The organism is Actibacterium sp. 188UL27-1 (genome assembly GCF_016901225.1).
In the GTDB taxonomy this organism is placed as follows: Bacteria; Pseudomonadota; Alphaproteobacteria; order Rhodobacterales; family Rhodobacteraceae; genus 188UL27-1.
In genome coordinates this window covers 1-55958 of the sequence record NZ_JAFEUL010000007.1, presented here as the reverse complement: position 1 = coordinate 55958, position 55958 = coordinate 1, and the positions used below count along the sequence as shown (strand labels likewise).

Below are 55958 nucleotides of genomic sequence, written 5' to 3'. Positions count from 1 at the left end.
TGGCCCTGGGCAAGATGGTGGGAGAGGTGTTTTCCGCTATCTCGGTCCTGATGATCTTTTTCGGATCGGCCATTGTCGGGGCGCTGGTCTTTGGTCTCATCTTTCGGTCGGAATCGTTGCTGGTGGGCGGCTTTCCGGCCGCCTATGGCTTGATCGGTGGCTATACTTTTATCCTATGGACGGGCTATCGGGCGATGGGGGGCAATCAGTACCAGGCATTCCAGTTGATCGGTCTGCTCATGGCGATCCAATTGGTCTTTGGGCTGCTTTTTGGCACCAACAATGATTGGGTCGCCGATATCGCTGGGTTCGTGACAGGATTTGCCCTGTCGGTTCTGGTCAGCCCGGGTGGCTTTAACCGGCTGTTGCAGCAGATCCGGTCGCGTTGATCGCGTCAGCCGGGTGCAGGGCTACGACGCACGGCGCGGCGCAATTCCGACAGTTTGAATGCGCCGATCACATGTCCGGCCACACCATATCCGACCATACCGGCAAGGATCAGACCCGCCAAAGCCCAGTAGCGCAGCCATGGCGCGTAAAGGGATCCCCCCAGTAGCCAGGCCACCCCAACGAGGATGCCTGCCATGATGGCAGAGGCCAGGATGATGCGCAGGATCCGAGCCTTGAGCCTTGCATCAGGTTGTGCTGCGTCTCCCATGTCACGCGAGCCGCGCCAGAGCAGCCAGACCATGGCCCAACCCGCTATGGTCGTGGCCCAGGCGGCGGCAGTGAACCCGATCAGACTGTAAAACCCGAAAGCCACCGCGGCATTGATCACCATGGCGACCAGCGCGAACCGAAAAGGCGATTTGGTATCGTGGCGTGCGAAGTAAAGCGGTTGCAGCACCTTTTGCAGCACAAAGGCAGGCAGCCCTGCGCCATAGATCGCAGTGACAATCGCAGTGGCCGCCGCGGCCTCTGCATCAAAGGCGCCGCGCTGGTACAGGACGGAGACGATGGGGTCTGCGATCACGACCAGCGCCACGGCGGCCGGCACGGTCAGCAACAAGGCGAATTCGGTCGCGCGGTTCAGCGCCTCGCGCCCGCCTGCCACGTCATTCTCGGCCAGGCGGCGGGACAGGTCAGGCAAGAGGACCACTCCGATGGCGATGGCCACAACGCCAAGGGGCAGCTGGTACAGACGGTCGGCAAGGTTCAGGTAGGTGATCGCCCCGTCAAACCGGCTTGCAACCTGTTTGCCCACGATCAGATTGATCTGCACCACACCGCCCGCCAGCATGGCCGGGGCGGCGATGATCGCCAGGCGTTTCAGGTCCGGTGTCAGCCGTGGCCAACGGGGCTTTAGGAGGAATCCGGCCTGTGCCGCGGCCCGCCACAGCAGCGCCAATTGTGCGATACCGGCGATGGGCACGGCCCAGGATAAGGCCCAGCCGAAATCCCATCCCAGCGGATCGGCCAATAGCATGGCCGAGACCAACGTGATGTTGAGCAAAACCGGTGCCGCCGCTGCTGCCGCGAACCGCCCCGTGGCGTTCAAAACCCCCGAGAGCAAGGCCGCGAGTGAGATCAGCAAGATGTAGGGAAAGATGACGCGGCCAAAGTCCGTTGCCATTTCAAATCGTTCATCGCCCCAAAAGCCCGAGGCGAGCGCCAGGACCAGCCATGGCATGGCAACCTGGGCCAGCAGGGTGAACAGGATCAGAACCGTGGCCAGCCCGGAAAAGGCGTCCCGGGCGAAGGTGCGCGCATCGTCTGCGTCCTGCAGCTTTTTGGAGAAGAGGGGCACAAAGGCCATGTTCAACGCGCCTTCGGCGAAGAACCGGCGGAACATGTTGGGCAGGGTCAGAGCCACAAAAAACGCCTCACCCACCGGGCCATCACCCAGCCGCGCAGCGATCAGGATATCGCGGGCAAAGCCCAGCACTCGGCTGAGGAAGGTCCACAGGCCGACGGTGAGAAACCCGCGGATCAGTTGGATAGGACGCATCAGCCCTTGGCGCGCTCTGCACCGGCCAGAATGGCCTCGCGCAATTTGCGTTCCAGCGTGGTCTGTTTGGATTTGGCGTGGATTTTCAACCCGAACATGTCCTTGACGTAAAAAGTATCGACGGCCTGGGCGCCGTAGGTCGCAATCACCGCGCTGGCGACATAGAGGTTCGCCTCTGCCAGGGTGCGCGACAGATCGTGCAGCAGGCCGGGGCGGTCGCGGGTATCGACCTCGATGATCGAATAGATGTCAGAACCCTCATTGTCGAACATGACCGAGGTCGGGAAACGGAAGCCGCTTTCGCGCTTTTTGACCTTGTCGCGGGATTTCAAAGCGTCGCGGGCCAGAACCTCTCCCATCAGGATCTTGTGAAGCATGGTGCGCAGGCGGGGCAGGCGACCGACCTCATAGGGGGAGCCATCGCCGTCTTGAATCCAAAAGACCGAGGTCGCAAAGCCGTCCTTGCTGGTATAGCTGCGCGCATCGACGACATTGGCACCAACCAGCGCCAACGCACCAGTGACGCGGGTGAAGATACCGGGATGGTCGGCCAGGGCAAAACAGGCGCGGGTGGCGTCGCGGTCCGTATCAGGGGTCAGGTCCAGCTTGACCTCGTCATCCCCCAGCCCGTGCAGCAATTCGGCAATCACGACATGCGTGCTCGTCTGCAGACCCTGCCAATAGGGCGGATAGTGGCGGGCCGTTTCCTTGCGCAGATCAGCGGCGGACCAATCCGTCAAGGCCGCGCGCAGGGATTTCTTGGCGGCGTTTCCACGATTTTCGCGGTTGAGCTCTTCAAGTCCGTGTTCCAGCGCCTCTGCCGTGTGATGATAGAGCGTGCGCAGCAGCACCGCTTTCCAATTGTTCCAGGTATTGGGGCCGACACCGCGAATGTCGCAGACGGTCAGGACGGTCAGCAGATCCAGCCGCTTGCGCGTTTTGACGGCCTTGGCAAAATCGCGGACGGTGCGGGGGTCTGACAGGTCGCGCTTTTGCGCCATGTCAGACATCAACAAGTGATAGCGGACCAGCCACTCCACGGTCTCGGTCTCATCCTTCTTGAGGTTCAGGCGCGGGCAGATGCTGCGCGCCATGCGTGCGCCTAGAATAGAATGATCTTCGCTGCGCCCCTTGCCGATATCATGAAGCAGCAGTGCCATATAGATGATCCGGCGATTGACGCCTTCCTTCAAGACCCGGCTGGCGATGGGCAATTCCTCGACCAGCTCCCCCCGCTCGATCTGGGCGAGGACACTGATGCACTGGATCGTGTGTTCATCCACCGTATAGTGGTGATAAACGTTGAATTGCATCATCGCGACAATGGGTTCAAATTCGGGGATGAAGGCGGAAAGCACTCCCAATTCGTTCATCCGGCGCAGCGCACGTTCTGGGTTTCCGTGGCGCAGCAGCAGATCCAGAAACACCTTGGCGCTATCCTTGTTGCGCCGCATATCGTCGTCGATCAGGTGCAGGTTTGCGGCAATCAGGCGCATCGCATTTGGGTGAAGCAACAGACCCGTGCGCAAGGCTTCTTCAAAGATGCTGAGCAGGCGTTTGGGTTCGGCCAGAAATGCCTTTTCATCCGCCACGACCAGCCGGTTCTGGCGCACATCGTAGGGCGGGTTTACCTTGCGCCGTCGCCGAAACAGCCCGGCCAGCATCGGTTCGCTTTTCAGGTGGCTGGCTTCCATGGCGGTCAGCAGGATCCGGGTCAGTTCACCTACGCGGGTCGCGTGGCGGAAATAGTCCTGCATGAAGTGTTCGACTGCGCGACGCCCGCCATGATCGGAGTATTCCATGCGGTCTGCCACGTCGAGCTGCATGTCAAAGGTGAGCTGATCCATCTCGCGCCCGGTGATCAGGTGCAGGTGGGAGCGCACCGCCCACAGGAACGTCTCCGCCTCTTCAAAGGCTGCATGTTCATCGGCCGTGAACACCCCGACAGCGACCAGATCCCCCGTCCGATCCACCCGGTGCACATATTTCGCGATCCAGAACAGCGATTGCAGATCCCGGAGCCCGCCTTTGCCTTCCTTGACATTGGGTTCCAGCACATAGCGCTGGCCGCCTTGCTTTTTGTGGCGCTCTTCGCGTTCGGCCAGCTTGGCCTCGATAAATTCCTGGCTGGTCCCGATGAACAGATCGCTCCAAAGGCGCGCCATGAGCTCCTGGCCCAGATCAACATCGCCATCCAGAACGCGCAATTCCAACAGGGCCGTTCGGATCGTGAAATCGGTACGGCCCAAGCGCAGGCAATCCCGGATGGTGCGGCTGGAATGGCCGACCTTCAACCGCAGATCCCACAGAATGTAGAGCATGGACTCGATCACGCTCTCTGCCCAGGGCGTGATCTTGTAGGGTGTCAGAAACAGCAGATCGACGTCTGATTGCGGTGCCATTTCCGCCCGGCCATATCCCCCCGCGGCCAAGACGGCGAGGCGTTCGGACGCGGTCGGGTTGGGGGCGGGATGGGAATAGATGGTGACCAAACGCCAGATCGTCCGGATCAATCCATCCGTCAGATGAGCATAGGCTTTGACCAATTTACGGGCGCCTCGTGGGTTTTGGGCAAAGGCCGCTGCAATGACGTCGCGACCGTTTTTCTGAGCTTTCTGAAGATGCGGCACGGCAATGGCGCGGATGTCCTGCGGCGCGCGGTTGGGCCCGTCGTCACGTGGACTGGTGGTCTGATCCAGCGCGATCTGCAAGCCAGACCACAGAGCATCCAGGTCGATGATCTGCTCGGCCGGACAAATGAGATCGTCCTGCGGTTCGGTTTGTGCCGGTACGGATGCTCCAGGCCTAGAAGCCTGCGCCGCCGAAGCTTCGGGGAGCGGGATCAATCACAACCACCTTGTTGTTACGGATCTGGGCAATGGCCAGGCCCCGCTGGTTGGTGCCATCATTGCGCAGGCGAAAGATACCATCGACGCCCACAAAACCGGATCCCCGGGTCAGGGCGGCTTTGCTCAGGGCATTTGCGTCGCCTTGTTTCACCAAGGCGCCGATCGCCGCGATCCCGTCATAGGCGCGGCCTGCAATCTCAATGGGTTCGCTGCCATAGGCAGCCGTATATCGGGCGCGAAATCTGTTGTTCAGCGCGGGGTCGGACAAAGCGAACCAGGTGCCCTGCAGGCCCGGCTGTGCTAACGCCTGGGGGGGTATATCCAAACGCGCCATGCCAACATATTGTGTGACAGTTGGTGATAAGCCGTTTTCTGGCAGCAACTGCGCCAGAAACCCCATGGCGCCTTCATTGCCGGATGTGAAAAAGACGGCATCCGCGCCGGAGCTTTTGACTTGCGATACGATGTTTGGCACGGCGGCGACGACAGCCTGCTGTGACAAATCGAACGCGGTTGCGCCGACCAGCGTGGCCCCCGATCCCGAAACGGATCGTGTGATGGCATCCCGTGCCACCTCCTCTGCCACGCTGCGTCCGTTCACGACAAAGATCTGGCCCTTGCCGTTCTGCTCAGCGTAACGGACCAACCGTTCGGCCGTGTTGTCGAACGTCTGCCCAAGAATGAAAACGTTGCCGCCCGCGATGGCAGGGTTGTTTGAAAAGGCCAGCACATTGACGCCCTTGCTGGCCACAGCCACGCCTGCCGCATTGGCGGACTCCGCAAAAACGGGGCCAAGAATGATCTTGGCGCCTTTGTCGACAGCTTCAATTGCTGCCGTTTGTGCGCCGCTGGCTGTGCCGGTCGTGTTGTAGATCCGCAAGTCGATCGCGACGCCGTCCAGATCTGAAATCGCCAGTCGGGCCGCGTTTTCCAGGGATTGCGCCAACGCATTTTGTTGCCCATCAGCGGATCCGCCAGGTACCAAAAGTGCAACCGGAACGGCGTCGCGCGTATTGATTGATGGCCCGGTCCCGGTATTGGGCAAATTTAGGTTATCGCACGCGGCCAGCCACAGGACGGAACACATCGTCAGGACCCGAAGCAGCAGGGAGCGGCTGATCATCGGTCTAGGGGTCCTCATGGCAGGCAACATCAGCTACTCCTCATAGGTCAGTGCCAATGCAGGAGCATTTGGCGGATGCACCATAGATCGTAAGGGCGGGGGAAGAGCAAGTAAATGTCACATGGATCCGGGTCGGGTGTGTTTCGCAAGGTCTTGCTGCCTCCTGCTCTCTATCTTGTCGCCACACCTATCGGATCCGCACGCGATATCACGTTGCGTGCGTTGGATATTTTGGCATCTGCCGACATGATCGCGTCCGAAGATACCCGCGTGACGCGACATTTGATGGAACTGCACGGGATCGCCTTGGGCGGACGACCGATCCTTCCCTATCACGACCATAACGGTGCTGCACAGCGCCCTCGGCTCATGGCGGTCCTGGCAGACGGGCAGTCGGTGGCCTACGCCTCTGATGCGGGCACGCCGATGGTGGCTGACCCTGGGTTTTCACTTGTTCGGGCCGCTGCAGAGGCGGGCCATACCGTGACGGCAGCGCCCGGACCGTCTGCCGCTTTGGCCGCACTTACGGTTGCGGGTTTGCCAAGTGACCGATTCATGTTCGCTGGCTTTTCGCCCGTGGCCAAAGGGGCCCGGCGCACATTTCTAAAAAACCTGACCAAAGCTGATGCAACTGTCATCGTTTTTGAAAGCCCAAGGCGGCTTCATCAGACCTTAAGGGATATGGTCGATGTTTTCGGAGAAGATCGCTTGGTCGCCGTTTGCCGGGAACTGACAAAGAAATTCGAACAGGTGGTGCGTGGTACGCTTGGCGACCTTTCGGCACGCTATGCAGATGAAACAGTGAAGGGTGAGGTTGTGTTGGTTATAGACCGGATGCCGGACGTCGTGGCGGACCAGGCGACAGTGGAGGATGCGTTGTGCCGGGCCATGCAAACCCAATCGGTCAAGACAGCCGCGGCCGAAGTGGCAGATGTTTTCAACCTGTCCCGGCGCGACATGTATCAATTGGCCCTTCGCCTGCGGGATGACGCGGAATGACCGCCCAAGCAAAGGCCGTCACGAGGCAGGTTGCCTACCGCGCCGGTTTGTCAGCCGAAGCCGCCGTCGCACGCCATTACGAACACGCGGGCCATGCCATCCAAGCGATCCGTTGGCGGGGCCAGGCCGGTGAGATCGACTTGATCGCGCGGGACGGGGACGGCCTGATCTTTATCGAGGTTAAGAAATCAAAAAACTTCGCGAATGCCGCGCGCAGCTTGTCGGATCGCCAGATTGCCCGCATCTACGCGGCTGCCGGCGAATATCTGGGGCAGATGCCCCTGGGGCAGTTGACCGAAACACGGTTCGATTTGGCGATGGTCGATGTCAGCGGCCATATCGAAGTGCTGGAAAACGCCATCGGGTTTTGACCCGTTGCGCTTGCCCGGAACCTCAGTCATGTAGAGGCGTTGCCACGGAGACGCCCCATGAAAATTGCCTTTCAGATGGATCCGATCAGCGATGTGGATATCGCCGCTGACAGCACCTTTCGGTTGGCCGAGGAGGCGCAGGTCCGGGGGCACATACTATTTTTCTACACACCGGATACTTTGAGTTATCAGAGCGGTCAGATCATGGCCCGCGCTGCATCCCTTACCGTGCACCGCGAGCAGGGCAATCACGCGGATCTGGGGCCGTTTGAGCAGGTCGATCTGTCACAAATGGATGTAATCTGGCTGCGCCAAGATCCCCCCTTTGACATGGGATACATCACCACGACTCATCTGCTGGAGATGCTCACTCCCGGCGTGCTGGTGGTGAATGACCCGTTCTGGGTCCGCAACTCGCCTGAAAAGCTGTTGGTTTTGAAGTTTCCCGACCTGACACCCCCGACGACAATCGCTCGCGACCTTCAGACACTCCGCGCGTTCAAAGAGACCCATGGAGATGTCATCGTCAAACCGCTTTACGGCAATGGTGGGGCGGGCGTCTTTCGATTGGGTCCCGAGGATCGCAATCTCGCCTCGTTGCATGAGCTGTTCAGCGGTATCAATCGTGAGCCGCTGATTGCCCAAAAATTCCTTCCCGATGTTTCGAACGGCGACAAACGCGTCATTCTGGTCGAGGGCGAACCCGTTGGCGCGATCAACCGCGTGCCTGCTGCGGGCGAGACCCGGTCAAACATGCATGTAGGCGGACGTCCGGAAAAGATCGGCCTGACCGCACGGGATCGAGAGATTTGCGAAGCCATAGGTCCACTGCTGCGGGAGCGCGGGCAAATTTTTGTTGGTATCGATATTATCGGCGATTATCTGACCGAGATTAACGTGACCTCCCCCACAGGTATTCAGGAACTCGAACGGTTCGATGGCGGCAATATCGCGGGGCAGATCTGGCAGGCCATCGAAGCCCGTTTGGCGACTGACTAAGGCTCATTTCCCAAGGCCAGGCGATAGCTGACCGCTTCGGCGACGTGGGATTTGCCCAGGCTTTCGGAGCCGTCGAGATCGGCAATCGTGCGGGCCACGCGTAAAACTCGATGATATCCACGGGCAGAAATGCCGAACCGCGCCGCAACATTGGACAGCAATTCTTTGGCAGCATCGTCCAGGACGCTGGTCTCTTCCAGCAACCTGCCTTCGATATCGGCATTCACACGCACGCCGTCGATGCCGTCATAGCGCGTCGCCTGGATGTCGCGGGCGGTCGCAACGCGGGCTGCGATCACGGCGGAGGCATCGCCTGAACATGGCAGATCAAGGTCTGTGTAACTCACCGGCGGCACTTCAACCCGTAGGTCGAATCGGTCCATCAAGGGGCCTGAGATCCGGCCCATATAGTCTTCGCCGCAGTTTGGCGCGCGGCCACAGGCCCGACCGGGATCGCTGAGATATCCGCATTTGCACGGGTTGGCTGCCGCAACCAGCATGAACCGGCATGGATAGCGGACATGCGCATTGGCGCGGGCCACCACGACTTCGCCTGTTTCAATCGGTTGGCGCAGCGTTTCCAAAACCTGTCGGGAGAATTCGGGGAACTCATCCATGAACAAGACGCCGTTATGAGCAAGCGAGATCTCTCCGGGTTTTGCGCCCCGCCCACCACCGACGATGGCCGCCATGGAGGCAGTGTGATGGGGTTCCTGAAACGGGCGCTCAGGCGAGATGCCGCCATCATCCAGTAATCCGGCCAGGGAACGTATCATGGAGGTTTCCAGAGCCTCAGCCGGTGACAGGGCCGGCAGAATGCCGGGCAGACGGGCGGCGAGCATGGATTTGCCCGATCCTGGCGTGCCGACAAGCAGGACATGGTGCCGCCCCGCCGCTGCGATCTCGAGCGCGCGTTTAGCCCGCTCCTGCCCTTTGACATCGCTGAAATCGCGGGAACTCGTGCGGCGCACGACTTCTCCCGGTGTGGCCGGTGACAAGGGAGATTGGCCGTTGAAGTGGCGCACGACCGATGTCAGCGAGTCTGCTGCAATGACTTCCGCCGCGCCAACCCAGGCTGCTTCTGATCCGCAACTTGCGGGGCAAAGCAGCATACGGTCGTCATTGGCAGCCGCCATCGCCGCGGGCAGGGCGCCGATCACCGGCACCAACGTGCCGTCCAGGGACAATTCGCCCAAGGCCAAGGTCCGCTCCACTTCATCCCGGGGCAGGATTTCGAGCGCCGCCAGGACAGAGAGCGCGATAGGCAAATCGAAATGGGAACCTTCCTTTGGTAGATCGGCGGGCGACAGATTGATCGTGATCCGTTTTGAAGGCAGCGCAATTGCCATGGCCGTCAGTGCCGCGCGAACCCGCTCGCGTGCCTCGCTGACGGCTTTGTCCGGCAGGCCGACGATGGAGAATGCGGGCAGTCCGGCGGAGACGGCGCATTGCACCTCCACCCCGCGCGTCTCGACCCCTTCAAAAGCCACCGAATGCGCCCGTGCGACCATCATCACCCTCGTCTGTCGACAATCGGTTAATGGCTAGATCCCAGACCTTTAATTTTAGTAAATTTTTCTAGGGATGGGCAATTGGTCTTCCAGCGATATGGTCCTGCACGACGCGGGCGAAGAGTGCGGGATCCTGCCCGGGCCAGCCATGGCCAAGCCCCTGCGCCTCGAACATCGAATGCCGGGGCAGTGTTTCTTTGAATATGGCGTTGGATGACCGGATCACAGGATGTTCCTTGCTGCCAAAGGCGATCAATACGCGTGTCTGGATTGCCGCCGCTGCCGCTGGTAGAGAATAATCGATCACCTGATGCCCGGTGCGGCGCATCGCCTGCGCCGAAGTCTTGATCGCCTCGCGGACAAATCCCTCCAGATCCCCGTCATCCTCCACGAACATCTTGCCCGTCCTGCGAGCACGACTTGGCCATTTGACGGTCAAGGCGGCAATCATGAAAATCGCTTTCAACAACGGTTTGTGGGTCATGCCACCCGCATGGATGCCGCTGAGCAGGGCGCTGGTGTATCGCTGTGGTTGCCGGATCATCAATGTCATCGCCACGTAAGAGCCCAAAGACAGACCGACCAGATGCGCCTCATCCGCGGGTGCGCAGGCCTCTATGACCTGTTCGACATGCGCGGCGGTGTCCTCCAGATCGCGCCACATTATATGGCGGCTGTCCCCGTGGCCCGGCAAGTCGATTAGAATGCAATTCATGCGGGATTGGTGGGCGATCATCCGGTGCCACATCCAGCTGCTGATCCCCGCCCCGTGCAAATACACGACTAGGGGGCCGGTTTGCGGGCCCGTTCGGTGAAATGCCAACATGCCATGTCCAATGCGTCAAAGGTTAATGGCATTGAAATGGGGATGCAGGTTGGCAACCGCAAGCGATCAGCCGGCAGGGCCGGGCCACGGAACCTGCCGATTATCCATGGCATATCGTTTCAGATCAGGGCCTTGCGTCAGGCCCATCTGACGCCAGACAAGAAAGGATCGGTCGGCCAGATGCGCGGCGACGTAATCCGCAGCCTCGAAAGAGATCGCCAAGCCGTAGCCTGCGATGCGCGCGGCGACGGGTGCATAAAAGGCATCGGCAATCGAGTAGTCACCGCACAGCCAAGGGCCGCCGCTTTGGTTCAGCGCATGTGTCCAGATGACGTCAAGCCGGGCGAGGTCGCGTTCCACGGCGTCATCGGCGGTAAAATCCCCGTAGGCGCAGCGCAGGTTCATAGGACAGGCATTGCGTAACGCCATGAACCCTGCATGCATTTCCGCAGTCAGATCCCGGGCCCGGGCGCGAAATGCCGGATCGGTTGGCCACATGGCATGGTCCGGATGGCGCGCTGCGACCTCCTCTGCAATGGCCAGGCTATCGCCAAGGATGGCGCCGTCGGGCAGGCGCAAGGCCGGCACTGTCTTGGCCGGGGCCATGTCGGGCATCTGTTCGGCAACGCTGCGGTCATCACTGAAGCTTACAAATGCTGTGCTGCAGGGGATGTCCCAGCGATGAAACAAAAGCCATCCACGTAGGGACCAACTGGAATAGGCGGGGTCGCCGAGGACGAGGTGATATTCAGACATGCAATGACCTTAAGCGCGTGGATGTTTGGTGGGAAATGATGCTTTGTGAGGCTCGATATCACGGACAGTGATCGACCCGAACAAGGTGCCAAGTGCCATCATATGTCAGTTCGGTCACCGATAGATTGCTGATCCGCTGGGCCAGCGTGTCATAGGCTGATTTTCCGTTGGCCCGCTGTACTTGTGTGAGGATTGCACCCATATGGGCCACGGCGACGATCGTGTCGACATCGGCAATCAGCGCGTCGGCGGCGGCACCAATGCGTGCGCAAAGGTCATTCCAGCTCTCACCGCCAGGCGCGCGTTGGTGTCCGGGTGCCTCCCAATAGCTGCGCATGAGGGCGCTGTTTGCTGCGTCCAACGTGTCAAAGCGTTGCCCCTCCCACGCTCCAAAATGCAGTTCTCGCAAATCGGCGCGGTGGTCCAGTCGGGGCCGGTCCCCCTGAATAGCATCCGCTGTGGCCACGGCGCGGATAAGATCGGACGAGATGACCGGTGCATTTGGCAGGAATGCGGATAACCGGGCCAAGGCGGCATGGTCGGACAGATCGGCAGGCACATCGGTCCAACCATTGATCTCTGCCCGATGGGTTGGTCCGTGGCGCACCCAGAATATTCGCTTCACAACAGATCCTCGGGCAGCGTCCCTTTCAGGACCAGTGGCAGGCCTGCAACGACCTGCACCACCAACTGTGCCTGTGCTGCCAGCCGCCGATTCAATTGGCCTTGTGCGATGCGAAATTGGCGGCCCAGCTTCGTATCGGGCACGATGCCCTGTCCAACCTCGTTGCTCACCACGACAATCGGGCAGGCGCATTTTGCCAGCGCATCAATCAATGCATCAACCTCGGTCTCAAGATCCGCGTTGGCCAGCAGTCGGTTGCTCAACCACAAGGTTGCACAATCGAGTAAAACAACCTGTTCAGACTGCAAATCCGATACGGCCAATGGTACATCATGGGGGACTTCAAGTGTGGTCCAGCCTGTGCCGCGGGCATTTTTATGCGCATCGATTTTAGCGCGCATTTCGTCATCGAAAGCTTGGGCTGTCGCGATGTAACATTTTGAAATATTGTAGTTATCTACCAGCTTTTCGGCGAAGCTGGATTTGCCGGAGCTTGCGCCGCCTAGCACGAGTGTCATCTCCGACAACGTCTTGGCCATATTTTTTGTGAACCAATCCCGATCACCCTGCGTAACAACAATATCAAACAGATTAACGGCCCGCACGCAATTGCGACACGGCCGCAACATCGGGAGACGCCCATGGCTTTGGATGGTACCTACGATCAGTCTTTGTCGCGACGGGCGATGCAGGCAGAGTTGCTTGACGCCGAGACAGAGTTGAAGCTGGCCTATGCTTGGCGGGATCATCGGGATGAGAAGGCGCTCCACCGGCTCGTAACAGCATATATGCGGTTGGCCATTTCGATGGCGTCCAAATTTAAGCGGTACGGCGCTCCGATGAACGACCTGATCCAGGAAGCCGGATTGGGATTGATGAAGGCAGCTGACAAATTTGACCCCGACCGCGGGGTCCGGTTCTCTACTTATGCCGTCTGGTGGATAAAGGCGTCGATCCAAGACTATGTGATGCGGAATTGGTCCATGGTGCGAACCGGATCAACCTCGTCTCAAAAATCGCTTTTCTTTAACATGCGACGTGTTCAAGCGCGGTTGGAGCGAGAGGCCGCGTCGGTGGGCGAGGAATTGGATGGTCACCAGCTGCGCCAGATGATTGCCACCGAGGTCGGCGTGCCTCTGCATGATGTTGAGATGATGGAAGGGCGCCTCTCTGGCTCCGACTATTCCCTGAATGCCACGCAATCGACCGAAGATGAAGGTCGCGAATGGATAGAGACGCTTGAGGATGACAGCGAACAAGCGGCTGAATTGGTCGAGCACGATCATGACATCGATACTTTGCGCGGTTGGTTGGTGAGCGCTATGACCCAGCTCAACGAGCGTGAGCGGTTCATCGTCAAGGAGCGTAAGTTGCGTGACGAACCACGCACCCTTGAGAGTCTTGGGAACGAACTTGGTCTCTCGAAAGAACGGGTGCGCCAACTTGAAGCGGCGGCTTTTGGCAAGATGCGCAAATCGCTAGAAGGGCAATCCCGCGAGGTTTTCGAATTTTTCGGGTGATCCGCGTCGCAATCTTCACCTTCTGGCTGGTCGGTGTGACTTCGGCTACCGCTGAAGTCACGATCTGCCAATCAGACGTTCCAGGCGAGGCACTTTTTAGCGCGGATGTGGTGTTGATAGGTGAGCAGCACGACAATCCTGCACATCACAACGTCCAAGCTTGCATTATCAGCGTCCGCCAGCCGGCAGCGCTGGTGTTTGAGATGATCAGCCCACCGAAGGCTAAGTCCCTGACGACCGAAGATCGCAGCAGCGAAGCCACTTTACGGTCAAAACTTGAATGGGATCAGTCGGGTTGGCCTGATTTTGCCATGTATTACCCTATTTTTGTGGCCGCTCCTCAGGCTAAGATATACGGGGCAGCTCTTCGTCGCGATGTGATGCGAGCCGCCGTTACAGATGGAGCCGCAGCGCAATTTGAAGGGGACGTGGTCCTTTTTGATCTCGACATGCCATTACTTCCCGATGAACAAATCGAACGCGAGCAAATGCAGTTCGACGCTCATTGCCAAGCCATGCCAAAGGAAATGATGGGTGGCATGGTTGAGGCGCAGCGCCTGCGCGATGCCGAACTCGCTCGGGTCACCCTGCAAGCATTAAAGGACACCGGCGGCCCGGTTATTGTGATCCTGGGCAATGGCCATGCGCGCACGGATTGGGGCGTGCCAGTTTATCTGCGGGCGGCTGACCCAACCATAAACATGATGTCCATCGGCCAGATCGAAGGAAGGCTGCTCGACAACCCGCCCTATGACGTGGCGCTAGCAGGCCCGGTGATGGCGCGGGACGATCCGTGCGCAGCTTTTACAGATCAAAAGGAATAGTCTGGCGGGTTGGGTTGAGCTGTCGTACCACATGGTATGGTTCCGAGCTCTGATCACCCGGTGCGGTCCGCGCAAATCGCGGACGCGCCCGAACTTGCGCGCATCTGGCACGACGCGTGGCATGATGCCCATGCGGGATTGGTGCCAGCTGCTCTTGTCTCTCAACGCTCACCGGATGAATTTCACCAGCGCATGGCCGAGCAACTGCCACAGCTTCGCGTCACTGGTCCCGTGGGCGCACTGGTCGGTCTTGTGAAGCTCATTGAAAACAAGGTGGACGATCTGTTCATAGACCGTCCTGCCCGGGGCACCGGTGCGGCCCAGGCCCTGCTAGCGGATGTAGAGGCATCGGTCAAAGCTGCCGGTCGCGATATGATCTGGCTTGTCTGCGCCATCGGAAATGATCGCGCTGCCAGGTTTTACGAAAAGTCCGGGTGGCACCGGGTCGGGGACGTCGTGATTGATCTGCAAACCACAGCCGGGCCCTTTTCCACCACGCTCTGGCGCTATGAAAAGCGGCTGTTTTGACCCGTTGCCCCTTTAGCACTGCCACATTACGGTGCCGGTGCAATCGGGGGGCTGACGATGGATACCGCGCTGACGGGCAAGCAAATTCTTCTGATCATCGGGGGTGGCATTGCGGCCTTCAAATCCCTTGATCTGATCCGTCGGTTGCGGGATCGCGGCGCCGGGGTAATGCCCGTCCTGACGCGCGCGGCGGAGGAGTTTGTGACACCCCTTTCGGCGTCTGCCCTGGCCGCGCAAAAGGTGTATCGGGATCTGTTTGACCTGACGGATGAGGCGGAGATGGGTCATATCGAGCTGAGCCGCGCCGCCGATCTGGTAGTAGTGGCACCCGCGACGGCGGATCTGATGGCCAAGATGGCGGGCGGTCATGCCGATGATCTCGCCTCGACCCTTTTGATGGCCACCGACAAGCGCGTGTTGATCGCGCCTGCCATGAATGTGCGCATGTGGGAACATCCTGCGTGCCAGCGCAACGCTGCTACCCTGCGGGGCGATGGCGTGATGTTTGCCGGGCCGGTCGAGGGCGCCATGGCCTGCGGAGAGTTTGGTCCAGGTCGCATGGCCGAGGTGCCTGAGATCATCGATGCCATCACCTCAGCCCTGTCCAACGGTCCCTTGGCAGGGCAGCACATCGTGGTTACCTCCGGCCCGACCCATGAACCGATTGACCCGGTGCGCTATATCGCCAACCGATCCTCCGGGGCGCAGGGCACGGCGATTGCATCCGCCTTGGCCGGTTTGGGGGGCAAGGTCAGTTTCATCACTGGCCCTGCGGAAATGCCCCCGCCCGGGGGTGTCCACGTCATCCCGGTGCAAACGGCACGCGACATGCAGGAGGCTGTCATCCAGGCGCTTCCTGCCGATGCGGCAGTCTTTACAGCCGCCGTTGCGGATTGGCGGGTGGCGGCCCAGGCTGATACAAAGATGAAGAAGAACGGTAACGCGCTGCCCGACCTGAAACTGACCGAAAACCCGGACATTCTGGCCGGGGTGGCCCAGATGACACAGGGGCGGCCGCGGCTGGTTGTCGGGTTCGCGGCGGAAACCCATGACGTGTTGGATCATGCAGCGGCGAAACGTCAGCGCAAGGGGTGCGACTGGATCGTGGCCAATGATGTGTCCGCCGGAACCGGCATCATGGGCGGTGCGGAAAATGAGGTTACCCTGATTACTGACGCAGGCCCCGAACACTGGCCCAGGATGGAGAAAACCGCCGTTGCCCGCCAGCTTGCCCAACGCATCGCGGATGCCCTGGCGACATGAGCGTTACGATCCCCATGGCCTGGAGCGACGCCGCTGATCCGGATCTGGGACTGCCCAAATATGCCACCGCGGGCGCGGCAGGGGCGGATCTGCGTGTGAATTTCCCGCCAGCGCAGCGGGCTCTTGGCATTTGGATCCAACCGCAGGCTATTCAATCGCTCCCGACCGGCCTGAGATTTGAGATTCCGGCAGGATATGAGGTGCAGCTGCGTCCCCGATCCGGCCTGGCCTTGAAACAAGGGCTGACGCTGCCCAATAGCCCCGCCACGATCGATGCCGATTACCGCGGCCAGGTCATGGTCATCCTGCAAAATCTGGGCGCCAAACCGGTTCATATCCGCCATGGCGACCGTATCGCGCAGATGATCGTTGCTCCGGTAATCCAGGTGACGTTCCAGGTGGTGGAAATCCTCTCGCAGACGAAGCGTGGCACGGGCGGCCACGGCTCCACCGGGCGGGCCTGATGCTGTTGGTTGGCGTCATGGGCGGCGCGATCTGGGGCATCGGGCATTTGATGGATATGCCGACCAAGGCGCGTTGGAGCATGATCTGGCTGTTGCTTGTGGCGGTGTTGATGGCGCAGGTCGTGCTACCTGCCGATAATCCCCTGCGCACTGCAACGGGTGGATCTGCGGCACCTTGGCTGATCTTGATTGCCTTTGGCGCCGTTATTGCCGGGTATCGCCAATTGCTTGGTTATCTGCGCGTGCGGGCGGACGGGGACGTGGCTGTGGAGACGCCGCGCCCGGAAGCTTTTTCCGAGACGGAGTTGGATCGTTATGCCCGCCACATCATCCTGCGGGAGATCGGCGGAACCGGACAGAAACGCCTGCGTGATGCGCGGATCCTTGTCATCGGGGCGGGCGGTTTGGGCGCGCCAGCATTGATGTATCTCGCCGGTGCTGGCGTGGGCACGATCGGTTTGATTGACGACGATACGGTGGAGAATGCGAACCTTCAGCGTCAGATCATCCATTCCGATGCGCGGATCGGCATGCCAAAGGTCTTTTCCGCGGAAACTGCGATGAAGGCGCTCAATCCCTTTGTCACTGTTCGCCCGTACAACCGCCGCCTGACCGATGAGATCGCGGATGATCTTTTTGCCGACTACGATCTGGTCTTGGACGGAACCGATAATTTCGCGACTCGCTACCGCGCCAACGCGGCCGCGGTCCGCGCCGGGCGACCGCTGATTTCCGGCGCATTGACCCAGTGGGAAGGGCAGATCAGTGTCTTTGATCCCGCCCACGGCGCGCCGTGTTATCAATGTATTTTTCCGGAATCGCCCGCAGATGGCCTGGCCCCGAGTTGCGCGGAGGCTGGCGTCTTGGGCCCTCTGCCCGGTGTCATTGGGGCGATGATGGCGGTCGAGGCAGTCAAGTTGATCACAGGTGCAGGTACCCTGATGCGGGGAGAGATGTTAATCTACGACGCGCTTTATGGCGAGACCCGCAAAATCGGGATCCAGAGTAACCCGACTTGCCCGGTCTGTGGCGCGGGTCAAAAGGCGGCAGTGGTTTAATCGACTGGCAGCCGCCAACGGGCAGCGCTACCTTGCTGTGAAAGGAGCCTCGTCATGACCAATCCGCTGCTTGCCCCCTGGACCGCCCCATTTGAATTGCCCCCTTTCGCCGACATTGAAGACACCCATTTCGAACCGGCCTTCGAGACGGCCTTGGCCCAGGCAGAGGCCGATGTCTCGGCCATCGTGAACAATTCGGAAACGCCGACTTTCGCCAACACCATTGAAGCGTTGGAAACCTATGGCCGTGACCTGAACCGCGTGCTTTCGGTGTTCTACACGATGTCGGGCACGGACAGTAATCCGGAGCGGGAACGGATGCAGCGCGATTTCTCGCCCCGTCTGTCGGCCTTTAGCTCGGATCTGGTGCTGAACCCGACCCTTTTTGCGCGGATCAAAACGGTTTGGGATCAACGCAACGATCTGGATCTGACCGACCAAGGCAAGCGTTTGCTAGAGTTGACACACCGCAATTTCGTGCGCGCGGGCGCCGAACTCGATGAAGCCGGGCGCGTGCGTTTGAAAGAGCTGAACGGACGGTTGGCAGAGCTTGGCACAGCATTTGGTCAGAACCTGCTGGCTGATGAACGCGATTGGGTCATGCCGCTGTCTGAGGAGGATCTGACCGGCCTACCTGATTTTGTCATTGATGCGGCCCGCTCTGCCGGAGAGGAGAAAGGCGCCGATGGTCCCGTCGTGACCCTGTCACGTTCGCTTATTGCGCCCTTCCTGCAATTCTCACCGCGCCGGGATCTGCGTGAGAAAGCCTACCGCGCCTGGACGTCCCGCGGTGCCAATGGCGGGAAGACCGATAACCGCGCGATGACGGCCGAGATGCTGAAGTTGCGTGCCGAACGGGCTGATTTGCTGGGGTATGACAACTTCGCAGCGTACAAGCTGGAAACCGAGATGGCGAAGACGCCCGAAGCCGTGCGCGACCTGCTGATGGCCGTGTGGGAGCCCGCCAAGGCCCGCGCGGAACAGGACGGCACGGTGCTGGAGACCATGTTGGTGGCCGATGGTTTGCCTGCCCCGTTGGAGGCTTGGGATTGGCGCTATTACGCGGAAAAGCGGCGCCTGGCCGAGCATGATCTGGATGAGGCCGAGATGAAGCCGTATTTCCAGCTCGACCAGATGATCGAGGCCGCGTTTCATTGCGCCAAGCGGCTGTTTAATTTGGATGTCAAACCGCTCGATGCCGTTGGCAACCATCCCGATGTGCGTTTATGGGAGGTCAGTCGCGATGGCGAACATATGGCCGTTTTCATGGGCGACTATTTCGCGCGATCCGGTAAGCGGTCGGGGGCGTGGTGCAGTGCGCTCCGGTCGCAGCAGCGCTTGCTTGGCGATATCCGGCCCCATGTCGTCAATGTGTGCAACTTCGCCAAACCGCCTGCCGGGCAGCCTGCGCTGTTGAGCTACGACGATGCGCGAACCCTATTCCATGAATTTGGCCATGCTTTGCACCAGATGCTGAGCGATGTGACCTATGAAGAGATCTCGGGCACCTCTGTCCCGCGTGATTTCGTGGAATTGCCGAGCCAGCTTTATGAACACTGGCTGGAAGTGCCTGAGGTGCTGCAAAAATTTGCGACCCATGCCGAAACCGGTGAGCCGATGCCGCCTGAGATGTTGCAGCGTGTCCTGGATGCCGCGAATTTCGATATGGGGTTCCAGACGGTGGAATACGTGGCTTCGGCCTTGGTGGATCTGGAATTTCATGACGGGCCACCCCCTGCCGATCCGATGCAGAAACAGGCCGAGATCCTGGGGCATTTGGGGATGCCGCACGCCATCGGGATGCGCCATGCCACGCCGCATTTCGCCCATGTGTTTTCGGGCGGATATTATGCCGCGGCCTATTACAGTTATATGTGGTCTGAGGTCATGGATGCCGATGCGTTTGCCGCGTTCGAGGAAGCTGGCAGTGCCTTTGACCCGGAGACTGCCGAGAAGTTGGAGCGCCATATCCTGTCGACCGGCGGATCGGTTGAGCCCGATATCCTGTACAAACAGTTCCGCGGTCGTTTGCCCGGGGTCGAGGCCTTGTTGAAGGGCAGGGGGCTGGACAAAGCTGCGTAAACCCCTTCCCTCGGTCTCGTCCCCCTCCCTCAATCCCTCCCCCTCATGAGGGGGAGGGAGGCGCCGGAAGTCAGGGCAGCGCTTTGGCGGGATCGCGCGGTTATGTGTAGCTGATCACCTCGATCTCGATCCCGTCATGGCTGTCGAAATAGAACCGGCGGCCAGGCTCATAGTTGCCATGGGCGTGGGGGGTGTAGCCTGCGGTTTTCAGGCGGTGTTCCATCGCGTCCAAGTCTTGGACCACGACGCCGATATGGTTCAGCCCGCCGCGGGTTGTATGGGTGATGCCGCCATCCCCGACCTGAGCGGCGGGGGTGTAGATGGCCAGATATGTATGATCCTCGCCAACATAGACGGTGTGGCCGTTATCCTTGGCCTCCCCTTCCCACCGGATTTTCCAGTCGAAGATCGAGCAAAGCTCCGCTGCGGTGGTCTTGGCATCCGGGACGGTGATATTGGCATGTTCCAATCTTGCTTGTGTCATGGGTCCGCTCCTTCGATTGCGTTTGAACGATTGCCGGTCTAATTTCTAAACCTCACTTTAGGTCAAGCTATTTCTGGGAGGATATATGCCGCTGCAACAAGAGTTGAGCATCGGTCAGGTGGCGCGCCGTACGGGGCTGGCCGTATCAGCCATCCGGTATTATGACGCAAAGGGGCTGATCTGTTCCAACCGCAATGCCGGTGGACAGCGGCGGTTTGAACGGTCGATGATCCGGCGGTTGGCGTTCATTCAGATCGCCCAGCAGTTTGGGTTTACCCTTGAACAGATCCAGATGGAGTTGGCCGCCTTGCCCCGGGGCCGTACGCCGAATGAGGCGGATTGGGTGCGGATCGGCACGGGCATGCGGGCCGAGCTTGACCGCCAGATCGCAACCCTGACCCGCCTAAGGGACAATCTGGACGGGTGCATCGGCTGCGGTTGCCTGTCGTTGAAACGCTGTGCGCTCTACAATGCCAAGGACACCGCCGGCGAAAAGGGTGCCGGGCCGCGCTATCTGATGGGAGATCGGCCCGAGGGGGTTTGAAGTTACTTGCGCAACTCGTCTGGTGCGACGCCCCATAGTGCTGTTTTGCTGACCCAGCCGCGTTGACGACCCGCGGTGATCCGGCACCAGTCAGGCAGGCACTTGCCCAGCCGCGCCACCACGCCCAGCTCTGCCTGGGCCGTCGTCGGGGCATCAATGTCGGGTTTGGCACGCATCGGCACCATATCCTGTTCGATCAAAACGGTGCGCACGCCGGAAATTAGGGAATAGTGCATCCAGCCGCCCGCCCCTTCGCGGTCGCGCACCCGGCGCCAGTGGCCAAATTCCGCCGTCACCTCAAGCGGCATGGCACGCCGGGTGAAGACCCAGTCGATCCGGTGGGTCAGGGAGGGCCCGCGCCGCGCATTGCCTTCGACGGCTTTCAGCGACACGAAGCGGGGCAAAGGCAGATTTGTCACAGGCCCGCGCTGATCAGCCACGCTGGTCTGCGCGGCCAATAGGATGCAAAGGCCTGTTAACGCTGATAAAAGCCGTGTTTGACCGACGTGTGAACTGCGCCACTTGGAAAAAAGTCTGCTCATGATCCCGGGTGCGCTTGTGCGCTTTGGTGTTTGTGCGCAATGTGCCAAAGCAGGGCGATTTAGGAAAGCGAAGGGAGAGGTCCATGCCGTCTGAACGGCTTAGTGTTGTCGTAACGCGACGGTTGCCCGAAGTGGTAGAGACCCGCCTGAAGGAGCTTTTTGACGCCGAACTGCGCGAGGACGACGCGCCGATGTCGCGCGACGATATCGGGGCCGCCATGCGCCGGGCCGATGTTCTGGTGCCGACGGTGACCGACCAGGTCGATGCAGGGCTGATCGGGCAGGCGGGGGATAGGTTGAAGTTGATTGCCTGTTTTGGTGCCGGCATCGACAATATCGATGTTGCCACGGCTCGGCAGCGTGGCATCCTGGTCAGCAATACGCCAGATGTGGTCACGGATGACACGGCCGATATGGTGCTGGCTCTGATCCTGAGCGTCACCCGCAAGATCCCAGAGGGCCTGTCGGTCATGCAAGCAGGCAGTTGGCAAGGCTGGGCGCCCACTGCGTTTCTGGGCGGGCGCGTTGCCGGACGTCGCCTTGGCATCCTGGGAATGGGCCGCATCGGGCAGGCTGTAGCCCGCCGGGCCCAGGCGTTTGGCATGCAGATCCATTACCATAACCGTAAACGCCTGCGCCCCGAGGTTGAGGAGCAGTTAGAGGCGACCTACTGGGAAAGTCTGGACCAGATGGTCAGCCGCATGGATGTGGTCAGCGTGAATTGCCCCCACACGCCCTCCACCTTTCACCTGATGAATGCCCGCCGCCTGAAGCTGATGAAGCCCGATGCGGTGATCGTAAACACATCCCGCGGGGAGGTGATCGACGAAAACGCCCTGACCCGGATGCTGAGGGCCGGAGAGTTGGGAGGCGCGGGCCTTGACGTTTATGAACATGGGTTCAAGGTGAATCCGCGCCTGCGCGAGATGCCGAATGTCGTCTTGCTGCCGCATATGGGCTCTGCCACGCAGGAGGGCCGGGTTGAGATGGGCGAAAAGGTCATCATCAATATCAAGACCTATCAGGACGGTCATCGCCCGCCCGATTTGATCGTCCCCTCCATGTTATAGGTGCAGCTTCTGTTGCCATTAGGTTTTTTAGTGTGTCGTATGTCGGTCGTGTTGCTGACGGTGCTGCTGCTGAGCGCTTGCGGCAGGCCGCTCTCTGTCAATGAACGCGCTTTCGCGACCGAGGTTTTTGGCCCAACCCTGGATGTGGATCGCGTTCGTGTTGCCCAAAGTTTCAACCCACGCCCCGTTGATCCGGTCCAACCGGCGGCGACGGAACCGCTGTCCCGCCAACCCGGCATCTGTGACCGCATTGCCCCAAGGACAGAGAAACCGCCGCCTGCAGCCTGGGCCATTCGCAATCAGGTCCACTTTTCCCGCAACTTTTATTTGACCGACATCATGGAAGGGTGGCCCCGGCAAGTGCTGATGCCGCAATCCCTGATCCTGCTCCACGAGCTGGTCCATGTCTGGCAGTGGCAGAACCGCGAAACTACGGGATATCGCCCCATTCGTGCAGTGTTTGAAGGGGTCTTTCAACGCGACCCTTATTTCTATCAAGCGGGCGATCCCGAAGCCTTCCTGGACCGCGGATATGAAGAACAGGCCGCCCTGCTGGAAGATTACATGTGCTACGCCATCTTCGATCCGGGCAATCCACGCCGCAGCCTTATCCGCCCGATCATCAGTGGCACCTTCCGTGTTGACCGGATCGACCAGATATTTGACCAAACACCTGAACCTGACATTCTGGGCGTCGCCGTGCCCTGACCGGACACGCACCGCGACCCGTCCCGTTTTTTGTTGAGATTTTCGGGAACCATCCCCCCTCCCATCCGTTCCTTCTCTAGACGTAAACAGCAGACAGGAGATCGTTATGAATTGGGATCAAGTACAAGGAAACTGGAAGCAATTCACCGGCAAGGCCAAAGAAAACTGGGGCAAGCTGACCGATGATGAGTTGCAGCAAGCCGAAGGCGACCGCGAGCAGCTCGAAGGGTTGATCCAAGCGAAATACGGCAAGACCAAAGAAGAGGCCCGCGATGAGGTGGATGACTGGATGAAAAAGGCCAGCTGACATGGCCGACACGGACCGCACAGATCGCGACGCCAAGGGTCAGTTGTTCGACCAGCTTGATGACATCCATGCTGGTATGTTGGGTGTCATCGGGTCGGGGCAACACTATCAACCCATGGCGCCGTATATGGATCGCGATGCGGGCCAGATCTGGTTCATCACCTCGCGTGAGACAGACTTGGCCCATGCTGCAAATGTCGGCGCCGATGCTCATTTCAACGTGACAGGCAAGGATCATGACTATCACGCCTGTCTAAAGGGCACCCTACGACCCGTCGTAAATCCGGCCAAACTGGATGAGGTGTGGTCGCGCGTCGCAGCTGCATTTTTCGATGGCGGCAAGGATGATCCGAACATCCTGTTGCTTTGCCTCGATCTGCAAGACGCTGCGATCTGGTCTTCGACCGGCAGTGGCGTCGTTTTTGCCTTGGAAATCCTGCGCGCCAATCTGAGCGAAACCCACCGCCCGGATATCGGCACTCACCGTGTGGTGTCCTGGGATAAAGCGGCCTGACCGGTCACGCCCCAACGCGTCAAAGATGGCCCCGTCCCCTGCGAATTGATACGGCGGACGGGGCCTTTTCGTCTGCGCTCGACTAAGGCGAAACAGGCCAGCTCTGCGGTACCGGTGCGCCCGGTTTCCCCAGCAAGGCCAGGTAATGCTTCATCTTATGCCGCAGCCCAAGTTCCATCTGTGCAAGTCGCAATGTCGCCGTCCGTCCCAGCGTCGAAAAGGCCAGTAACTTTGACGGAACTTTGCAAACCGGATCGTCGCTTCGCTTTATGTTGAGTATGTGATGCGCTCCCGGAAACGCCCGGGCATCGCGTTTCGGCTGGGGGGATGCAAAGGCGATGACCGGTATATCTAGGCTCGCTTCCACAATCTGGGCCGAGGCCGCGCCCAGCGAATGGCCAATCAAAAGCTGCGGGTTCTTATCCTTCATCCAGTCATCCAGTACCTCAGCATGCTCCGGAAAACCGCCATGCCAGCGAATGCCTGACGCGCCGGGCCGCGTGGCTGTCCCGGCAAACCGCAAGGTCCACCGGTCAAACTTGAAGTTGAACCGCTGCCAGTCTCGCAAATCATTTGTGCCGGGCACAACGACGATACCCTTGGTCAGCAGATAGGTCTCAACCCCGCGCGCCACATGTTTGTCTCGCACCCGCAACCCCTGCGCGTTCGGATTGTACTCCATTTGCATGATCTTCGCAGCCTTCATCAAATGCATGAAGGTCCCTCCTGAAATGACATATGTCTAAATTTCAATTGCACCAGTTCAGTCAGCGTGCCGCACGGTTTGCGATCCGACAACAGGGAAGTGGTCTGGGTGACGAATGCGCGCGCGTCGGTTTCGGAATAATATCGGTCGGCTGAACCTGTCCCGACCCCGGCACATCCGGCACAGTATCGGGAAAACGGTCGGGAGTCGGGACAATGAAAACCCACGTAAAAGCATTAGTGATCGGCGGCGGCGCTGTCGGCACCGGCATCGCCTACCACCTGGGAAAGGCGGGCTGGGATACGATGCTGTTGGAGCGGGACGAGCTGACCTCAGGCTCCACCTGGCACGCCGCCGGTCTGCTCCCCTACTTCAACATGTCCTACGCCACGACCCATATCCACGACTATTCCATCAAGTTCTACAAAACGCTGGAGGAGGAGACCGGCCTAAACCCCGGCTTTTCGGTCGTCGGCAACCTCCGCATGGCGCAGACCCAGGCCCGCATGGACGAATACATGCTCTATGCCAGCACGGCCGAAACTTGCGGCGTCCCCTATGAATGGCTGACGCCGGCCCAGATCAAAGACCGCTACCCGCTGGTTCGCACCGAGGATCTGAAAGGCGCCATCCTCCACCCCACCGATGGCTATATCAACCCCGCCGATGTCACCCAGGCCATGGCCAAAGGCGCCCGCAATCACGGCGTGACCATCGAACGGCGCTGGCAGGCCGACGCCTATTGCTGGACCGGGTCCGAATGGCAGGTCACCTGCACAAAGATGGTCGAACAGGGCGGCAACCTTATCCCGTCCGACGAACAGGTTATCATCACCGCCGAACATGTCGTCACCGCCACCGGCAACCATGCCCAACGTACGGCCCGCCTGCTGGGCATCAAAAGCCCCGCCATCCCGGTCGAGCACCAGTATATCGTTACCGAACCCGATCCGGCGTTGCAGGAATGGCGCAAGAACAACCCTGAACACCCTGTCCTTCGCGACGCCGACGCCAAATGGTACGTGCGGGAGGAGCGCGGCGGCTGGATCCTAGGGCCTTACGAGCACGGCGCCCCCGCCCGGTTCGAATATGGCTGCCCCGACAGTTTCCGCGCCGACCTCTTCCCCCTCGACCTCGACCGGATCGAAGCGGAATACATGTCCATGATCCACCGCATTCCGTCCTCGGAAACCGCCGGTCTCAAAGACGACTTCAACGGCCCCATCTGCTACACGCCCGACGGCAACCCCCTCGTTGGCCCCGCGCCGGGCCTGCAAAACATGTGGCTGGCAGAGGGGTTCAGCTTTGGCATCACCGCCGCGGGCGGCACCGGGCATTACCTCGCACAGCTCATGACCGAAGGCGAGGCCGAGATCGACATGGCCTCCCTTGATCCCAAACGCTACGGCGATTGGATCACCACCGAATACGCGATGCGCAAGAACGAAGAATGCTATGCCCACGTCTTCATCCTCCACCACCCGGACGAAGAACGCCCCGCCTGCCGCCCCCTGAAAACCGCGCCCGCCTATGACCGGCAGAAAGCGCTGGGTGCCCAATTCGGCCAGGTCAACGGTTGGGAGCGGCCTAACTATTACGGCTCCCTCGATGCCCCCGACAGCTTCGACCACGACGCCCGCAGCTTCCGCCGCGGCGATTGGTGGCGATATGCAGTGGCAGAGGCCAAGGCCATCCGCGAAAATGTCGGCCTGATCGACGCCACCGCCTTCGCCAAGCACCACATCAGCGGGCCGGGTGCCACCGCCTTCCTCGACTGGTTCACCTGCAACAAGCTGCCCAAGGTGGGGCGCATCAACCTGACCTACGCGCTCACCTCCCACGGCACCACGCGCACCGAATACACGATCGTGCGCGAGGCCGAAAACGAATACTACCTCGTCTCCGCCGGGGCCTGGCACGCCTATGACCAGGACAACCTCTACAAGGCGATCTGGGAAACCGAAGACCGCTTCGGCCGTATCAACGAACAGGACGTGACCAGCCAATGGGGCGTCTTCGCCATCGCTGGCCCGAAATCTCGTGAAGTCCTGGCCAGCCTCATCCGCGACCCCGATCCCGCCACGGCCCTATCGAACAAGCGCTTCCCCTGGCTGTCGGTCCGCAATATCGAGCTTGGCATGTGCCCGGTCAAAGCCATCCGCGTCGCCTATACCGGAGAGCTGGGGTGGGAGCTTCACCACCCGATGGAGATGCAGACCTACCTCTGGGACCGTCTCATGGAGGCCGGCGCGCCGCATGGCCTCAAACCCGTCGGCGCCCGCGCCCAGAACTGGCTGCGGCAAGAGAAAAGCTACCGTGCCTTCGGGACCGAGCTTGGCCGCGACGCCACACCCCTAGAGGCCGGCCTCGACCGCTTCGTCGACCTCACCAAGGACTTCCACGGCAAAGAGGCGATGGAGCGTACCGGCATCCGTTCCAAATGCGTCACCCTCCTGATCGATGGCCCCCCAGACGCCGACCCCTGGGGCCGCGAAGCCCTGTATGCGGGGGAAGAGCGCATCGGCCGCCTCACCTCCGGCGGCTACTCCGTCCATTTCGGCAAAAGCATCGCCATGGGCTATGTCACGCCCCAGCACGCTGCACCCGGCACCAAACTCCAAGTCAAACTCCAAAACCAACTCTGGCCCGCAGAAGTGGTCGAAGACAGCCCCTACGACCCCCAAAACCAAACCATCCGCAAAGACGGGTAGGGTGGGCAAGTTGCCCACCGCGCCGCAAAGGTGGGCAGATTGCCCACCCTACGCCTGATTTCGACGGATCAAGCCGCTCAACCTGGCGTGCTGCTCAGCGGCCTAGCGCGGAGTCAAGGCCGAAGGCCGCCGCGCCATCGCCGGGCCGCCCCCCGGTCCGGCGATCCTTCAAAGCCAGCGCACCGCTTCAGCTTGACGGCCAAACTCAGCCATATAGTGCCGGTCTAGACTTGAATGTATACTCGAACACTGGGGCCAATCCGTTGTAACTCAATCAATACGTTGGACATCGACGCGCAATTCAGACAAATCTAATCCTTTTGTTATCATTATGGCATCCAGCCTCTTAAAATAAGAAAGAAATTTGGCGGGCTCGATGCGAAATTCGACGCCTCTAACGTCTTTCGGTTTTTCTTCAAATGCACCTTTGTTTACAAAATATACGGTGATGAATATCTCCGATACATCATGCCCTTGATTTTCGCCAATGTTCAGTTTGTAAGCCGCAACTATTTCATGATCTCGGATATAGTTTTTGCTTTCTAGATAATCTACGAAGCGATTGCTATCGGATCTATCTGCTGCGATAGTTCCTTGTAAATCATTATACTGAGTGCCTGCTTGAAAGGTATTCATTGGCTTTATTTCTCCTCACCTACCAGCTGAATATATAGCAAGAAGTGGTTCCGTGAAAGTATAAAAGAGAACAGCAGATATCATTAGTTAGCATATAAAAAACTAAGGCGGGCAAATTGCCCGCCTATCGTTTATAGAATTGCCCACCCTATGCCAGTTTAAATCGTCTGATCGTACTCACCGACCGATGGCTCGGTGCGGATGACTGCGTCGATGTCGGTGAAGATGGCGCGCATTTCGGCGTCGTTTTCGGGGCTTTCGCAGACCACCACCAGATTCGGCGTGTTGGAGCTGGCGCGGACAAGGCCCCAGGCGCCATTGTCCAGGATCACCCGGGCCCCGTTCACCGTGACCACCTGTTTGATGGAGCGACCGGCCAGGGTCTCTCCGGCGTCGTGTTTCGCCACCAGCTTGTCGACCAGGCGGGCAAGGACGTCGTATTTCTCGGTATCGGCGCAATAGGGCGACATGGTGGGGGTCGAGAAAGTCTTGGGCAGGGCCTTGCGCAGGTCCGACATCTTCATATCGGGGTTGCGGTCCATCAGCTTGCAGATTTCAACCGCCACCCGCATGCCGCAATCGTAACCACGGCCCACGGGCTCGGCCAGGAAGTAATGGCCCGACTTCTCGAACCCCGCCAGCGCGCCCAGTTCCTTGACCCGGCGCTTCATGTGACTGTGCCCGGTCTTCCAGTAATCCGCTGTCACACCATTGGCCTGTAACTCCGGGTCACTGGCAAACAGCCCCGTCGATTTCACATCCGCCACAAAGGTCGAATTCGGATAGATCTTCGACAGATCCCGCGCCATGATGACCCCGACCTTGTCGGCAAAGATCTCCTCGCCCTCATCGTCTACCACTCCACAGCGATCGCCATCCCCGTCAAAGCCCAACGCGAAATCAGCCCCCGACGCTTTCACGCTGCCCGCCATGTCGTGCAGCATCTCCATCGCCTCTGGGTTCGGGTTGTAATGCGGGAAGGTGTAGTCCAACTCGTTATGGGATGGCACGACCTCCACCCCGATCCGCTCGAAAATCGCAGGCGCGAACGCACTGGCTGTCCCGTTGCCGGTGGCGCAGACGACCTTCAACTTGCGCGACATTTTGAAATCACCGCATAAATCGTCGATATAGGCCTCCATCACGCCATCCACGAATTCGTAGCTGCCGCCATCGCGGGTCTCGCTCCGGCCCTCCAGAACGATATCGCGCAGCTCACCCATCTCGTCAGGGCCGTGGGTCAGGGGCCGGTCAAAGCCCATCTTCACGCCCGTCCAGCCGTTCGGGTTGTGCGAGGCCGTGACCATCGCCACCGCAGGCACATCCAGGTGGAATTGGCTAAAATAGGCCATTGGGCTCAACGCTGGGCCAATGTCCTTAACCTGGATCCCCGCCCGCATCAGCCCCAGGATCAGGGCGTTCTTGATCGACAGCGAATAGTCGCGATAGTCGTTGCCCACCGCAATCACCGGATCAATCCCGCGCTTGTGCATCTGCGTGCCCAGACCTAGCCCCAGGGCCGTGATGCCCGGCAGGTTGATCGCGTCTGGGTACTTCCAGCGGGCATCATATTCACGAAACCCTGTGGGCGTGATCATCGCATCACGCAGAAAGGCCCAGGTGTTTTGGTCAACGGTCGGTTGGGGGGTGGTCAAAGGGATTCTCCCGGAATTTCAAACTCTAGCTGGCGCCTCTTTAGCCAAAGCGTCAAAGGCCATCAATTGGCGGATCAGGGCGGGCATCTGATCAAGCGGGATCATGTTCGGCCCATCACTCGGGGCCGTATCGGGCGTGGGGTGCGTTTCGATAAACACCGCTGCGATGCCCAAACTGACGGCAGCCCGGGCCATAACCGGCGCAAATTCACGCTGCCCGCCGCTGGATCCGCCTTGCCCGCCCGGTTGCTGCACGGAATGGGTCGCATCCATCACCACCGGATAGCCCGTCGCGGCCATCTGGGGCAGGGCGCGCATGTCAGCGACCAGCGTGTTATAGCCAAAGGATGTGCCGCGCTCGGTCAGCAGGATCTGGTCATTGCCGGTGCTGGCGACCTTGGCTGCCACATGCGCCATGTCCCACGGGGCCAGGAACTGCCCTTTCTTGATGTTCACCACCGCGCCGGTTTCCCCCGCAGCGAGCAACAGATCTGTCTGGCGGCACAGAAAGGCGGGGATTTGCAGCACATCCACGGCCTGGGCCACCTGGGCGCAATCACCTGGCAAATGTACATCGGTCAGAACGGGGCAACCCACCTCTGCCCGGATAGTGGCCAGCGCCTCTAGCCCCGCTTCAATCCCCATGCCGCGCATGCCGGAAAGAGAGGTGCGGTTGGCCTTGTCGTAACTCGCCTTGAACACGTAACCCGCCCCGGCTTCGGCACAGGCGGCGGCCATGGTTCGCGCAATCTCCAGTGCATGGTCCAGGGTTTCAAGCTGGCAAGGGCCCGCGATGATGGTCAGGGGGCGGTCATTTCCAAGGGTCAGGTCACCTATTGCCACATCGCGCATGCTGTCCTCCTGCCGTGGGTCGGTCAGGATGTATCAGGCACCATGGGAAAACCCCAGCGCCCATTCCTCGTGGAGGTCAAAGGGGGACTAGGCACGCTGGCGCAGGCTAGGGATCCCGCGCGCAGTTACCATATAGAGGCCGCCGAAGATTAGGAAAGCCAGCACACTGGATTGCGCCACCCGGGCGGGACCGGACCATGCGCGCACGACTGGTTGCAGACCAACCGACAGACACAAATGCTCGCGCAAGGCGGCCCGGCGTTGCTGTTCCAGCGCGATGACGGCGGTGTGAAGGGCCATGCTGTCTTGGCGCAGGTCGGTTTCGGCCATCTTCAGGATCGGATTGCGCGCCGTGACCTCATCGGGCCAGTCCGGCCGCAGGTCCGCGATCACGTTCTGCATGTTCGTGATAGAGAGTTTGTTGGGGTCCAGCCCAATCTCATCTGCGGCATCCATCTCCCCAAACAGCGGTGCGCTGAGGTTGCGGGTCACCTGATCAGTGCCTGCCGGTTCAAACTGTTTGCGTACAAAATCCAGACGCGCCCGGCTGGCCACGATCCGGTGGCGGGCCTGTTGATAGGTGTGCAAGGCGTCGCGGGTCAGGTCCGCGCGGCGCTCCGCCGTGAGTAATCTGACGTAGCTGCGTGCATAATCGACCAGCTGTTCTGACATCTGCAGCGCGCTTTCGGGATCAACCCCGCGGACCTGCACCTGAATCAGGCCAGTCTCCGGATCGCTTGAGATGCTCACCCGCCGCGTGTAGGCGCGATGCCGCCCGGCTTCCGACAGATCGCCGCGCAGCCGGTTTAGCGGATCAACATGGCCTTGGCTCCAATGGCCATGGAAATCCGTATCCACATCGAGGCGCCGTCGTGTAGCGCGCGATTGCAGATGCGCCTTGACGAGGTCAATGTCCTGATCGAGCGCCCTATGCGCCGTCTGCAGCGTCTCATGATCTGGTGGTGCCTGCTCGATCTGTTGTAGCATGAAATCGGTCGTCGCCGTGTAGAGCGGTGTTGCAATGACCGCCATGTACCAGGCTACGATGGCGGTCGGAACCAGGACAACAGCGGCAAACCGCACGGCGGACATAAGCGCCCGTTTCCGGCGATATCGTACATATTGGGCATATCGCGCAGCCGTGTCCTGCCCAGACGGTTCATCTGCCGAAACCGCCAGCAGCGGCAAATGTCGTGCTGATTTGCGCGCGACATTGTGGGCGGCGTATCCCTTTCGGGCTGCCGTCACCTTGGGCCGTATGCCCTTATCACCAGCCATGGCGCGGCTCGCCTGGCTGCCTAAATCGGATAGCCCCGGAATCGTTTATGGGGCCCCGAACCAGAATACCGGTTCGAGCCCCACAGCCCATTAACACTGAAAACACGGCGAAAACCCTTCGTTTTCACAAACCCCCGATACTATCGATAGGCCGTTAAGGTTAACAAAGTGTTTCCAAATGCGTCAGGCGTCTTGCTTTTGCACTCCGGTCACCCGTCCCGCGATGATCGAGATAACGGCAGCGGCAAAGCTAAAGAGCGCGCCCATTTTCGCCGCATCCTGCACCGGGCCCGCATCAAAGGCGACGGTGGCGATGAACAGCGACACGGTGAACCCGATCGCCGCCACACAACCGATCACGAACAGATCGACCGTGCGCATGCCCGCCGGCAGGCCCAGCCCCATGGGCCCGGCAGCCAGCCAGCCAAAGAACAGCACGCCCGCCGGTTTGCCGATGATCAGCCCCGCCAGCACCAGCCATGTGGCATCGCCGATGGAAGACAGCTCAACCCCCGCATTCAGCAAGCCAAAGAAGAACAGGACGATCTGCACGGGCACTTGCAGCGCATGCTCCATCTTGTTCAACAGGTCCGTCAGATATTTTTCAGCCTCGGCAAAAATCCCAAAGGCGCGTTCGCAATGGGGAATCGTTGGCACGATAGGCAACAGGCCAAGCGCAGGGTGTAAGCCGCTTTGCTGAAACCCGTACCAGCTGAGGCACCCGGCCAGGGCATAGGGCCAAAAAGATAGCTTTTCACGGACCCAAGTGGAGTTCCGGCGCAACTGATCGCCCCGGTCCATCCGCCGCGGCAACCAGTTGGCCAGCACGTAAACCGCAATCGCCGCGCCAGCAGACAACAGTAACCAGACCGGCGCCAAGGCTCCGCTGGGATAGAACACCGCCAGAATGATCAGCCCCGCCGCATCATCGGCAATCGCCAGCAACAGCAGGAACCGCACCGCAGGGTGACCCGCGCCAAAGACGATCCGCCCAATGAGGTAGGAAAACGCAATATCCGTGGCCGTCGGGATCGCCCAACCATTGGCTACCGCGTTGAACGTGGTGCTGCCAAAGATCGCTGCCAGGCCCAGATAAACACTTATCGGGCCGACCATGCCGCCAACCGTGGCCACCAACGGGGTCGCGGCCTTCTTGCCACGCAAGGAGCCGTTCTTCAGGATCACGGCTTCCCATACTTCCTTGGCCGCTATGGCAAAAAACAGCGCCATCAGGACGTCATTCACCAGGTAATGCAGTGTCAGGGTGCGATGCCCATCATGCAGATGGCCGATGAAAAAATCTTCGATCAGCACCAGATCGTGGAACGCCTTGTAACTGTCGTGGGCAACATTCGCCCAGATCAGCGCGATCAGCGCGCCTGCAATCAACAGCAAAGAATAATTGTTGATGAAATTCCAGACGCGATACATGGACAGCCCCCGCTTGTTATGAGGCCCATTCCTGACGCTTTGGCGCAGACAACGCAAGCCCGGCCATGACTTAGCCGGGCTTGATAATGCTCAGATGTAGCAACGCTCAGGCGATGGCGCCCCAGATCAATCCAGCGATCAAAGCCCCGATGAAGGCAAAGCCGATATATCCGGCAAAGACCCGGGGTTTGACCAGCGCCCAGACCGCGATCGCGGCCGGGATACAGCTGACCCCGCCTGCAATGACAAAGCTCATGGCGGCGCCATTGCTCATGCCCTGATCCAGCAGGCCGTCCAGCAAACCCACCGCGGCATAACCGTTCAAGTAGGCTGGCATCCCGACCAAGGCGCCCATCAGAACTGGCCCGATCCCTTCGCCACCCAGGGCCTGTGCGATCCATTCGGCGGGCACATAAGTCAGCATCAACGCCTCGAACAGATAGGCGACAAGCAGCCATTTCAGCAGGAACAGCCCGTTCTCGACAACGGCGTCCTTGAACACGATCCGACGCTCCACATCGGGCCAGAATTTCCAGACCGGCTTGCCTTCAAAAGATCTTTTGGCGCCGCATCCGCAGCCACCACTGGCCTGGGGGCGCAGCGGGTCCGCGAATAGGGCCGACCCGGACAGCATCCGCGTGCCAAACCCGCCCAACAGGCCCAAACCTACAGCGGCAAAAACCTTGGCAATGGCAAAGGACCAGCCCAACTCGCCCGCAGTGATGAAAAACATGGCTGGATCCATCAGCGGTGATGCCAGCCAAAAGGCCATCACAGCCCCCAAAGGTGCGCCAACAGCCAGCAAGGCCGCGATGAACGGGATCACCTCACATGAACAAAAGGGCGACAACCCGCCCAACAAGGCCGCGGCGATGATCATCCGGGTCTGATTGCCTTCAAACGCGCGGGCCAGCAATGTCTCGGCCCCGGTCGCCTTCATGTAGCCCACGGCCAGTACCGCAAACACGATGAAGGGCAGCGTGTGCAAAAACGCCCCCGCCGCAAAGGTCACCGTGGGCCAGGCTTGCGGCGGATCAAGGACCAGCACCGCCAGCGGGATGGCAATGATCACCATCCAAACCTTGCTCAGCCGCTTCCACAGGCCGGGGATCGAGGGGAGGGATTGCGTCAGTTCAGCCATGGTCATGCTCCTCGCACGGCGTGTCGGTATCGGCGCAGCATTCCTGCACCAGAAAAGCACTCAGCGCGGTGATCTGGTCATAGGCGACCGCCGCACAGATAATCGAGCGACCAGCCCGGGTCTGGGTCACCAACCCGGCCTGCGTCAGAATTTTTAGATGGTGGGTCAACGTCGATCCTGTGATCCCCGACCGCTCCCCCAGCGTCCCGATGCTGGTGCCATCCGGTCCGGCCCGCACCAGCATGCGCAGAACCGAAAGGCGCTGTTCCGATCCAAGGGCGGCAAAGGTCGATGCCGCCTCTTCCAGCGGCAAGGTGTGTTCGGTCATTCTGGTCGTCTGTTCCATAATTCTAGAATTATCGAAATGAACTGAGTTGGCAAGGATTATTTCGACAAACATCGAAATATTAATTCGAGACCCAAAGATGAACGCGGGCTTACGGCAGCGCGCGGCGCGTATGTATGGGATGTGCATGGAATGTGTATCGGTTGTGCATCCCCTGTGACGGGCTAAAACAACGCGATGGATGTGCGCCAAGATCTCGCCCGTTGTACTCTCTGTGCCGACCGGTTTGCCGCGACCGCAACCGCCCATGAGCCGCGCCCGGTCGTCTGGTTTCAGCCCGGTGCCCGCCTTCTGATCGCCAGCCAAGCCCCGGGCCTGCGGGTCCATCAGGCGCAAACGCCCTTTTGGGACGCGTCTGGTAAGCGTCTGCGGGACTGGATGGGTGTCGATGAAGACACATTCTATGATCGCTCTCGCATCGCCATCGTGCCCATGGCGTTCTGTTTCCCGGGCTATGACGCAAAGGGATCGGACCTGCCCCCGCCCAAGATCTGCGCCCAAACGTGGCGTGCTCAAATTATTGAAAGCCTTGATAAAATTCAGCTTACACTGCTGGTCGGTGGCCATGCGCAAAGCTGGCATATCACCGGCAAACAGTCGGTGACAGCGCGGGTGCAGAACTGGCGCGACCACGCCCCGCGTGTCTTTCCCTTGCCCCATCCGTCTTGGCGCAATACCGCGTGGCTCAAGAAAAATCCGTGGTTCGAAGAGGACCTGCTGCCGACCCTTCGCAGCCAAATCGCCAAGGTATTGAAACCATGACAGAAACGCCGCTCGATCAAGCCCATGCCGCGATGGAGGCTGCCGCCGACAATGACGCGGCACGCCTGCGGTTTTATGAGCGCCTGGCTGACAGTGAGTTGTTTTTGCTGTTGGAATCCGAACCCGACGGCGACCAGATCACCCCAAAGATCTTCCCGCTTGATGATGGCCCGGTGGTTTTGGCCTTTGACCGCCCCGAACGCCTGACAGCCTTCACAGACGGCCCCGCTCCCTATGCTGCCATGTCGGGCCGATCCCTCTGTAACCTCTTGAACGGAAACAACATATCATTGGGCGTCAATCTCGAAGTCGCCCCCTCCGCCATCCTGATCCCGGCAGATGCCCTCACGTGGCTCTCCGAAACGCTCGACACGGCGCCAGAGGAAACCCAGGCCACCCCGACCGAGATCTCGCCCCCATCAACACTCCCGGATGTGGTCATCGCCGCGCTCGACACAAAACTTGCCACGGCGCGCGGCTTGGCCCACAGTGCGTACCTCGCCCAGATCCGTTACGAAACCGGCCAACAGACCCACCTTTTGGCCTTCATCGATCCCGTCCCCGGCGCAGAGGATGCACTGGCCCAGGCTGTGTCCGAGGCGCTGACCTTCTCGGGCGTTGAGGCCGGCCAGCTTGACGTAGCGTTCTTCCGCGCCTCCGATCCCATAACCGCCAAGCTCGCCCGCCATGGCCTGCGTTTCGATTTGCCAAAGGCCGAAACCATTACCGGCCTCACGCCTCCTGGTATGGATCCCGACAATCCGCCAATCCTGCGATAGGTCGCGTAAGATATTGAATAGGTTGAATTAAAATTGCGCAGCTTCGGTGGGCGGCATCGTGCACCATGCATCCGCGCCTTGACTTCCACAGCCCGCGGATGTCTATCGCCGCGAACATCAGCACCTAACGGATTGAGCCCGCCATGCATGCCTATCGCAGCCAGACCTGCGCCGACCTGAACAGCGCCTATGTGGGCCAAACCGTGCGCCTGTCGGGGTGGGTCCACCGGGTGCGCGACCATGGTGGGCTGCTGTTCATCGATCTACGCGACCACTACGGCACCACGCAGCTTTTGGCCGATCCCGACAGCCCGGTTTTCGCCGAGGTTGAAAAGGTCCGGTCCGAATGGTGCATCCGCATAGACGGAGAGGTGAAGGCCCGCGACGAAAGCCTTGTAAACCCAAAGATTCCTACCGGCGAGATCGAGGTTTTCATCCGCGACCTCGAAGTCCTGGGTGCCGCCGATGAGTTGCCCCTGATGGTGTTCGGCGACCAAGAATACCCCGAGGAAACGCGCCTGCGCTACCGGTTCCTCGATCTACGCCGCGAAAAGCTCCAGAAAAACATCACGTTACGCAGCGACGTTGTGGCTTCGATGCGCCGCCGCATGTGGGATATCGGGTTTCGCGAATACCAGACGCCGATCATCACCGCGTCCAGCCCCGAAGGTGCGCGCGACTTCCTGGTGCCCTCCCGCCTGCATCCCGGCAAGTTCTACGCGCTGCCCCAGGCGCCGCAGCAATTCAAACAGCTCATCATGATGTCGGGCTTCGACAAATATTTCCAGATCGCGCCCTGTTTCCGGGATGAAGACCCGCGCGCCGACCGGTCCCCGACAGACTTCTACCAACTCGACATGGAAATGAGTTTTGTTGAGCAACAGGATGTTTTCGATACGATCCAGCCCGTTCTGACCGGTGTTTTCGAGGAGTTTGGCAGCGGCAAAAAAGTCGATACCGACTGGCCGCAGATCAGCTATCGCGACGCCGCGTTATGGTACGGCACCGACAAGCCCGACCTGCGGAACCCTATTAAAATGCAAGTGGTCAGTGACCACTTTCGCGATTCCGGCTTTGCGATTTTCGCAAAGCTGTTGCAGCAGGAGGGGACCGAGATCCGGGCCATTCCCGCGCCGAAGGGTGGCAGCCGCAAGTTCTGCGACCGCATGAACGCCTTTGCCCAGAAAGAGGGCCTGCCCGGAATGGGCTACATCTTTTGGCGGGAATTGGCCGCCGATGGCCTGACTAAGATCGAAACCGACCTTGACGGTGTACCCACCGGTGGTGGATTTGGTTTTCCCGATGATGCAGCCAAAGATCCAGAACTTCTAAAGCAGATCAATCAGCTTGGTGCTTGGTATGATCCTGACCATGACCGATGGTTCGAAGCGGCGGGGCCGCTGGCCAAGAATATTGGGCCGGAGCGGACAGAGGCGATCCGGCAGCAACTTGGGCTGGGCGTTGGTGATGCCGCGTTTTTCCTGGGCGGTAAGCCTGCGCAGTTTGAGACGGTCGCGGGTAAGGCGCGAGTGACGATCGGGGAGGAGTTGGGCCTGACCGACCTGGACCGCTTTGCCTTTGCCTGGATCGTGGATTTCCCAATCTATGAGCGCGATGAAGAGACAGGCGCCATCGATTTCGAACACAATCCGTTCTCCATGCCCCAGGGGGGGATGGCGGCACTGGATGGCGATCCGCTTGAGGTGCTTGGATACCAGTATGACCTGGCCTGCAACGGCTACGAGTTGGTTTCGGGCGCAATCCGGAACCACCGGCCAGAGATCATGTTCAAGGCGTTCGAGATTGCAGGCTATCCCGCTGAGGAGGTGGAAAACCGTTTTGGCGGCATGGTCAACGCGTTCAAATACGGCGCGCCGCCCCATGGCGGCTGTGCGGCGGGGATCGATCGGATCGTGATGCTGCTGGCGGAAGAGGCCAATATCCGCGAGGTCATCATGTTCCCGATGAACCAGCGGGCCGAGGATCTGATGATGGGCGCCCCGTCCGAACCGCTGAACGAGCAGCTGCGCGAACTGTCGCTCCGCGTCATCGACCCCGAGGGTTAGGCGATGCGCGATATTGGCTCCGCGGTGCCCGGCTGGTCGCCACCTCCCTGGCCCGACGCGCCGGTTCTGGAGGGCCGCTACACTCGGCTGGAGCGCTTGAGCCTGGACCATGCGGCGGATCTTTTCGCCGCCAATTCTGCCGATGATCGCATTTGGGACTGGCTGTTTTATGAGCCGTTCCAAACCCTTGAGGACTATCGCGACTGGGTGTCTGACAGGGCGGGGGCGCCCGATGCCGTCTATTATGCCATCCGGGCTGAGGATGGCCGGTGGTCCGGTGTGGCCAGTCTTATGCGGATCAACCCCACGGCGGGTTCTATCGAGATCGGGGATATCAACATCTCCAAACGGCTCCAGCGCAGCCGGGCCGCGACAGAAGCGCTGACCTTGATGATCCGCTGGGCGTTCAAAGCCGGGTACCGGCGGCTGGAATGGAAGTGCAACGCGTTGAACCTGCCCTCGCGTCGGGCCGCCGAACGGTTGGGGCTGAGCTATGAGGGGACCTTCCGCCAGGCAATGGTGATCAAGGGGCACAACCGCGATACGGCGTGGTATGCGGCGATTGACGGCGAGTGGCCTGCTTTGGCGGTGGCCTACGATGCCTGGCTGGATGCCGCGAATTTTGATGCAGCGGGCCAGCAGATCAGCAGCTTATCTGGCCAAACGGGCCCTGTCTTGGTGGCGCGGGATCCGGCGTTGTTGCCCTCAACCTGACCGTCATTCGGGCGTTTCAGATCGGACCATTCGCGGTCAGACGATCATCCACCAGGTTCGAGATCTGCGCGATGGCCGCTGCAGAGGGCTGACCGTTCGCGCGGGCATGGGACAACGACTCAGCCGCGCGGGCCAGATGGTCATCCGTGGCGGAATAGGCCAGGCTGGCCAGGAACTGCGCCACGTAATCCAGCGTATTATCGTCGGAGCCGCCCGACAGGATGTCGGCCACATGGGCCAGATCGTCGCGCAGGGCGATTGGGTCGGGGTTGATCTCCTCGGTTGAGACCTGCCGCAATCCCTGGGGCCGGGAGGTTGGTGGCAGATGCTCCAGGATGGCCTGTTGGAAGGGGGCAAGCCCAGTGATCGGCTTGGTCAGAAACCCATCCGCACCGGCTTCCCGCGCCACAGGCTCCATCTCGGGATCGCCGCTGGTGCCCAGGATCACCGGAACCCGGCTTTCGGCATGGGCCAATTCGCCGATCAGATCCAGACCGGAGCCGTCAGGCAGGCCCATATCCACGATGATCGCCGTCGGACGATAGGTTTTCAGATGCCGCGCCGCCGAGGCCAGACAATCCGCCCGCCGGATCCGGGCCCCACTGCGCAAGCATAAAAGGCGCATCGCTTCGCAGGCAAACCGGCTATCCTCCACCACCAGAACAGTCGATCCCAAAAGAGGGCGGTCGGATGTTGGTTTTCGCAAGGGCAGAAGGTCTTTCAGATCGTCGGACATTTTTGCCTCCGGGGCTGCAACTTCACAGCCAGTAAGACGAAAACTCCCTAATGGGGGGTAAACGGTCGCCTTGCCATGATTAAAAACCCTCTGCATAGGTTGCGGGCCAGTTGCCAAAAGGAGTGTCATAATGATCGGTCGCCTGAACCATGTTGCGATTGCGGTGCCGGATCTGGAGGCTGCCCAAGCCATGTACCGCGATACGCTGGGCGCCAATGTCGGCGCGCCCCAGGATGAGCCGGACCATGGCGTGACGGTGGTGTTTATTGAACTGCCCAACACTAAGATCGAGCTGCTGTACCCCCTGGGCGACGACAGTCCAATTGCCGGATTTCTTGAGAAAAACCCATCAGGTGGGATCCATCATGTGTGCTATGAGGTCGATGATATCATCGCCTCGCGCGACCATCTGGCGGGGCAGGGCGCCCGCATTCTGGGTGGTGGGGAGCCCAAGATCGGTGCCCATGGCAAGCCGGTCCTGTTCCTGCATCCAAAAGATTTCAACGGCACCCTGATCGAGCTGGAGCAGGTCTGATGGCCATCACCTCTGCGTTGGTGCTGTTCGCCGTCATCTGGTTCATGACCCTGTTCATCGTACTGCCCATTGTGACCCGGACCCAAGGGGATGACGGCATGGTGTTGAAAGGCACCCATGCCTCTGCCCCGTCGGATTTCAAACCGGGCCGCACCGTGCGAATCGTCACGTTGATCACCATCCCGCTTTGGATGCTGATCTACGTGATCATCGTGACCGGGACGATCACGGTCGACGATTTTGATCTGCTCAAGCGGTTTGGGCCAGGCTCTGGCGCTCCAACCGATGGAACAGGTGGGTGAATGTCGCCACTCCCAGCACTGGAATAAACAGGTTGATCAATGGGATCGACAGGGGGGCGGCCATCAGCGTGCCCGCCAACCAGGCCGCGCCGCCATTGCGTTTGCGCGCGGCATTGGCGCCCGCCCGGCCCAAACGGCGCATGGCGACCATCTGGTAGTATTCCCGGCCCAGCAAAAATCCGTTGACGACCCAAAAGATCGGGACGGCAAATGGCAAAAAGATCAGCGCCATGATCATGGCCCCCGCATTGACCGCCACCAGAACGCCAAAGAAATTGACGCTGTCGCGTACTGTGTCGGCCAGGGGAATGCGCTGCACGGGAGGCAGCTCTGGGTAGTGCTTGGCCTCCACCGCGGCGGCCACATCCTCTAGAAAGAACCCGGTAAACAGTGATGCCACCGGCACCATCAGGAAGATGGAAGCCACCAGCATCACGCCCACAAATGCCCAGGACAGTAGGTCATCAATCCAGCGGATCTGGTAGCCGCCCAGGGTCAATTCGTCTGGCGTGATCGCGTTGATGCCCCACAGGAACAGGCCTGTCATGCTTGCAAGCAGGACGACCGTCAGTGCCACGCCGATGAACAGCACCCTCAGGAACCGACGGTCGCTGAGTTGCCCCAATGCCTTGGTAAAATCGCTAAGGATCATGCGCTGACCCATTCGGTGATGGCGGTCAGATCCGGCCTTGGTCGTTCTGGCGGGATCCGTGTGGCGGTGCCGATATGGATCAGGCCGGCGACGCGCTCGCTCTCGGCCAATCCCAGCCCCTGGGTTACGAAATCACGGTCATGGCTGGCCCAACCGCTCAGCCAATTGGCCCCCCATCCGGCGGCAAGTGCTGCGTTCAGCAGGGCCAGACAGACCGCCCCGGCAGAGAGGACCTGTTCGATCTGGGGGATCTTTTCGCTCGGTTTCGGGGCAGAGATCACGGCGACGGCTAAAGGGGAATTGGCATGATCCGCGCGCGCCTTCTCAATCGTGTCAGGATCCCGTCCCAACGCGGTGCCGCGCGCCACCACCAGTGCCGCCAGTCGTTGCATCGCTGCTGCCTCCAATACGATGAAGCGCCATGGCTCCAGCTTGCCATGGTCGGGGCTGCGCGCGGCTGCGGTCAGCAAAACGGTCAGGGCGTCGCGGTCGGGCACTGGCGCGGCCAGTAACTTGGCCGGGCGGGATCGGCGGGTCAGCAGAAAATCAAGCGCAGGTGAGGTATCAGACATGGATACTCCTTTGATCACGGGAACAGATGTTGGGGACCGCAGGGCTGGGATCAAGGGGTTGCCGCGTGTTCTGCCTCCAGCGCATCAAGCCAGTCAGACAGCATGGTATCGAACCTTGGGCCGGGCTGTCGCGCCATAAAGGTGGCGTCAAACGGATCGGGTGCGGTGATCTGGCTGCCCGACAGTTCCTCCAGAACCGCATGGCCGCAGAAAGGGACATAAACCTCGGAATATCCACCCTCATGGACCAGAACAAGCCTGCCATCGCAAATCTCGTTGGCGGCGCGCTGGATCTGCGCCGTCATGGTGCGAAAGGTCTGGGCCGTGGCGAGCATCCGGCTCAGCGGATCAATGGCGCTGGCGTCAAAGCCGCAGGCCACGACAATCGCATGGGGCTCAAACGCCGTCAAAGCAGGCAGAACGAGCCGATCCATCGCGGCGACATAGCCGAGGTGACCGGTCCCGGGCGGCAGCGGGATATTCAGGTTGGTGCCAAGGCCCGGCCCCCGCCCTCGATCGACCGCATCACCGGTATCCAGCGGATAGTTATGCTCCTGATGCAATGAGATGGTCAGGGTATCTGCCCGGTCATAATAGATGGCCTCAGTTCCGTTGCCGTGATGCACATCCCAATCCACGATGGCCACCCGCCCCAGCAATCCTTCGGCCCGTGCTGCCTCCACCGCAATCGCGATGTTGTTGAGCAGGCAAAATCCGTTCGGCCAATCGGGCAGGCAATGGTGACCGGGCGGACGCGACAGGGCATAGGCATTGCGATGCGCGCCGGTCAGTACCGATTGCACCGCCGCCTTGGCCAGCCCGGCGGAGAGCGCCGCAATCTCAAACCCCCCCGCCCCGAACGGCGTTCGCAGGCCCAACTCGCCGCCACCCGTGTCGGACGCGTCCTTGAATCGGTCCAGGTAACTCTGCGGATGAACACGGCCCAAATCCTCATCCGTGGCCGCCGGGGCGTCCAACATAGCCAGATCCGCCGTAATCCCCGTGACATGCATCAGGTTCAACAGGCGCCGCTTGGTCTCGGGATTTTCCGGCAAACCACCCCCGGGCTGCACCAGATCACCGACCGGCAGCGTGAAAGAGTAATTACCGCCACCATGCCAGAAACATCGTTCATCCCAGAAAAAACCGGTGCTCATATCTGCCCTTTTCTTGTTGTTAAAAATACTCCCGCCGGAGGCATAAAATTCAAATGTTGCGCCCCACGATCTTGTGCCTCCGGCGGGGATATTTCTGAACACATGATGGGATGGTCTAAGCGCGAATGGCGGTGCGGTTCACATGACCCATCTTGCGTCCGGGCCGGGTTTCGGCCTTTCCATAAAGGTGCAGGGCGACATTTGGTTGGGCCGCTAGATGTGGCAGCCGGTCCATGTCATCGCCGATCAGGTTTTCCATCACCACATCCGCATGGCGGGTGCCATCGCCCAGCGGCCAGCCGGCGATCGCGCGGATATGTTGTTCGAACTGGTCAATGGCGCAGCCATTCTGCGTCCAATGGCCGGAATTATGGACGCGCGGCGCGATTTCGTTGACGATCAAGCCCCCCGGAGTCACGAAAAGCTCCACCCCTAACACGCCAACATAATCCAGCGTATTCAGGATCTTCGCCGCGATAAGCACGGCATCGCTGCGTTGGCCAGATGTGATCCGAGCAGGGACAGTGGTGGTGCGCAGGATACCGTCGCGATGCACGTTTTCACCAGGGTCAAAGCAGGAAACCGCACCGTCAAGACCACGTGCGGCGATGACCGAGACTTCGGACCGGAAGTCGACAAACCCTTCGAGGATCGCGGGTGCGCCTTGGAGACTGTCCCAGGCCTGGGCCAAATCCGTGTGCTCTGTGATCCTGACCTGGCCCTTGCCGTCATATCCCATGCGGCGGGTTTTCAGGATCGCAGGCGACCCGATCTGGCCTGTTGCATCTCGCAATCCAGCCAGGTCATCGACTTGGGCAAATGGGGCCGTTTGCAGACCGAGTGCGCGCAGTCGCGTCTTTTCGACTAGGCGGTCCTGGCTTGCGTCCAGCGCGGCAATGCCCGGACGCAGCGGGGAAAGCCGGGCCAGCGCCTCAAGGGATGAAAGCGGGATATTCTCAAATTCGAACGTCACCACATCCACGGCCTTGGCAAAGGCCGCTATCGCGTCTGCATCGCTGTAGGCGGCTGTTGTCACCTTGGCGGCGACATCGCCGGCAGGGGCTGCGTCGGGTTCAAAGATATGGCAACGATAGCCCAGTCGGGCCGCGGCAACAGACAACATCCGCCCCAGTTGCCCGCCGCCCAGAATGCCGATCGTGCTGCCGGGAGGAAGGGGGGGCGTCATGGTGCCGGATCCACGGGTTCTTCTGGGATGGAAGCCGACAGATCAGCGCGCCATTCATCCAACCGCGCGGCCACACCTTCATCTTTCAACGCCAGGATACCCGCCGCCATCAGCGCCGCATTGGCCGCCCCGGCCTCCCCAATCGCCATCGTCGCCACGGGATAGCCGCGGGGCATTTGCACGATGGAATACAGGCTGTCGACCCCGTTCAACGCCCGGGTCTGGATCGGCACGCCGATCACCGGTACCCGGGTTTTCGACGCCATCATGCCCGGCAGATGCGCAGCACCACCGGCACCGGCGATGATCACCTGCAAGCCCCGGTCCACCGCCGTCCGACCATAGTCCCAAAGCCTGTCTGGGGTCCGGTGCGCTGAGACGATCCGCCGTTCATACCGGATGTCCAAGGCGTCCAGCACCGCGCCCGCCTTCGCCAGGGTTGGCCAATCGGACTGGCTGCCCATGATAACACCTACGCTGACCATCCGATCCCCCTGCCTGAGCCGCGATTTATACCGACCCCGCCCGGGTCACGCAATGATATCAGGCGTCAGCTCATCCTCGATCTGCGAGATCTTGTCCTTCAGCACCAATTTCTGCTTTTTCAACCGCTTCACCGTGAAAGGATCCGCATTCGGTTGCGCGGCCAACGCCGTAATCGCCTCGTCCAAATCCCGATGCTCCCGCCGCAAAACCTCAAGTTTCACACGCAAGACGTCGTTGTGGCTCATTTCAGGCGTCGTGGTCATGGAATGGCTGGTTACCTAAGACGGATTGGGTGAGATATAGGCAAGTTGGCGAAGGACGCAATTGCCTTGACACTTGCGGGCCTGGCTTTCGCTCCCCATATTCTTTTCAGGGTCGCCAAATGGGGCCCATTGCAGTGTCGCTTAGGTCGAGGACATGCCGCATGAGCAAATTGATGTTGGGGTCACACCCCTTCCTTTTGGGGTTTGAGCAGTTGGAGCGGCTGGTGGAACGCACCGCCAAATCCGGCAATGAGGGCTACCCCCCCTACAATATCGAACAAACCAGTGAATTGAGCTACCGGATCACCCTGGCCGTCGCCGGCTTTGCCGAGGCTGACCTTTCGATCACGGTCGAGGACCGGCAATTGGTGATCCGCGGACGCCAAACCGATGATGCCGAAGACCGCATCTTCCTCCACCGGGGGATCGCCGCCCGGCAGTTCCAGCGCAGTTTCGTGCTGGCCGACGGGGTCGAGGTGTCGGGCGCCCTGCTGGAAAACGGGCTGCTTCATGTGGATCTGACCCGGTCGGCGCCTGAAAGCGTGGTGCAAACAATTAAGATTAGTATGGGATAAGGGAATGACAGACATGATGAAGAATGTGCAAATGGACCAGGTCGACCCGAAAACCGTGTATGTGCGCCCGGTCAAAATATCCGACCTGCCTAAGGAAGTGCAGGAACAGGCTGACGGGCATGATGCGCTTTATGCCGTCCACGATGTCGATGGCGCGCCCCTGGCCCTGGTCGCTGACCGCGAACTGGCCTTTATTCTGGCCCGCCAGAATGACATGACCCCGGTGAGCGTGCACTAAACCATGGCCGTCTACCCGGTCGATTGGGTCGACGCGTTCACCAACCGCCCATTCGGCGGCAATGGATGCGCGGTTGTCGATGACAGTGGGGCGATGTCCGATGCGGACTGTATTGCCTTCACCCGCGAAACGTCCCTGGTGGAATGCACGTTCATCGGCGTGGCCGATGCAAAGGTGCGCTACGTCATGGCAACGGGTGAGATCCCGTTTGCGGGTCATCCGACCATTGCGAGCGTCGGGTCTCTTCTCCATCGCGGTCTGATCCCCGGTGACACCCTGACGATTGAAAGCGGGGCAGGCGTGATCGACATCCGTCTTGACCGCAGTGGCGGCGAGACCTGGATCGAGATGACGCAGATCGCCCCGACCTTTGGCCCAACCCTCCCGGCTGAAGAGGTTGCCGCGGCCGTTGGTTTGACGGCTGGTCACATCATCGGCCAGCCCCAGGTCGTCTCGACCGGGCTGCCGTTCTGCATCACCGTGATCCGTGACCAGGATGCCCTGCGCCGCGCCGCGCTCATGCCGGATCTCGCCGCCTTCGCCAAGCGCCACGCGATCCCGAACGTTGATGAGGTCTTTCCCTACCTGGTCACCCTCTCCGGCGCGTCCGAGGTCGGAGCCACCTTCGCCCGGCTCCTGCTGTCCCCGCCCCTCCCGCCAGAGGATGCTTTCACCGGCTCCGCCACCGGCGCGACCGCCGCCTACCTGTGGCATCACGGCCTTATCGACAGCCCCAGCTATATCGCGGAACAAGGTCACGCCATGGGCCGCCCCGGCCAGGCCCGTGTCGAGGTCTTGGGCCCGCCCGATGCCATCACCGGCGTCAAAGTCGCCGGCCAGGCACACGTCCTGATATCAGGCGACCTGCTCGTGTAATTGCCCGCAATTGCGGGTGCGGTTCAAGCTGCATCCCGCATCGTAAAACACTGTGTTTCATTCATAGATCGCGCGGGTCACGTATTCCGTAATAGGCGCCCAACCCATCGGTTCTTATCTCGCAGCACAGACTGTTGATCACCGATGGCGAGGTTTTGCGATCACATGACATTCAGATATCGCCCATCCCGCGCTTACTTATTCAACAGATATTGCCGTATCGTCTTTTCCCTTATTGTTGCCACTGCGGCGACGGTGATCCTCACAGGTCTCATTTGGGGGGATCCGAGCGATCATTACACAACCCGGATCGGTAGTTTTTGGGTTGTTCCCTTTGTTCTATCCCCCGCACTCTTCCTGCTCGGCGTCGTTTTTCTACTACTGGATCGAACCGTATTTCCGTGGATCGTTCGGCGACCAATACTGTTCCTTTTGGTTGCTGCCATCCTGTTTTATCTCTCAACGGTCGCATATGCAGACAGCCTATCAAGATTTATCTTTCTCTGTCTCCTCATATACTGGCTGTTGACGGGTCGTGTTGCAGGTCGCCCCGGAGGATCGATTGCCCATTTTCGGCAAAATGCCCTCGATGAAAAAATCTACATGCTGTTCTCTGCCCTTATCTGCGCGGCCTTTATTTACACTGTCGGCCCCCCTTGGATCGCGAGCTATTTTCCGGATCGTCATTCAAATGCCAAAACTGAAGCCTTCTTGGAAAACCCGGTGGACTGGTACGGCTGGTGGGCTTTGGTCCGGTTTCCTGATGCGCAATCCTGCCTGGAACCTGGTGACGAAACAGAGACTGCCGCGGACTTGAAACGCCTGGACTGGAGCCGGATCCGAAACACGGCCGATGCAGAGCTTTGTATCTTCCGATTGCTGTCAGCCTCCGGCGGCATTGAACAGGCAACCGAATGGCTGGAGGCTCAAGGCTTTCAGGGATTCGATGGCTGGAACTCGATGAAACCCCATGTCAATCTTGACGGAACACTTCAAGTGGACGGCGCCTACTATAACCGAAAACAGGGCCCCAAATTCCCAGCGGATGTCGTGCGGCAGGTTGTCCTGTACGGAGGGGTTCTTTCAACGAGAATTGAGGCCAACTACGATGCTGAAGGCGAGGCGATACGAAAAGTGCGCGTATCCCTTTCAACCAAATGACATATCTCTAAGGCGTGGCCCCGCGGCCCGACGTTTGGAAACTGTTATTGGTGGATGAACAGGCCGCGCGGCACGTATGCACGGTTTGTGCATCGGATGTGCATGCCTTGTGCATATGCCGAACAGGTCGGCGGCGCGGCGGGGGCCGCCGCGCCGGGGGCGTTGATCAAGCGGCGATCAGGCCCATGGATTCGAGCTTCAGAAATACTTGCTGAGCGCAGTAATCCACGTCCACGGTCTCGGTATCCAGGCTCAGTTCCGGGTTCTCTGGTACGTCGTAAGGGTCTGAAATCCCGGTGAATTCCTTGATCTTCCCCTCGCGCGCCAGCTTGTACAGGCCCTTGCGGTCCCGGCGCTCGCATTCCTCGATCGAGGTTGCCACGTGGATCTCAATAAAAGCGCCATAGGCCTCGATATCCTCGCGCACGGCCCGCCGCGTCGTGGCATAGGGCGCAATCGGCGCACAAATCGCGATCCCACCATTCTTGGTGATTTCACTCGCCACATATCCAATGCGGCGGATGTTCAAGTCCCTGTGTTCCTTGGAAAAACCCAGTTCCGAGCTGAGGTTCTTGCGCACGATATCGCCGTCCAAAAGGGTTACTGGACGGCCCCCCAGTTCCATCAGCTTGACCATCAGCGCATTGGCAATCGTGGATTTGCCGGACCCCGAAAAGCCAGTGAAAAACACGGTGAAACCCTGCTTGGCCCGGGGCGGACGGGTGCGCCGCAACTCGTCGACCACGGTGGGGAAGCTGAACCATTCCGGGATCTCCAGCCCTTCGGCCAGACGCCGCCGCAGCTCTGTGCCCGAGATGTTCAGGACGGTCGCACCATCCTCAACCTCATCCGCAGGCTCGTACTGCGCGCGCTCCTGTACAAAGACCATGTGCTTGAAGTCGACCATCTCGATGCCGATTTCTTCGGCATGTTTCCGGAACAGGTCTTGTGCATCGTAAGGCCCGTAGAAATCGTCCCCGGCCGAATTCTTGCCCGGTCCGGCATGGTCACGGCCCACGATCATGTGCGAACAGCCATGGTTGCGGCGGATCAGACCATGCCAGACAGCCTCGCGCGGGCCAGCCATGCGCATGGCCAGGTTTAGCAGGCTCATGGTGGTGGTGGCCGACGGGTACTGGTCCAGTACCGCTTCATAGCAGCGTACGCGGGTGAAGTGATCGATATCGCCAGGTTTCGTCAGGCCGACGACGGGGTGAATCAGCAGGTTGGCCTGTGCCTCCTTGGCGGCACGGAATGTCAGTTCCTGGTGCGCGCGATGCAAGGGGTTCCGGGTCTGAAAGGCCACGATGCGCCGCCAGCCCATCTTGCGGAAATAGGCCCGCAGCTCGTTCGGCGTGTCGCGGCGAGCCCGGAAATCATAGTGGACCGGCTGCTGAATGCCGGTCACGGGGCCACCCAAATAAACCGCACCCGCATGGTTGTGCAGGTAGTTCACCGCTGGGTGGGCGCTGTCATCGGCACCAAAGACATGGGCCGCTTCCTTGGCCTTATCGGGCGTCCAGCGGTCGGTCATCGTCATCGTGGCGAGGATGACACCTTCCTGGTCACGCAGGGCAATATCCTGACCCGGTTCGATCGAATTGGCGAACTCTTCGGAGACATCCAGCGTGATCGGCATCGGCCAAAGCGACCCGTCGGTCAGGCGCATATCGGTAACGACACCGTTGTAATCCGCCTCCGACAGGAAACCTTTCAGCGGATTGAAGCCGCCATTCATCAGCAGTTCAAGATCGCAAATCTGGCGCGGAGTGAGATCCCAACTGGGCAGCTCCCCCGCCTCTACTTTCAGTTTTTGGGCGCTATCGTAGGAAACGTAAAGCTCTGGGATCGGAGCGAGATGAGAGTTCGACATGAAAGACCACGCAGGTTTGGTTCAAATATGTGTCGGCGCCCGCAGCCCCCCACCACGCACGCATCACGGCCCCATAGACCTGTCGTGCAGGGAGATTCAAGGGTGCCATGCAGCGATTTGGTGCCGATTACCGCGCGTATTGATGGTTTCAACCTGATGGGGTCCTCGAACTTCCTGTTGGTTGCAGCCGCTGAAGCCCTCGGTCGGTGCGTCAGTTTTGCGTCATCCAGGTTTTCCGGAGATCCCCTTCCGCAGTCTCTCGTGTAAACGCAGCGAGGTTACAATTTGCGGCGCATTGATTTTGGCTGGCCGTTCTTTCAGGGAGCCACGTCATGGCATTGCCGGTCAAGAAGCGGCTATTTCGTCGACGCCACCGGAATTAGGACTGTTGCGGGTAGCCAAGGGTTTTGAGGCGGGACGTGATTTCATCGAGGATGGCGGGGTCGTCGATCGTGGCGGGCATTTTGTAGGGTTCGCCGTCCGCGATGCGGGCCATGACGCCGCGCAGGATCTTGCCCGAGCGGGTCTTTGGCAAGCGGTCAACCACCGTAGCCAGCTTGAAGGCGGCAACGGGGCCGATCTGGTCGCGGACCCGTTTGACGCAATCGGCGACGATCTGATCGGCACCTCTTTCTGTACCGGCATTGAGGCAGAGGAAGCCCATGGGCAATTGACCCTTCAGGCCGTCCGCCACACCGATCACGGCGCATTCTGCGACATCGGGATGGCCAGCCAGCACCTCCTCCATCGCGCCGGTCGAGAGGCGGTGACCGGCGACGTTGATCACGTCATCGGTGCGGGCCATGATGTAGAGGTAGCCATCGTCGTCGATCATGCCCGCATCGCCCGTCTCGTAATAGCCTGGGAACGTGTCGAGGTAGCTTTTGCGGAAGCGCTCTTCTGCATTCCATAGCGTCGGCAAAGTGCCTGGGGGGAGGGGTAGTTTCACGGCAATCGCGCCAAGTGTCCCCGCGGGGACAGTGTGGCCCCCTTCATCCAGCACCTGCACGTCGTAGCCTGGCATGGGCACGGTGGGGGAGCCGATCTTGACCGGCAGCGCCTCGATCCCCATGGGGTTTCCGGCGATGGTATAGCCCGTCTCGGTCTGCCACCAATGGTCGATCACGGGGATCCGCAGCATGTCCTGCAGCCAGTGGATCGTGTCGGGGTCGGCCCGCTCACCGGCCAGGTAGACGGTCTGCAAGTGGCTGAGATCATGGGATTTTGCCAACTCACCCTTCGGATCCTCACGCTTGACGGCCCGGAATGCGGTCGGGGCGGTAAAGAAACTTTTCACCTTATGTTCGGCAATCACACGCCAGAACGTGCTGGCATCGGGTGTCCCGACGGGCTTGCCCTCGAACACAATGGTGGTGTTGCCGTGGATCAGGGGAGCATAGCAGATATAGCTGTGGCCCACGACCCAACCGACATCGCTGGCGGCCCAGAAGACATCGCCCGGATCAACATCGTAGATGTTTTTCATGGTCCAGTTCAGCGCAACCAAGTGCCCCGCCGTGGGGCGCACCACGCCTTTGGGCTGGCCGGTCGTCCCGGAGGTGTAAAGGATATAGGCGGGGTGGGTGCCTTCGACGGGCACGCAATCGGCCGGTGGGACATCCGCCTGGAAGGCGTGCCAGTCGACATCGCGGCCAGGCTCCAGCGCCACCGGCAGCTGATCCCGTTGAAAGATAACACAAAATTCCGGTTTATGCGTGGCGATTTCAAGTGCGCCGTCCAGCAGGGGCTTGTATTCGACAATGCGCCCGGGTTCTTGCCCGCAGGAGGCGGCGATGATGGCCTTGGGCGTGCAATCATCGATGCGGATGGCCAGTTCGGCGGCGGCGAACCCGCCAAACACGACGGAATGGATGGCGCCCAGGCGGGCACAGGCGAGCATGGCTTCCAGCGCTTCTGGCACCATGGGCATGTAGATGATGACGCGGTCGCCCTCGGTGACACCTTTTGCAGCGAGCGCCCCGGCCAGAGCGGCAACACGGGTCTGCAATTCGGCATAGGTAATCGTGTGTTTTGAACCGGTTACCGGGCTGTCATGGATGATGGCGGCCTGGTCGGCGCGCCCGTTTTCAACATGGCGATCCACGGCATTATAGCAGGTGTTGACCATGCTATCGGCGAACCATTGGTACAGCGGAGCATGCTCATCCGACAGGGCCTTGGTCGGGGCTTTGACCCAATCGATGGCATGGGCCTGTTCGAGCCAGAACGCCTCTGGATCCGCTTTCCAGCTCTCATAGACCTCTTTGTAACCCATGGCGTCGCCCTCCCGATCTTTGCCGAGATCCGGCATACGACGCGGTTGGACGCGCGGCAAGGTGGGGCAGCATAGGCGATGCAGAACCCATACACATGCCATACATACGCATCGCGCGGCCCGGTCAGCGTTTGGTAAGACTAAAGCGGACAAGGGTGCGGACAGATCAGCCTTGGCACCGGGACGAATGACCCTCATCCACGGCTAGTCGTTCACCGCGATTGCTGGCAGATGCACGGGCATCTGGAAGGTGAACACGGTCCGTTCCGCATCCGACGCGACGCTAAGGTCGCCGCCATGCTTGACGGCGATCTGCCGGGCGATGAACAGGCCCAAACCCAACCCTTTTCCTGCCTGCGGATCGTTGCCACGCGAAAATGGCTCAAAAAGTCGGGGCAGGATGTCTGGCGGAATGGGGTCCCCGATATTCTCGACCGCGATCGAGATGACGTCGCCCGTGTCGGTGGCCGTCACCCGAATTGGCAAACTGGTTTGCCCATGGGCCACCGCATTCCCCACGAGGTTCGACACCAACTGCCCGATCCGATCGGGATCAACCTGGGAACTGCGGTTCAGGTCATAGCTTTCGATGATGGTCACATCTGGATTGCCGAGCCGCAATTCCTCAACAGCCTGTTGAATGACCGGCGCAAGGTCGCAATCGTCAACGGGTATGATATCCAAACCCTGGCCCAAACTAACCCTGGCGAAATCCATGAGATTGTCGATCAGTTCCGAAATCCGGTGCACGGATTTTTCGCCGATATCGAGGAATTCCAAAGATTTTTGCGATTGCGGCTGACGCCGCATGAGGCGCATTGCGGCATCAACCGCGGCAAGTGGGTTTCTGAGGTCATGACCCAGAACGGCCGTGAACTGATCGCGCAGGCGGGCCTCTTGCTCTCGCGTTTTGAGGCTGGCCGCGTTCACTTTGGACAGGGTGATATCCCGCGCGCTGCAAAAGAACAGATCGCCTTCCGGCACGGCATTCCACGACAACCAGCGATAGCTGCCATCCTTATGGCGGTACCGGTTTTCAAAATTCAGGATGGGTTGGCCTTGTTGGATCGCAACGAAAGCCTGTTCGGTTTTCGGCAGATCCTCGGGGTGGATGAAATCAAAGAATTGACGGCTTTCGATATCTTGCGGGAGTAGGCCGAGCGTGGCCCACCATGCGGGATTGGTGCGTTTGAAATAGCCAGAGGTGTCCAGAACGCCCAGTAAATCCGGGGTAACGCGCCAAGTGAGGCTTTCGGGGTCGATCTGTGTGGCCATCTTATCCCTCGGACCGGACTGTGTGGGGGCAGTTTTACACGTGATCAGGGGCATAGGAAATATCTGCGACGCTGCCCATGGCGGCTGTTCTTGGGTTAATCCGCCCATGTGCTGCTTGTATCATCAAAGCTGAATATGGATGTGATCGTCGTGGCGCGCGGCGCGGCAGCCTTGGAAGCGGAGCTTGGAGTGGCCCAGGCCCAAGCGGGTTTCCAGATGCGGCTCTATCAGGATCTTGCCGATGCGGGGATCCGCGATCAGCGCCTGGACCAGGGCGGTGGTGCGGGCTCCTTCAAGTGGGCGGTCGGGCCAGAGGGGCTGCAGCAGATCCATATTCCAGCGCAGGGTCGGAAATTGGCGCGTGCAGGTCGATGGCCCCGTTTCAAAAGCCCAATATCCCAAGGGGGAGCGTGTCTGGCCGGGCAGATACTGGCTCGCCGGATCGGTGTAATAAAAGGCAAGGTCGAGCTTGCGACCGTCATCATGGCTGAGATGCGGCAGGAGCGGCATGCCATCCAGGAACGGAAACCCAGCATCCAGTGCGATAGTGTGCGTGCCCGGGAACGTCTCTGCGACGGTTTGCGCCGCCTGGATCGCGGCGTGGCGGAGGTCGGGCGTCACGTAGTGCCTGTTGAGGGCGCAGTATATCGCCTTGGTCCGCAGGCCTGCCTCATCGCTGCACGGCATCGGGACACGTCCAAACGCCGCCGCCGCAAAGGGTGTTATCAGCCAGAGTGCCAGATAGGCGCCCGCAAAGCTGACGATGCGGGGGCGCACGGCCAGCGCAGCCAACCATGCCAGACCGCCGACCTGGGTGAGCAGGGTCAGGATCACAAAGGCGCTGACATGAAGGATTGCACGCCCCGCTCTTCGCCATCTGGGGATCGGAATGGTCACGTCAGCACGTGTAATTCATGCGCAACCGGCCATCATCGACATAGATCGTCCCCTCCCGTGATATAGCTGGCTTTCCGGCTGGCCAGGAAAGCGACCGTATCCGCAATTTCCCGCGGGGCACCCACCCGTTGGAGCGGGGTGCGCGACATCACCTTGGCCATGGCGGCTGGGTTTGCGTTGACGCCTCCCATCATGGCCGTATCGATGGATCCGGGCCCCACCGCGTTGACCCGGATATTGTAGGGGGGTAGGGCCAGCGCCGCAGCCTTGGTCAATTGCATGATCCCTCCTTTTGAGGCGCAATAGGCGGCGATGGATGGGATTGCAACCTGAGCATTGATCGATGACATATTGACGATGGCTCCGGCGATCCCGTGGGTCATCATCCCCTTGGCCGCCCTTTGTGAGGCCAGGAACGTACCGGTCAGGTTGATGTCGATCACCCGCTGGAACTGCTCCGGTGTGGTGTCGAGAAAATCGGCCGGCATCGCAATACCGGCATTGTTTACCAGAATCGAAACAATGCCATGTTCTTCTTCGATCCGGTCAAAAAGAGCGGTGATCTGGTCGGGATCGCCCATATCGCACGGGATCGCCACGGCGCCGTGACCCAGCCGTTTGGCCGCCTGGTCTACGCCGTCGGCGTTGACATCACTCAGGATCAGGCGGGCGCCGTCTTCGGCCAAGGCTTCGGCGCAGGCATAACCGATCCCCTGGGCCGCCCCGGTGACAAGGGCGATGGGCTTGTCAGTCATGGCGATGCATCCTTCGGAATTGATATGTTTGCGTTATGGGCGCATCAAGTGCTGCGCAGCGCCAGGGCCCGTTGATTTTGCCCATGCCGCAGGTGGTGTGGTTGGTTTGCGCGAATTTGTGACGTTTCAGCCTTGTTCTTTGCCGTACTGCGCTGCTACACCCACTAATGGAGACGTGGCCGAGTGGTCGAAGGCGCTCCCCTGCTAAGGGAGTAGGCGGGAAACCGTCTCGAGGGTTCGAATCCCTTCGTCTCCGCCACCCACACTTTTTATTCTTGTTTTCCAGTTTGCTTCGGCAAAACAAAGCTTTGTGCAACTTGTGTTGCTACAATAGGCTGCTATGGTAAAATCTATGAACCCACGTGTATCAGTCCCCAAAATCTTTCTGCGTGGCAACAAATGGTACGTCCGTGTATAGGTGCCTAAATCCATGCAGGAGCGCCTTAAACGTAAGGAATATTGGGTTTCCTTGAGAACGTCGGATCGGGCCGAAGCATTGCAACATGCCACCGCCGCCACTCAGAAGAAGCGTCATGAGGTATCTGCGGTGTATCGTCGACTCAGCGCCATCAAGGAAACCTTTCACGAACTGGATGCTGACCAACAGTTAGCGTTAGGGCGAGAAGCTTATGCCACTCATGTCCGTGGCGGCGCTGACCTCATCGCAGAGTTTGAGGCAAGTAACTTTGACACCCTGAAGGCATTCATAGAAGCACGATCAGAGACGGTGGATGATCTGGTCGCGAGATTGCGATTGGCAAGATCAGATACACCGCACATCCGTGTCATGGCTCATACTCTGATGGAGGAGAACGGTATCAGGCTGCCAGAGGGTTCGTTGGCCTTCCAGCAACTCTTGGAAATCTGTGCCGACACATTCATCGAAGCGAAGCGGAATGAACTGGCTCAGTTGCGGGGTCGTGCAGTGCATGATGCTCCTAACCCGCATTATGTGGACACGGTAACAGGTGGACCGAAGGATTATGTCTCGCTCGGGGAACCGCTTTCTTTGCCGCCCGAGCCGACACCGAAGCGCCATGCGTCATGATCCAGCCGGAGCCTCTATCTTCATCATGCTGCGCAATCTCAAGCTATACGGCATGGCAAATGCAGTCGACGATCTGGTCGCCCAAGGGGCGCCAGCATTCGAGG

At 60.1% G+C, this 55958-nt stretch carries 58 protein-coding genes, 1 tRNA gene and 1 pseudogene (1 of these 60 running past the window's edge); 30 read left to right on the top strand and 30 right to left on the bottom strand.

Features of this window, described 5'->3' with window-relative positions; translation table 11 throughout:
* Positions 1–389 carry the 3' portion of a rhomboid family intramembrane serine protease gene (locus tag IU397_RS11090; RefSeq protein WP_204413514.1) on the top strand. Its footprint begins 301 nt before the window's first position, so only the last 389 of its 690 coding nucleotides appear in the window; its start codon lies off the left edge, out of view; the stop codon is at positions 387–389.
* Positions 390–394: 5 nt separating this feature from the next.
* Here IU397_RS11090 and murJ read toward each other — a convergent pair whose 3' ends face one another.
* Genes murJ through IU397_RS11075 form a run of 3 tightly spaced genes read right to left on the bottom strand, consistent with a single transcriptional unit; the run spans position 395 to position 5920 of the window.
* Positions 395–1948 carry a murein biosynthesis integral membrane protein MurJ gene (murJ, locus tag IU397_RS11085; protein ID WP_204413512.1) on the bottom strand — a complete coding sequence of 518 codons (1554 nt, stop codon included), beginning with the start codon at positions 1946–1948 and terminating at the stop codon, positions 395–397.
* Positions 1948–4794 (bottom strand): [protein-PII] uridylyltransferase, encoded by a 2847-nt coding sequence (locus tag IU397_RS11080; RefSeq protein WP_370541658.1) that lies wholly within the window; start codon positions 4792–4794, stop codon positions 1948–1950. The genes murJ and IU397_RS11080 overlap by 1 nt, the downstream gene beginning before the upstream one ends.
* The gene (locus tag IU397_RS11075) at positions 4754–5920 is read right to left on the bottom strand and encodes a penicillin-binding protein activator (protein ID WP_239479736.1); all 1167 of its coding nucleotides are present in this window, start codon (positions 5918–5920) and stop codon (positions 4754–4756) included. Before IU397_RS11075 ends, IU397_RS11080 begins: the two co-directional genes overlap by 41 nt.
* Positions 5921–6034: 114 nt before the next feature.
* On the opposite strand from IU397_RS11075, the gene rsmI reads away from it, so the two are divergent.
* Genes rsmI through gshB form a run of 3 tightly spaced genes read left to right on the top strand, consistent with a single transcriptional unit; the run spans position 6035 to position 8289 of the window.
* Positions 6035–6919, top strand: coding sequence for a 16S rRNA (cytidine(1402)-2'-O)-methyltransferase (gene rsmI, locus IU397_RS11070; protein ID WP_204413508.1), 885 nt, complete (start codon positions 6035–6037; stop codon positions 6917–6919).
* On the top strand, positions 6916–7290 hold the full coding sequence (locus IU397_RS11065) for a YraN family protein (RefSeq protein WP_204413506.1): 375 nt from the start codon (positions 6916–6918) through the stop codon (positions 7288–7290). The genes rsmI and IU397_RS11065 overlap by 4 nt, the downstream gene beginning before the upstream one ends.
* A 57-nt stretch (positions 7291–7347) precedes the next feature.
* Positions 7348–8289 carry a glutathione synthase gene (gene gshB / locus IU397_RS11060; protein WP_204413504.1) on the top strand — a complete coding sequence of 314 codons (942 nt, stop codon included), beginning with the start codon at positions 7348–7350 and terminating at the stop codon, positions 8287–8289.
* Here the strand turns inward: gshB and IU397_RS11055 are convergent.
* From IU397_RS11055 to cobU, 5 genes are all read right to left on the bottom strand, one after another.
* Positions 8286–9800, bottom strand: a complete 1515-nt coding sequence (locus IU397_RS11055) for a YifB family Mg chelatase-like AAA ATPase (RefSeq protein WP_204413774.1) — start codon at positions 9798–9800, stop codon at positions 8286–8288. The genes gshB and IU397_RS11055 overlap by 4 nt on opposite strands.
* A gap of 67 nt (positions 9801–9867) precedes the next feature.
* A complete protein-coding gene (locus IU397_RS11050) occupies positions 9868–10626 on the bottom strand; it encodes an alpha/beta fold hydrolase (RefSeq protein WP_204413503.1) in 759 nt (252 codons plus the stop codon).
* Between the two features lie 66 nt (positions 10627–10692).
* Positions 10693–11382, bottom strand: a complete 690-nt coding sequence (locus IU397_RS11045; protein ID WP_204413502.1) for a glutathione S-transferase — start codon at positions 11380–11382, stop codon at positions 10693–10695.
* 58 nt (positions 11383–11440) lie between these two features.
* Complete coding sequence (locus IU397_RS11040; RefSeq protein WP_204413501.1) at positions 11441–12007, bottom strand: histidine phosphatase family protein; 567 nt, start codon at positions 12005–12007, stop codon at positions 11441–11443.
* Positions 12004–12525: a bifunctional adenosylcobinamide kinase/adenosylcobinamide-phosphate guanylyltransferase gene (gene cobU, locus IU397_RS11035; protein WP_239479735.1), complete on the bottom strand. Its 522-nt coding sequence runs from the start codon at positions 12523–12525 to the stop codon at positions 12004–12006. The genes IU397_RS11040 and cobU overlap by 4 nt, the downstream gene beginning before the upstream one ends.
* A gap of 123 nt (positions 12526–12648) precedes the next feature.
* Here cobU and IU397_RS11030 point away from each other — a divergent pair, with 123 nt between their 5' ends.
* From IU397_RS11030 to IU397_RS11000, 7 genes are read left to right on the top strand one after another with little or no spacing between them, the layout of a single operon-like run.
* Positions 12649–13527 carry an RNA polymerase factor sigma-32 gene (locus tag IU397_RS11030; protein ID WP_204413499.1) on the top strand — a complete coding sequence of 293 codons (879 nt, stop codon included), beginning with the start codon at positions 12649–12651 and terminating at the stop codon, positions 13525–13527.
* The gene (locus IU397_RS11025) at positions 13524–14351 is read left to right on the top strand and encodes a ChaN family lipoprotein (protein ID WP_370541657.1); all 828 of its coding nucleotides are present in this window, start codon (positions 13524–13526) and stop codon (positions 14349–14351) included. The genes IU397_RS11030 and IU397_RS11025 overlap by 4 nt, the downstream gene beginning before the upstream one ends.
* 60 nt (positions 14352–14411) lie before the next feature.
* Positions 14412–14879, top strand: a complete 468-nt coding sequence (locus tag IU397_RS11020; RefSeq protein WP_204413497.1) for a GNAT family N-acetyltransferase — start codon at positions 14412–14414, stop codon at positions 14877–14879.
* A gap of 57 nt (positions 14880–14936) precedes the next feature.
* Positions 14937–16142 (top strand): bifunctional phosphopantothenoylcysteine decarboxylase/phosphopantothenate--cysteine ligase CoaBC, encoded by a 1206-nt coding sequence (gene coaBC / locus IU397_RS11015; protein ID WP_204413489.1) that lies wholly within the window; start codon positions 14937–14939, stop codon positions 16140–16142.
* Positions 16139–16606: a dUTP diphosphatase gene (dut, locus tag IU397_RS11010; protein ID WP_204413480.1), complete on the top strand. Its 468-nt coding sequence runs from the start codon at positions 16139–16141 to the stop codon at positions 16604–16606. The genes coaBC and dut overlap by 4 nt, the downstream gene beginning before the upstream one ends.
* Positions 16606–17664, top strand: coding sequence for a molybdopterin-synthase adenylyltransferase MoeB (locus tag IU397_RS11005; RefSeq protein ID WP_204413479.1), 1059 nt, complete (start codon positions 16606–16608; stop codon positions 17662–17664). The genes dut and IU397_RS11005 overlap by 1 nt, the downstream gene beginning before the upstream one ends.
* Before the next feature lie 54 nt (positions 17665–17718).
* Entirely contained in the window at positions 17719–19746 is a 2028-nt protein-coding gene (locus IU397_RS11000; RefSeq protein WP_204413478.1) for a M3 family metallopeptidase, read from the top strand.
* Between the two features lie 100 nt (positions 19747–19846).
* Here the strand turns inward: IU397_RS11000 and IU397_RS10995 are convergent, their stop codons facing one another.
* Entirely contained in the window at positions 19847–20230 is a 384-nt protein-coding gene (locus IU397_RS10995; protein ID WP_204413477.1) for a VOC family protein, read from the bottom strand.
* Between the two features lie 85 nt (positions 20231–20315).
* On the opposite strand from IU397_RS10995, the gene soxR reads away from it, so the two are divergent.
* Positions 20316–20774 (top strand): redox-sensitive transcriptional activator SoxR, encoded by a 459-nt coding sequence (gene soxR / locus IU397_RS10990; RefSeq protein ID WP_204413476.1) that lies wholly within the window; start codon positions 20316–20318, stop codon positions 20772–20774.
* Positions 20775–20776: 2 nt separating this feature from the next.
* Here soxR and IU397_RS10985 read toward each other — a convergent pair whose 3' ends face one another.
* Positions 20777–21316 (bottom strand): SH3 domain-containing protein, encoded by a 540-nt coding sequence (locus tag IU397_RS10985; RefSeq protein ID WP_204413474.1) that lies wholly within the window; start codon positions 21314–21316, stop codon positions 20777–20779.
* An 83-nt stretch (positions 21317–21399) separates the two neighbouring features.
* On the opposite strand from IU397_RS10985, the gene IU397_RS10980 reads away from it, so the two are divergent.
* From IU397_RS10980 to IU397_RS10965, 4 genes are all read left to right on the top strand, one after another.
* Positions 21400–22386, top strand: a complete 987-nt coding sequence (locus IU397_RS10980; RefSeq protein ID WP_204413473.1) for a D-glycerate dehydrogenase — start codon at positions 21400–21402, stop codon at positions 22384–22386.
* A gap of 39 nt (positions 22387–22425) precedes the next feature.
* Positions 22426–23094 carry a hypothetical protein gene (locus IU397_RS10975; protein WP_204413472.1) on the top strand — a complete coding sequence of 223 codons (669 nt, stop codon included), beginning with the start codon at positions 22426–22428 and terminating at the stop codon, positions 23092–23094.
* 106 nt (positions 23095–23200) lie between these two features.
* Complete coding sequence (locus tag IU397_RS10970; protein ID WP_204413471.1) at positions 23201–23401, top strand: CsbD family protein; 201 nt, start codon at positions 23201–23203, stop codon at positions 23399–23401.
* A gap of 1 nt (position 23402) precedes the next feature.
* Complete coding sequence (locus tag IU397_RS10965) at positions 23403–23915, top strand: pyridoxamine 5'-phosphate oxidase family protein (RefSeq protein WP_204413470.1); 513 nt, start codon at positions 23403–23405, stop codon at positions 23913–23915.
* An 82-nt stretch (positions 23916–23997) separates the two neighbouring features.
* Here the strand turns inward: IU397_RS10965 and IU397_RS10960 are convergent, their stop codons facing one another.
* Positions 23998–24630 carry a hypothetical protein gene (locus IU397_RS10960; protein WP_204413465.1) on the bottom strand — a complete coding sequence of 211 codons (633 nt, stop codon included), beginning with the start codon at positions 24628–24630 and terminating at the stop codon, positions 23998–24000.
* A 206-nt stretch (positions 24631–24836) separates the two neighbouring features.
* Here IU397_RS10960 and IU397_RS10955 point away from each other — a divergent pair, with 206 nt between their 5' ends.
* Complete coding sequence (locus IU397_RS10955; protein WP_204413456.1) at positions 24837–27332, top strand: FAD-dependent oxidoreductase; 2496 nt, start codon at positions 24837–24839, stop codon at positions 27330–27332.
* 270 nt (positions 27333–27602) lie between these two features.
* On the opposite strand, the gene IU397_RS10950 is transcribed toward IU397_RS10955, so the two are convergent.
* The 7 genes from IU397_RS10950 to IU397_RS10920 all read right to left on the bottom strand — a co-directional run bounded on the left by IU397_RS10950 (position 27603) and on the right by IU397_RS10920 (position 34653).
* A complete protein-coding gene (locus IU397_RS10950) occupies positions 27603–27968 on the bottom strand; it encodes a hypothetical protein (protein WP_204413454.1) in 366 nt (121 codons plus the stop codon).
* A 158-nt stretch (positions 27969–28126) separates the two neighbouring features.
* Positions 28127–29566 (bottom strand): phosphomannomutase/phosphoglucomutase, encoded by a 1440-nt coding sequence (locus IU397_RS10945; RefSeq protein WP_204413772.1) that lies wholly within the window; start codon positions 29564–29566, stop codon positions 28127–28129.
* A gap of 75 nt (positions 29567–29641) precedes the next feature.
* Entirely contained in the window at positions 29642–30475 is an 834-nt protein-coding gene (gene kdsA, locus IU397_RS10940; protein ID WP_204413452.1) for a 3-deoxy-8-phosphooctulonate synthase, read from the bottom strand.
* A gap of 87 nt (positions 30476–30562) precedes the next feature.
* Positions 30563–31753, bottom strand: a complete 1191-nt coding sequence (locus IU397_RS10935; RefSeq protein ID WP_204413450.1) for a hypothetical protein — start codon at positions 31751–31753, stop codon at positions 30563–30565.
* Positions 31754–31936: 183 nt separating this feature from the next.
* The gene (locus IU397_RS10930) at positions 31937–33184 is read right to left on the bottom strand and encodes a Na+/H+ antiporter NhaA (protein WP_204413446.1); all 1248 of its coding nucleotides are present in this window, start codon (positions 33182–33184) and stop codon (positions 31937–31939) included.
* A 106-nt stretch (positions 33185–33290) separates the two neighbouring features.
* Positions 33291–34325 (bottom strand): permease, encoded by a 1035-nt coding sequence (locus tag IU397_RS10925; RefSeq protein WP_204413444.1) that lies wholly within the window; start codon positions 34323–34325, stop codon positions 33291–33293.
* Positions 34318–34653 (bottom strand): helix-turn-helix transcriptional regulator, encoded by a 336-nt coding sequence (locus IU397_RS10920; RefSeq protein WP_204413441.1) that lies wholly within the window; start codon positions 34651–34653, stop codon positions 34318–34320. The genes IU397_RS10925 and IU397_RS10920 overlap by 8 nt, the downstream gene beginning before the upstream one ends.
* 195 nt (positions 34654–34848) lie before the next feature.
* On the opposite strand from IU397_RS10920, the gene IU397_RS10915 reads away from it, so the two are divergent.
* The 4 genes from IU397_RS10915 (at position 34849) to IU397_RS10900 (ending at position 38992) form a co-directional block, all read left to right on the top strand.
* Entirely contained in the window at positions 34849–35433 is a 585-nt protein-coding gene (locus tag IU397_RS10915) for a uracil-DNA glycosylase family protein (RefSeq protein WP_204413439.1), read from the top strand.
* A complete protein-coding gene (locus IU397_RS10910; protein WP_204413436.1) occupies positions 35430–36212 on the top strand; it encodes an SseB family protein in 783 nt (260 codons plus the stop codon). Before IU397_RS10915 ends, IU397_RS10910 begins: the two co-directional genes overlap by 4 nt.
* Positions 36213–36355: 143 nt before the next feature.
* The gene (aspS, locus tag IU397_RS10905) at positions 36356–38278 is read left to right on the top strand and encodes an aspartate--tRNA ligase (RefSeq protein WP_204413430.1); all 1923 of its coding nucleotides are present in this window, start codon (positions 36356–36358) and stop codon (positions 38276–38278) included.
* 3 nt (positions 38279–38281) lie between these two features.
* Positions 38282–38992, top strand: a complete 711-nt coding sequence (locus tag IU397_RS10900) for a GNAT family N-acetyltransferase (RefSeq protein WP_204413429.1) — start codon at positions 38282–38284, stop codon at positions 38990–38992.
* Between the two features lie 16 nt (positions 38993–39008).
* Here IU397_RS10900 and IU397_RS10895 read toward each other — a convergent pair whose 3' ends face one another.
* Entirely contained in the window at positions 39009–39728 is a 720-nt protein-coding gene (locus IU397_RS10895) for a response regulator (protein ID WP_204413428.1), read from the bottom strand.
* A 130-nt stretch (positions 39729–39858) separates the two neighbouring features.
* Here IU397_RS10895 and mce point away from each other — a divergent pair, with 130 nt between their 5' ends.
* Together mce and IU397_RS10885 are read left to right on the top strand one after the other, a co-directional pair.
* Positions 39859–40263, top strand: a complete 405-nt coding sequence (gene mce / locus IU397_RS10890; protein ID WP_204413427.1) for a methylmalonyl-CoA epimerase — start codon at positions 39859–39861, stop codon at positions 40261–40263.
* Positions 40263–40565, top strand: coding sequence for a DUF1467 family protein (locus tag IU397_RS10885; RefSeq protein ID WP_204413419.1), 303 nt, complete (start codon positions 40263–40265; stop codon positions 40563–40565). Before mce ends, IU397_RS10885 begins: the two co-directional genes overlap by 1 nt.
* Here the strand turns inward: IU397_RS10885 and IU397_RS10880 are convergent.
* From IU397_RS10880 to IU397_RS10855, 6 genes are all read right to left on the bottom strand, one after another.
* On the bottom strand, positions 40513–41217 hold the full coding sequence (locus IU397_RS10880; RefSeq protein WP_204413418.1) for an EI24 domain-containing protein: 705 nt from the start codon (positions 41215–41217) through the stop codon (positions 40513–40515). The two genes, IU397_RS10885 and IU397_RS10880, sit on opposite strands and share 53 nt — an antisense overlap.
* Positions 41214–41789, bottom strand: a complete 576-nt coding sequence (locus IU397_RS10875; protein WP_204413415.1) for a nitroreductase — start codon at positions 41787–41789, stop codon at positions 41214–41216. Before IU397_RS10875 ends, IU397_RS10880 begins: the two co-directional genes overlap by 4 nt.
* A 50-nt stretch (positions 41790–41839) precedes the next feature.
* Positions 41840–42946 (bottom strand): class II histone deacetylase, encoded by a 1107-nt coding sequence (locus tag IU397_RS10870; protein WP_204413414.1) that lies wholly within the window; start codon positions 42944–42946, stop codon positions 41840–41842.
* 115 nt (positions 42947–43061) lie between these two features.
* Complete coding sequence (locus IU397_RS10865; protein WP_204413411.1) at positions 43062–44132, bottom strand: 5-(carboxyamino)imidazole ribonucleotide synthase; 1071 nt, start codon at positions 44130–44132, stop codon at positions 43062–43064.
* On the bottom strand, positions 44129–44617 hold the full coding sequence (gene purE / locus IU397_RS10860) for a 5-(carboxyamino)imidazole ribonucleotide mutase (protein ID WP_204413410.1): 489 nt from the start codon (positions 44615–44617) through the stop codon (positions 44129–44131). Before purE ends, IU397_RS10865 begins: the two co-directional genes overlap by 4 nt.
* Positions 44618–44662: 45 nt before the next feature.
* Positions 44663–44881, bottom strand: coding sequence for a YdcH family protein (locus IU397_RS10855; RefSeq protein ID WP_204413408.1), 219 nt, complete (start codon positions 44879–44881; stop codon positions 44663–44665).
* A 161-nt stretch (positions 44882–45042) separates the two neighbouring features.
* Between IU397_RS10855 and IU397_RS10850 the strand changes: the two genes are divergently transcribed.
* The 4 genes from IU397_RS10850 to IU397_RS10835 all read left to right on the top strand — a co-directional run bounded on the left by IU397_RS10850 (position 45043) and on the right by IU397_RS10835 (position 47731).
* A complete protein-coding gene (locus tag IU397_RS10850; RefSeq protein WP_204413406.1) occupies positions 45043–45456 on the top strand; it encodes an Hsp20 family protein in 414 nt (137 codons plus the stop codon).
* A gap of 13 nt (positions 45457–45469) precedes the next feature.
* Positions 45470–45694: a DUF1150 family protein gene (locus tag IU397_RS10845; RefSeq protein WP_204413771.1), complete on the top strand. Its 225-nt coding sequence runs from the start codon at positions 45470–45472 to the stop codon at positions 45692–45694.
* 3 nt (positions 45695–45697) lie between these two features.
* Entirely contained in the window at positions 45698–46570 is an 873-nt protein-coding gene (locus tag IU397_RS10840; RefSeq protein WP_204413403.1) for a PhzF family phenazine biosynthesis protein, read from the top strand.
* A 165-nt stretch (positions 46571–46735) separates the two neighbouring features.
* On the top strand, positions 46736–47731 hold the full coding sequence (locus tag IU397_RS10835; protein WP_204413401.1) for a hypothetical protein: 996 nt from the start codon (positions 46736–46738) through the stop codon (positions 47729–47731).
* A gap of 166 nt (positions 47732–47897) precedes the next feature.
* Here IU397_RS10835 and IU397_RS10830 read toward each other — a convergent pair whose 3' ends face one another.
* From IU397_RS10830 to IU397_RS10810, 5 genes are all read right to left on the bottom strand, one after another.
* Positions 47898–49604: a bifunctional sulfate adenylyltransferase/adenylylsulfate kinase gene (locus IU397_RS10830; protein ID WP_204413398.1), complete on the bottom strand. Its 1707-nt coding sequence runs from the start codon at positions 49602–49604 to the stop codon at positions 47898–47900.
* Between the two features lie 379 nt (positions 49605–49983).
* Positions 49984–51879 (bottom strand): propionyl-CoA synthetase, encoded by a 1896-nt coding sequence (locus IU397_RS10825; protein ID WP_204413396.1) that lies wholly within the window; start codon positions 51877–51879, stop codon positions 49984–49986.
* A gap of 204 nt (positions 51880–52083) precedes the next feature.
* Positions 52084–53154 (bottom strand): PAS domain-containing sensor histidine kinase, encoded by a 1071-nt coding sequence (locus IU397_RS10820; protein WP_204413394.1) that lies wholly within the window; start codon positions 53152–53154, stop codon positions 52084–52086.
* Positions 53155–53277: 123 nt separating this feature from the next.
* Positions 53278–54051 (bottom strand): hypothetical protein, encoded by a 774-nt coding sequence (locus tag IU397_RS10815; RefSeq protein WP_370541656.1) that lies wholly within the window; start codon positions 54049–54051, stop codon positions 53278–53280.
* Between the two features lie 32 nt (positions 54052–54083).
* Positions 54084–54806, bottom strand: coding sequence for an SDR family NAD(P)-dependent oxidoreductase (locus IU397_RS10810; RefSeq protein WP_239479734.1), 723 nt, complete (start codon positions 54804–54806; stop codon positions 54084–54086).
* Between the two features lie 169 nt (positions 54807–54975).
* On the opposite strand from IU397_RS10810, the gene IU397_RS10805 reads away from it, so the two are divergent.
* The 3 genes and pseudogenes from IU397_RS10805 to IU397_RS10795 all read left to right on the top strand — a co-directional run.
* A tRNA-Ser gene (locus IU397_RS10805) sits at positions 54976–55065 on the top strand.
* A 171-nt stretch (positions 55066–55236) separates the two neighbouring features.
* A complete protein-coding gene (locus IU397_RS10800; RefSeq protein ID WP_204413392.1) occupies positions 55237–55854 on the top strand; it encodes a hypothetical protein in 618 nt (205 codons plus the stop codon).
* Positions 55844–55958, top strand: a pseudogene (locus IU397_RS10795) (ATP-binding protein); the annotation flags it as partial. The gene IU397_RS10800 and the pseudogene IU397_RS10795, both read left to right, overlap by 11 nt.

Bases quoted from the DNA above. Each gene is read 5' to 3' on its own strand.
- murJ (WP_204413512.1), bottom strand. From the start codon at position 1,948: ATGCGTCCTATCCAACTGATCCGCGGGTTTCTCACCGTCGGCCTGTGG.
- IU397_RS11075 (WP_239479736.1), bottom strand. From the start codon at position 5,920: ATGATCAGCCGCTCCCTGCTGCTTCGGGTCCTGACGATGTGTTCCGTC.
- rsmI (WP_204413508.1), top strand. From the start codon at position 6,035: ATGTCACATGGATCCGGGTCGGGTGTGTTTCGCAAGGTCTTGCTGCCT.
- IU397_RS11065 (WP_204413506.1), top strand. From the start codon at position 6,916: ATGACCGCCCAAGCAAAGGCCGTCACGAGGCAGGTTGCCTACCGCGCC.
- gshB (WP_204413504.1), top strand. From the start codon at position 7,348: ATGAAAATTGCCTTTCAGATGGATCCGATCAGCGATGTGGATATCGCC.
- IU397_RS11055 (WP_204413774.1), bottom strand. From the start codon at position 9,800: ATGGTCGCACGGGCGCATTCGGTGGCTTTTGAAGGGGTCGAGACGCGC.
- IU397_RS11050 (WP_204413503.1), bottom strand. From the start codon at position 10,626: ATGTTGGCATTTCACCGAACGGGCCCGCAAACCGGCCCCCTAGTCGTG.
- IU397_RS11045 (WP_204413502.1), bottom strand. From the start codon at position 11,382: ATGTCTGAATATCACCTCGTCCTCGGCGACCCCGCCTATTCCAGTTGG.
- cobU (WP_239479735.1), bottom strand. From the start codon at position 12,525: ATGACACTCGTGCTAGGCGGCGCAAGCTCCGGCAAATCCAGCTTCGCC.
- IU397_RS11030 (WP_204413499.1), top strand. From the start codon at position 12,649: ATGGCTTTGGATGGTACCTACGATCAGTCTTTGTCGCGACGGGCGATG.
- coaBC (WP_204413489.1), top strand. From the start codon at position 14,937: ATGGATACCGCGCTGACGGGCAAGCAAATTCTTCTGATCATCGGGGGT.
- dut (WP_204413480.1), top strand. From the start codon at position 16,139: ATGAGCGTTACGATCCCCATGGCCTGGAGCGACGCCGCTGATCCGGAT.
- IU397_RS11005 (WP_204413479.1), top strand. From the start codon at position 16,606: ATGCTGTTGGTTGGCGTCATGGGCGGCGCGATCTGGGGCATCGGGCAT.
- IU397_RS11000 (WP_204413478.1), top strand. From the start codon at position 17,719: ATGACCAATCCGCTGCTTGCCCCCTGGACCGCCCCATTTGAATTGCCC.
- IU397_RS10995 (WP_204413477.1), bottom strand. From the start codon at position 20,230: ATGACACAAGCAAGATTGGAACATGCCAATATCACCGTCCCGGATGCC.
- soxR (WP_204413476.1), top strand. From the start codon at position 20,316: ATGCCGCTGCAACAAGAGTTGAGCATCGGTCAGGTGGCGCGCCGTACG.
- IU397_RS10985 (WP_204413474.1), bottom strand. From the start codon at position 21,316: ATGAGCAGACTTTTTTCCAAGTGGCGCAGTTCACACGTCGGTCAAACA.
- IU397_RS10980 (WP_204413473.1), top strand. From the start codon at position 21,400: ATGCCGTCTGAACGGCTTAGTGTTGTCGTAACGCGACGGTTGCCCGAA.
- IU397_RS10975 (WP_204413472.1), top strand. From the start codon at position 22,426: ATGTCGGTCGTGTTGCTGACGGTGCTGCTGCTGAGCGCTTGCGGCAGG.
- IU397_RS10970 (WP_204413471.1), top strand. From the start codon at position 23,201: ATGAATTGGGATCAAGTACAAGGAAACTGGAAGCAATTCACCGGCAAG.
- IU397_RS10965 (WP_204413470.1), top strand. From the start codon at position 23,403: ATGGCCGACACGGACCGCACAGATCGCGACGCCAAGGGTCAGTTGTTC.
- IU397_RS10960 (WP_204413465.1), bottom strand. From the start codon at position 24,630: ATGCATTTGATGAAGGCTGCGAAGATCATGCAAATGGAGTACAATCCG.
- IU397_RS10955 (WP_204413456.1), top strand. From the start codon at position 24,837: ATGAAAACCCACGTAAAAGCATTAGTGATCGGCGGCGGCGCTGTCGGC.
- IU397_RS10950 (WP_204413454.1), bottom strand. From the start codon at position 27,968: ATGAATACCTTTCAAGCAGGCACTCAGTATAATGATTTACAAGGAACT.
- IU397_RS10945 (WP_204413772.1), bottom strand. From the start codon at position 29,566: ATGATCACGCCCACAGGGTTTCGTGAATATGATGCCCGCTGGAAGTAC.
- kdsA (WP_204413452.1), bottom strand. From the start codon at position 30,475: ATGCGCGATGTGGCAATAGGTGACCTGACCCTTGGAAATGACCGCCCC.
- IU397_RS10935 (WP_204413450.1), bottom strand. From the start codon at position 31,753: ATGGCTGGTGATAAGGGCATACGGCCCAAGGTGACGGCAGCCCGAAAG.
- IU397_RS10930 (WP_204413446.1), bottom strand. From the start codon at position 33,184: ATGTATCGCGTCTGGAATTTCATCAACAATTATTCTTTGCTGTTGATT.
- IU397_RS10925 (WP_204413444.1), bottom strand. From the start codon at position 34,325: ATGGCTGAACTGACGCAATCCCTCCCCTCGATCCCCGGCCTGTGGAAG.
- IU397_RS10920 (WP_204413441.1), bottom strand. From the start codon at position 34,653: ATGACCGAACACACCTTGCCGCTGGAAGAGGCGGCATCGACCTTTGCC.
- IU397_RS10915 (WP_204413439.1), top strand. From the start codon at position 34,849: ATGGATGTGCGCCAAGATCTCGCCCGTTGTACTCTCTGTGCCGACCGG.
- IU397_RS10910 (WP_204413436.1), top strand. From the start codon at position 35,430: ATGACAGAAACGCCGCTCGATCAAGCCCATGCCGCGATGGAGGCTGCC.
- aspS (WP_204413430.1), top strand. From the start codon at position 36,356: ATGCATGCCTATCGCAGCCAGACCTGCGCCGACCTGAACAGCGCCTAT.
- IU397_RS10900 (WP_204413429.1), top strand. From the start codon at position 38,282: ATGCGCGATATTGGCTCCGCGGTGCCCGGCTGGTCGCCACCTCCCTGG.
- IU397_RS10895 (WP_204413428.1), bottom strand. From the start codon at position 39,728: ATGTCCGACGATCTGAAAGACCTTCTGCCCTTGCGAAAACCAACATCC.
- mce (WP_204413427.1), top strand. From the start codon at position 39,859: ATGATCGGTCGCCTGAACCATGTTGCGATTGCGGTGCCGGATCTGGAG.
- IU397_RS10885 (WP_204413419.1), top strand. From the start codon at position 40,263: ATGGCCATCACCTCTGCGTTGGTGCTGTTCGCCGTCATCTGGTTCATG.
- IU397_RS10880 (WP_204413418.1), bottom strand. From the start codon at position 41,217: ATGATCCTTAGCGATTTTACCAAGGCATTGGGGCAACTCAGCGACCGT.
- IU397_RS10875 (WP_204413415.1), bottom strand. From the start codon at position 41,789: ATGTCTGATACCTCACCTGCGCTTGATTTTCTGCTGACCCGCCGATCC.
- IU397_RS10870 (WP_204413414.1), bottom strand. From the start codon at position 42,946: ATGAGCACCGGTTTTTTCTGGGATGAACGATGTTTCTGGCATGGTGGC.
- IU397_RS10865 (WP_204413411.1), bottom strand. From the start codon at position 44,132: ATGACGCCCCCCCTTCCTCCCGGCAGCACGATCGGCATTCTGGGCGGC.
- purE (WP_204413410.1), bottom strand. From the start codon at position 44,617: ATGGTCAGCGTAGGTGTTATCATGGGCAGCCAGTCCGATTGGCCAACC.
- IU397_RS10855 (WP_204413408.1), bottom strand. From the start codon at position 44,881: ATGACCACGACGCCTGAAATGAGCCACAACGACGTCTTGCGTGTGAAA.
- IU397_RS10850 (WP_204413406.1), top strand. From the start codon at position 45,043: ATGAGCAAATTGATGTTGGGGTCACACCCCTTCCTTTTGGGGTTTGAG.
- IU397_RS10845 (WP_204413771.1), top strand. From the start codon at position 45,470: ATGATGAAGAATGTGCAAATGGACCAGGTCGACCCGAAAACCGTGTAT.
- IU397_RS10840 (WP_204413403.1), top strand. From the start codon at position 45,698: ATGGCCGTCTACCCGGTCGATTGGGTCGACGCGTTCACCAACCGCCCA.
- IU397_RS10835 (WP_204413401.1), top strand. From the start codon at position 46,736: ATGACATTCAGATATCGCCCATCCCGCGCTTACTTATTCAACAGATAT.
- IU397_RS10830 (WP_204413398.1), bottom strand. From the start codon at position 49,604: ATGTCGAACTCTCATCTCGCTCCGATCCCAGAGCTTTACGTTTCCTAC.
- IU397_RS10825 (WP_204413396.1), bottom strand. From the start codon at position 51,879: ATGGGTTACAAAGAGGTCTATGAGAGCTGGAAAGCGGATCCAGAGGCG.
- IU397_RS10820 (WP_204413394.1), bottom strand. From the start codon at position 53,154: ATGGCCACACAGATCGACCCCGAAAGCCTCACTTGGCGCGTTACCCCG.
- IU397_RS10810 (WP_239479734.1), bottom strand. From the start codon at position 54,806: ATGACTGACAAGCCCATCGCCCTTGTCACCGGGGCGGCCCAGGGGATC.
- IU397_RS10800 (WP_204413392.1), top strand. From the start codon at position 55,237: ATGCAGGAGCGCCTTAAACGTAAGGAATATTGGGTTTCCTTGAGAACG.